At 51.3% G+C, this 57,671-nt stretch carries 55 protein-coding genes and 1 tRNA gene (2 of these 56 cut by a window edge); 15 read left to right on the top strand and 41 right to left on the bottom strand.

All coding sequences use genetic code 11. From position 1 onward, the window contains the following. Together FEK42_RS15855 and yjdP are read left to right on the top strand one after the other, a co-directional pair. Positions 1-42, top strand: the end of a protein-coding gene (locus tag FEK42_RS15855) for a GNAT family N-acetyltransferase (RefSeq protein ID WP_131161367.1). 591 nt of this gene lie to the left of the window's left edge; only the last 42 of its 633 coding nucleotides appear in the window; its start codon lies off the left edge, out of view; its stop codon occupies positions 40-42. A 68-nt stretch (positions 43-110) separates the two neighbouring features. Next, positions 111-440: a DDRRRQL repeat protein YjdP gene (yjdP, locus tag FEK42_RS15850; protein ID WP_130205873.1), complete on the top strand. Its 330-nt coding sequence runs from the start codon at positions 111-113 to the stop codon at positions 438-440. Between the two features lie 26 nt (positions 441-466). On the opposite strand, the gene phnP is transcribed toward yjdP, so the two are convergent. The 16 genes from phnP to FEK42_RS15770 all read right to left on the bottom strand — a co-directional run bounded on the left by phnP (position 467) and on the right by FEK42_RS15770 (position 12,431). Beyond that, entirely contained in the window at positions 467-1,225 is a 759-nt protein-coding gene (gene phnP / locus FEK42_RS15845) for a phosphonate metabolism protein PhnP (RefSeq protein WP_135493270.1), read from the bottom strand. Between the two features lies 1 nt (position 1,226). After that, the gene (gene phnO / locus FEK42_RS15840; protein WP_001110490.1) at positions 1,227-1,661 is read right to left on the bottom strand and encodes an aminoalkylphosphonate N-acetyltransferase; all 435 of its coding nucleotides are present in this window, start codon (positions 1,659-1,661) and stop codon (positions 1,227-1,229) included. Next, positions 1,648-2,205 carry a ribose 1,5-bisphosphokinase gene (gene phnN / locus FEK42_RS15835; protein ID WP_138211887.1) on the bottom strand — a complete coding sequence of 186 codons (558 nt, stop codon included), beginning with the start codon at positions 2,203-2,205 and terminating at the stop codon, positions 1,648-1,650. The genes phnO and phnN overlap by 14 nt, the downstream gene beginning before the upstream one ends. Further along, the gene (gene phnM / locus FEK42_RS15830; protein WP_135493271.1) at positions 2,205-3,341 is read right to left on the bottom strand and encodes an alpha-D-ribose 1-methylphosphonate 5-triphosphate diphosphatase; all 1,137 of its coding nucleotides are present in this window, start codon (positions 3,339-3,341) and stop codon (positions 2,205-2,207) included. Before phnM ends, phnN begins: the two co-directional genes overlap by 1 nt. After that, on the bottom strand, positions 3,338-4,018 hold the full coding sequence (gene phnL / locus FEK42_RS15825; protein WP_000611425.1) for a phosphonate C-P lyase system protein PhnL: 681 nt from the start codon (positions 4,016-4,018) through the stop codon (positions 3,338-3,340). The genes phnM and phnL overlap by 4 nt, the downstream gene beginning before the upstream one ends. A 110-nt stretch (positions 4,019-4,128) precedes the next feature. Then, positions 4,129-4,887 carry a phosphonate C-P lyase system protein PhnK gene (gene phnK, locus FEK42_RS15820; RefSeq protein ID WP_135493272.1) on the bottom strand — a complete coding sequence of 253 codons (759 nt, stop codon included), beginning with the start codon at positions 4,885-4,887 and terminating at the stop codon, positions 4,129-4,131. After that, on the bottom strand, positions 4,884-5,729 hold the full coding sequence (gene phnJ, locus FEK42_RS15815) for an alpha-D-ribose 1-methylphosphonate 5-phosphate C-P-lyase PhnJ (RefSeq protein WP_000002284.1): 846 nt from the start codon (positions 5,727-5,729) through the stop codon (positions 4,884-4,886). The genes phnK and phnJ overlap by 4 nt, the downstream gene beginning before the upstream one ends. Beyond that, the gene (gene phnI, locus FEK42_RS15810; RefSeq protein ID WP_135493273.1) at positions 5,722-6,786 is read right to left on the bottom strand and encodes an alpha-D-ribose 1-methylphosphonate 5-triphosphate synthase subunit PhnI; all 1,065 of its coding nucleotides are present in this window, start codon (positions 6,784-6,786) and stop codon (positions 5,722-5,724) included. Before phnI ends, phnJ begins: the two co-directional genes overlap by 8 nt. Further along, on the bottom strand, positions 6,786-7,370 hold the full coding sequence (phnH, locus tag FEK42_RS15805; RefSeq protein WP_130205887.1) for a phosphonate C-P lyase system protein PhnH: 585 nt from the start codon (positions 7,368-7,370) through the stop codon (positions 6,786-6,788). The genes phnI and phnH overlap by 1 nt, the downstream gene beginning before the upstream one ends. Continuing rightward, on the bottom strand, positions 7,367-7,819 hold the full coding sequence (gene phnG, locus FEK42_RS15800; protein ID WP_000542776.1) for a phosphonate C-P lyase system protein PhnG: 453 nt from the start codon (positions 7,817-7,819) through the stop codon (positions 7,367-7,369). The genes phnH and phnG overlap by 4 nt, the downstream gene beginning before the upstream one ends. Then, entirely contained in the window at positions 7,820-8,545 is a 726-nt protein-coding gene (gene phnF / locus FEK42_RS15795; RefSeq protein WP_001295387.1) for a phosphonate metabolism transcriptional regulator PhnF, read from the bottom strand. 20 nt (positions 8,546-8,565) lie between these two features. After that, positions 8,566-9,345 (bottom strand): phosphonate ABC transporter, permease protein PhnE, encoded by a 780-nt coding sequence (gene phnE / locus FEK42_RS15790; protein WP_130259490.1) that lies wholly within the window; start codon positions 9,343-9,345, stop codon positions 8,566-8,568. 60 nt (positions 9,346-9,405) lie between these two features. Then, positions 9,406-10,422: a phosphonate ABC transporter substrate-binding protein gene (phnD, locus tag FEK42_RS15785; protein ID WP_000991997.1), complete on the bottom strand. Its 1,017-nt coding sequence runs from the start codon at positions 10,420-10,422 to the stop codon at positions 9,406-9,408. Between the two features lie 24 nt (positions 10,423-10,446). Continuing rightward, on the bottom strand, positions 10,447-11,235 hold the full coding sequence (gene phnC, locus FEK42_RS15780; protein WP_135493274.1) for a phosphonate ABC transporter ATP-binding protein: 789 nt from the start codon (positions 11,233-11,235) through the stop codon (positions 10,447-10,449). Between the two features lie 132 nt (positions 11,236-11,367). Further along, entirely contained in the window at positions 11,368-11,811 is a 444-nt protein-coding gene (yjdN, locus tag FEK42_RS15775; protein WP_130205897.1) for a VOC family metalloprotein YjdN, read from the bottom strand. A 284-nt stretch (positions 11,812-12,095) separates the two neighbouring features. Further along, entirely contained in the window at positions 12,096-12,431 is a 336-nt protein-coding gene (locus tag FEK42_RS15770; RefSeq protein ID WP_001300891.1) for a zinc ribbon domain-containing protein YjdM, read from the bottom strand. A 397-nt stretch (positions 12,432-12,828) separates the two neighbouring features. Here FEK42_RS15770 and crfC point away from each other — a divergent pair, with 397 nt between their 5' ends. The 4 genes from crfC (at position 12,829) to pmrR (ending at position 17,904) form a co-directional block, all read left to right on the top strand. Continuing rightward, positions 12,829-15,060: a clamp-binding protein CrfC gene (gene crfC / locus FEK42_RS15765; RefSeq protein ID WP_138211886.1), complete on the top strand. Its 2,232-nt coding sequence runs from the start codon at positions 12,829-12,831 to the stop codon at positions 15,058-15,060. After that, positions 15,057-15,935, top strand: coding sequence for a diguanylate cyclase regulator RdcB family protein (locus FEK42_RS15760; protein ID WP_135493275.1), 879 nt, complete (start codon positions 15,057-15,059; stop codon positions 15,933-15,935). Before crfC ends, FEK42_RS15760 begins: the two co-directional genes overlap by 4 nt. 262 nt (positions 15,936-16,197) lie before the next feature. Next, positions 16,198-17,700, top strand: coding sequence for a glycine betaine/L-proline transporter ProP (proP, locus tag FEK42_RS15755; protein WP_130205905.1), 1,503 nt, complete (start codon positions 16,198-16,200; stop codon positions 17,698-17,700). 114 nt (positions 17,701-17,814) lie between these two features. Continuing rightward, the gene (gene pmrR / locus FEK42_RS15750) at positions 17,815-17,904 is read left to right on the top strand and encodes an LpxT activity modulator PmrR (protein ID WP_074399408.1); all 90 of its coding nucleotides are present in this window, start codon (positions 17,815-17,817) and stop codon (positions 17,902-17,904) included. On the opposite strand, the gene pmrB is transcribed toward pmrR, so the two are convergent. From pmrB to melR, 7 genes are all read right to left on the bottom strand, one after another. Continuing rightward, positions 17,880-18,980 carry a two-component system sensor histidine kinase PmrB gene (gene pmrB, locus FEK42_RS15745; RefSeq protein WP_165383162.1) on the bottom strand — a complete coding sequence of 367 codons (1,101 nt, stop codon included), beginning with the start codon at positions 18,978-18,980 and terminating at the stop codon, positions 17,880-17,882. The two genes, pmrR and pmrB, sit on opposite strands and share 25 nt — an antisense overlap. Next, the gene (basR, locus tag FEK42_RS15740) at positions 18,981-19,649 is read right to left on the bottom strand and encodes a two-component system response regulator BasR (protein ID WP_130259495.1); all 669 of its coding nucleotides are present in this window, start codon (positions 19,647-19,649) and stop codon (positions 18,981-18,983) included. Next, positions 19,646-21,289, bottom strand: coding sequence for a phosphoethanolamine transferase EptA (gene eptA / locus FEK42_RS15735; RefSeq protein WP_130205909.1), 1,644 nt, complete (start codon positions 21,287-21,289; stop codon positions 19,646-19,648). The genes basR and eptA overlap by 4 nt, the downstream gene beginning before the upstream one ends. A gap of 104 nt (positions 21,290-21,393) precedes the next feature. After that, positions 21,394-22,731, bottom strand: a complete 1,338-nt coding sequence (gene adiC, locus FEK42_RS15730; RefSeq protein ID WP_130259497.1) for an arginine/agmatine antiporter — start codon at positions 22,729-22,731, stop codon at positions 21,394-21,396. 136 nt (positions 22,732-22,867) lie between these two features. Then, positions 22,868-23,629 (bottom strand): DNA-binding transcriptional activator AdiY, encoded by a 762-nt coding sequence (adiY, locus tag FEK42_RS15725; protein ID WP_130221796.1) that lies wholly within the window; start codon positions 23,627-23,629, stop codon positions 22,868-22,870. Between the two features lie 333 nt (positions 23,630-23,962). Beyond that, positions 23,963-26,230: an arginine decarboxylase gene (gene adiA / locus FEK42_RS15720; protein ID WP_130206100.1), complete on the bottom strand. Its 2,268-nt coding sequence runs from the start codon at positions 26,228-26,230 to the stop codon at positions 23,963-23,965. A gap of 198 nt (positions 26,231-26,428) precedes the next feature. Beyond that, the gene (gene melR, locus FEK42_RS15715; RefSeq protein WP_131161355.1) at positions 26,429-27,337 is read right to left on the bottom strand and encodes a transcriptional regulator MelR; all 909 of its coding nucleotides are present in this window, start codon (positions 27,335-27,337) and stop codon (positions 26,429-26,431) included. A 282-nt stretch (positions 27,338-27,619) separates the two neighbouring features. On the opposite strand from melR, the gene melA reads away from it, so the two are divergent. Continuing rightward, the gene (gene melA, locus FEK42_RS15710; protein WP_135493276.1) at positions 27,620-28,975 is read left to right on the top strand and encodes an alpha-galactosidase; all 1,356 of its coding nucleotides are present in this window, start codon (positions 27,620-27,622) and stop codon (positions 28,973-28,975) included. Here the strand turns inward: melA and FEK42_RS15705 are convergent. From FEK42_RS15705 to FEK42_RS15685, 5 genes are all read right to left on the bottom strand, one after another. Next, positions 28,972-29,622, bottom strand: coding sequence for a DUF2238 domain-containing protein (locus tag FEK42_RS15705; protein ID WP_135493277.1), 651 nt, complete (start codon positions 29,620-29,622; stop codon positions 28,972-28,974). The genes melA and FEK42_RS15705 overlap by 4 nt on opposite strands. A 122-nt stretch (positions 29,623-29,744) precedes the next feature. Further along, complete coding sequence (gene fumB, locus FEK42_RS15700) at positions 29,745-31,391, bottom strand: class I fumarate hydratase (protein WP_135493278.1); 1,647 nt, start codon at positions 31,389-31,391, stop codon at positions 29,745-29,747. Positions 31,392-31,468: 77 nt separating this feature from the next. Then, on the bottom strand, positions 31,469-32,809 hold the full coding sequence (dcuB, locus tag FEK42_RS15695; protein ID WP_000899528.1) for an anaerobic C4-dicarboxylate transporter DcuB: 1,341 nt from the start codon (positions 32,807-32,809) through the stop codon (positions 31,469-31,471). A gap of 556 nt (positions 32,810-33,365) precedes the next feature. Next, positions 33,366-34,085, bottom strand: coding sequence for a two-component system response regulator DcuR (dcuR, locus tag FEK42_RS15690; RefSeq protein WP_130205923.1), 720 nt, complete (start codon positions 34,083-34,085; stop codon positions 33,366-33,368). Beyond that, a complete protein-coding gene (locus tag FEK42_RS15685; RefSeq protein ID WP_135493279.1) occupies positions 34,082-35,713 on the bottom strand; it encodes a sensor histidine kinase in 1,632 nt (543 codons plus the stop codon). The genes dcuR and FEK42_RS15685 overlap by 4 nt, the downstream gene beginning before the upstream one ends. Positions 35,714-35,892: 179 nt before the next feature. On the opposite strand from FEK42_RS15685, the gene yjdI reads away from it, so the two are divergent. The 4 genes from yjdI to ghoT all read left to right on the top strand — a co-directional run bounded on the left by yjdI (position 35,893) and on the right by ghoT (position 37,121). Then, entirely contained in the window at positions 35,893-36,123 is a 231-nt protein-coding gene (yjdI, locus tag FEK42_RS15680) for a 4Fe-4S mono-cluster protein YjdI (protein WP_130205927.1), read from the top strand. 11 nt (positions 36,124-36,134) lie between these two features. After that, positions 36,135-36,407, top strand: coding sequence for a GNAT family N-acetyltransferase (locus FEK42_RS15675; RefSeq protein ID WP_000405647.1), 273 nt, complete (start codon positions 36,135-36,137; stop codon positions 36,405-36,407). Positions 36,408-36,624: 217 nt separating this feature from the next. Continuing rightward, positions 36,625-36,921 (top strand): type V toxin-antitoxin system endoribonuclease antitoxin GhoS, encoded by a 297-nt coding sequence (ghoS, locus tag FEK42_RS15670; RefSeq protein ID WP_130205929.1) that lies wholly within the window; start codon positions 36,625-36,627, stop codon positions 36,919-36,921. A gap of 26 nt (positions 36,922-36,947) precedes the next feature. Then, positions 36,948-37,121 (top strand): type V toxin-antitoxin system toxin GhoT, encoded by a 174-nt coding sequence (ghoT, locus tag FEK42_RS15665; RefSeq protein ID WP_130205931.1) that lies wholly within the window; start codon positions 36,948-36,950, stop codon positions 37,119-37,121. A 118-nt stretch (positions 37,122-37,239) separates the two neighbouring features. Here ghoT and lysS read toward each other — a convergent pair whose 3' ends face one another. The 11 genes from lysS to aspA form a co-directional block, all read right to left on the bottom strand. After that, positions 37,240-38,757: a lysine--tRNA ligase gene (gene lysS / locus FEK42_RS15660; RefSeq protein WP_131161351.1), complete on the bottom strand. Its 1,518-nt coding sequence runs from the start codon at positions 38,755-38,757 to the stop codon at positions 37,240-37,242. Between the two features lie 237 nt (positions 38,758-38,994). Beyond that, the gene (dtpC, locus tag FEK42_RS15655; RefSeq protein ID WP_130205935.1) at positions 38,995-40,452 is read right to left on the bottom strand and encodes a dipeptide/tripeptide permease DtpC; all 1,458 of its coding nucleotides are present in this window, start codon (positions 40,450-40,452) and stop codon (positions 38,995-38,997) included. Positions 40,453-40,510: 58 nt separating this feature from the next. Beyond that, positions 40,511-42,658: a lysine decarboxylase CadA gene (gene cadA / locus FEK42_RS15650; protein ID WP_130205937.1), complete on the bottom strand. Its 2,148-nt coding sequence runs from the start codon at positions 42,656-42,658 to the stop codon at positions 40,511-40,513. A 79-nt stretch (positions 42,659-42,737) separates the two neighbouring features. Then, a complete protein-coding gene (gene cadB, locus FEK42_RS15645; RefSeq protein ID WP_130205939.1) occupies positions 42,738-44,072 on the bottom strand; it encodes a cadaverine/lysine antiporter in 1,335 nt (444 codons plus the stop codon). Positions 44,073-44,434: 362 nt separating this feature from the next. Then, positions 44,435-45,973 (bottom strand): lysine decarboxylation/transport transcriptional activator CadC, encoded by a 1,539-nt coding sequence (gene cadC / locus FEK42_RS15640; protein ID WP_130216757.1) that lies wholly within the window; start codon positions 45,971-45,973, stop codon positions 44,435-44,437. Between the two features lie 602 nt (positions 45,974-46,575). Then, positions 46,576-46,651, bottom strand: a tRNA-Phe gene (locus FEK42_RS15630). Between the two features lie 106 nt (positions 46,652-46,757). Continuing rightward, positions 46,758-47,333: a transcriptional regulator gene (locus tag FEK42_RS15625; RefSeq protein WP_001188520.1), complete on the bottom strand. Its 576-nt coding sequence runs from the start codon at positions 47,331-47,333 to the stop codon at positions 46,758-46,760. A gap of 35 nt (positions 47,334-47,368) precedes the next feature. Then, complete coding sequence (dsbD, locus tag FEK42_RS15620; protein WP_135493280.1) at positions 47,369-49,066, bottom strand: protein-disulfide reductase DsbD; 1,698 nt, start codon at positions 49,064-49,066, stop codon at positions 47,369-47,371. Continuing rightward, positions 49,042-49,380 (bottom strand): divalent cation tolerance protein CutA, encoded by a 339-nt coding sequence (gene cutA / locus FEK42_RS15615; RefSeq protein ID WP_064525746.1) that lies wholly within the window; start codon positions 49,378-49,380, stop codon positions 49,042-49,044. Before cutA ends, dsbD begins: the two co-directional genes overlap by 25 nt. Positions 49,381-49,495: 115 nt before the next feature. Next, complete coding sequence (dcuA, locus tag FEK42_RS15610; protein ID WP_131161348.1) at positions 49,496-50,797, bottom strand: anaerobic C4-dicarboxylate transporter DcuA; 1,302 nt, start codon at positions 50,795-50,797, stop codon at positions 49,496-49,498. Positions 50,798-50,914: 117 nt separating this feature from the next. Beyond that, positions 50,915-52,351, bottom strand: a complete 1,437-nt coding sequence (gene aspA / locus FEK42_RS15605; RefSeq protein ID WP_130205949.1) for an aspartate ammonia-lyase — start codon at positions 52,349-52,351, stop codon at positions 50,915-50,917. Positions 52,352-52,687: 336 nt separating this feature from the next. On the opposite strand from aspA, the gene FEK42_RS15600 reads away from it, so the two are divergent. Continuing rightward, positions 52,688-53,164, top strand: coding sequence for an FxsA family protein (locus FEK42_RS15600; protein WP_130258490.1), 477 nt, complete (start codon positions 52,688-52,690; stop codon positions 53,162-53,164). Positions 53,165-53,179: 15 nt separating this feature from the next. Here the strand turns inward: FEK42_RS15600 and yjeH are convergent, their stop codons facing one another. Continuing rightward, a complete protein-coding gene (gene yjeH, locus FEK42_RS15595; RefSeq protein WP_135493281.1) occupies positions 53,180-54,436 on the bottom strand; it encodes an L-methionine/branched-chain amino acid transporter in 1,257 nt (418 codons plus the stop codon). 275 nt (positions 54,437-54,711) lie between these two features. Between yjeH and FEK42_RS15590 the strand changes: the two genes are divergently transcribed. From FEK42_RS15590 to FEK42_RS15580, 3 genes are all read left to right on the top strand, one after another. Beyond that, complete coding sequence (locus tag FEK42_RS15590) at positions 54,712-55,005, top strand: co-chaperone GroES (RefSeq protein WP_001026276.1); 294 nt, start codon at positions 54,712-54,714, stop codon at positions 55,003-55,005. A gap of 43 nt (positions 55,006-55,048) precedes the next feature. Beyond that, positions 55,049-56,695: a chaperonin GroEL gene (gene groL / locus FEK42_RS15585; protein WP_000729132.1), complete on the top strand. Its 1,647-nt coding sequence runs from the start codon at positions 55,049-55,051 to the stop codon at positions 56,693-56,695. Between the two features lie 137 nt (positions 56,696-56,832). Next, positions 56,833-57,186, top strand: a complete 354-nt coding sequence (locus FEK42_RS15580) for a DUF4156 domain-containing protein (RefSeq protein ID WP_000558209.1) — start codon at positions 56,833-56,835, stop codon at positions 57,184-57,186. Between the two features lie 202 nt (positions 57,187-57,388). Here FEK42_RS15580 and FEK42_RS15575 read toward each other — a convergent pair whose 3' ends face one another. Beyond that, positions 57,389-57,671: the 3' end of a YjeJ family protein gene (locus tag FEK42_RS15575; protein WP_138211885.1), read on the bottom strand. Its footprint extends 587 nt past the window's final position; 283 of the gene's 870 nt are visible here — the last part of the coding sequence; the start codon falls outside the window, past its right edge; its stop codon occupies positions 57,389-57,391.

Below are 57,671 nucleotides of genomic sequence, written 5' to 3'. Positions count from 1 at the left end.
GCTAACCAGCTAATGGAAGAGTCTGCGCCTTACCGAATTTGAGATTACTCCGCTACTCCGCTCATTCACACTCAACTAACGTTAAGCCAGTCCATTGCAGAGACTGGCTTATGAAACCTTACTCCACGCTCTTTCTTTTCACCCTGCTCACGCTGTCCACCGTTCCGGCCCAGGCCGATATTATCGACGACACCATTGGCAATATTCAGCAGGCGATTAACGACGCTTATAACCCTGACCGTGGGCGAGACTATGAAGATTCGCGCGACGACGGCTGGCAGCGTCAAGTGAGCGACGATCGGCGCAGACAATATGACGACCGCCACCGCCAGTTTGAAGATCGCCGCAGGCAGCTGGACGATCGCCAGCGCCAGCTTGATCGGGAGCGTCGGCAACTGGAAGATGAAGAGCGGAGAATGGAAGATGAGTATGGGCGGTGAGGGGGCCAGTGCGCACATTCTCCCCATCACGCTACCCCAATCTCCATCCCATCAAACCCCGCCTCAAATCCCGACGGCAGCGCGTTCTCCATCAGCCACGCATCAAACTGGTGGCTGATGTGCGTCAGAATCACGCGCGGTGAGCGGATAACTTCATTCAGCGCCAGCACGGTGTTTAAATCGCAGTGATTACGCGGCGCATCCTCGCGCGGCGGGTGGCTGCAATCAATCACCATCACTTGCGGCTGGTTATTGTGTAAAAATTTCAGCGTTTTTTCCGGCAGGCCAGCGGTGTCAGACAGCCACGCCACCCGGCTATGTGCCGTTTCCAGTAAATAGCCGAAAGTGAGTTTTGAGTGGTTGAGCGGCAGGGGCGTGGCCTGCACCCCCTGCAAATCAAACACTACAAACGGTTCCACCGTGTGGCTGAAATCAAGCAGGCCCGGATGTTTAAACAGATCGTCGCAACCCTGTTCATCCGGCGGGCCGTAAACCGGGATCGGATCGCCAACGCCCCAGCGCAGCGGAAACAGCCCCTGCACGTGATCCATATGATAATGCGTCAGCAAAAACTGCTGGAACGATCCGGGTGACCAGCGATCGGCGAGATCGTGCCGCCCGGCGTCGATCAGGGTGATTGCGTCGTTAAACTTTACTACGCCGCTGCACGGCTGGCGGCGATACTGCGGCGAGCGCCGTGCTCTGACGCAGGCCGCGCACTCGCAGCCCCATGCCGGAACGCCCTGTGCGCCGCCGGTGCCGGTGAGCGTGAGGGTCAGGCTCATGTTACAGCGCCTTCGTGAAGCGGAAGTGGCTCTGCTCGTAGCCTTCGCGCAGATAGAAACGGTGCGCGTCGTGGCGCTTCACGTTGGTGGAAAGCTCGGTCATTTCGGCCCCGGCCTGGCGGGCTTCTTCTTCTGCCCATGCCAGCAACTTGCTACCCACGTTCAAACCGCGCGCCTGCGGCATCACCACCAGTTCCTGAATTTCGCCGATCCAGTTGACATGATGCAGATGAAACTGCAAATGCAGGCCGATCATGCCGACAACTTCGCCATCCAGCAGCGCCAGATGGTAGCGCATATTCGGGTCGCGCAGGTTGGCGTTAAAGCCCACGCGAAACGCGTGATGGTCAAACTCCGCCTGTTTTAGCTCACAAATCAGCGCGTAAACCGCGTCGGTATCGTACTGCGTGGCCGGGCGAAGCTCACAAGCAGGCATGGTGTTTCTCCTTCTGATGGATCAGCGTCAGCAGCGTGTCGACCGACTGGCGCAGGCTGCCGTCATTGTTGAGCGTATGGCAATCCTGCGGAGTATAGCGGGCGGCGCGCGCCAGGCGGGCGTTAATTTCACTGGCGTTTTCACGGCCACGGTTTTCCAGACGCTGGCGGAGGATCTCCGGCGAAACCTGTAAACAGATGGGCAGCAGCGCCGATTCATAGCGCGCCCGCGCCTGCGGCAAATGTGCACGTGAGCCGTTGACCAGCACGTCGAATCCGGCGTGCAGCCAGAGGTCGATCTCCAGCCCGACGCCGTAATAGTAACCATTGGCGTGCCAGCTCAACGCGAAGAGTTGTTGCCCCGCGCGGGAAAAAAACTCCTGCTCGCTTAGGGCGATATGGTTTTCATTTCCGGCAGTGGCATCGCGCGTGATGTAGCGATGCGCCACCAGTAACTGCGTTTGTTCCCGCAGGCGGAGTTCCGCCAGCAGGCTGTCTTTCCCGGAGCCGGACGGCCCCATCAACCAAATCAATTTTCCCATCATCAGAACACCCTTTTACCCTGACGCCAGACGTGGTCGATATGAATGTGATTGCCCTTGCGATGCGCCAGCACCAGGTCCGCGCGTTTACCCTCGCCAATCACCCCGCGATCCTGAAGATTCAGCGCCTGGGCCGGATTTTTGGTCACCAGCTTCACCGCCTGCGGTAGTGTAAAGCGGTTGCTCTGGTCATCGGCGACGCGGAACGCCGCATCCAGCAGGCTGGCGGGGTAGTAGTCGGAAGAGAGGATATCCAGCAGGCCAAGCTGCGCCAGTTCACTGGCCGCCACGTTGCCGGAGTGCGAACCGCCGCGCACGATATTGGGCGCGCCCATCAGTACGTTCATGCCATGCTTGCGCGAAGCTTCCGCCGCTTCGAACGTGGTGGGAAATTCGGCGATCACGCTGCCAAGCTGGTGGGATTCGGCAACGTGCGCGTGCGTGGCATCATCGTGGCTGGCGAGGGCAATTTGTCGGGCGCGGCACAGGGCGGCGATGGTTTCGCGATTCGGCTGCGACCAGCGTGCGGCGAGCGCCAGCTGCTCCTCTTCATACTGCTGCATCTGCGCATCGGTGAGCGAGTATTTGCCCTGATAATATTCGCGATACTTCTCGCGGTTGGCGAACTGGCGCTGGCCCGGTGAGTGGTCCATCAGCGACACCAGCGTGACCGGCTCGCGCTGCACCAGTTTTTCAAACAGCGGCAGCGTAGTGTGATGCGGCAGTTCACAGCGCAGGTGCAGACGGTGCTCGGCGCGGTTGACGCCGCGTTTCTGCGTCTCTTCGATGGCGTTGATCATCTTCTCCAGATTCTCCAGCCGATCGCCGCCGTCGCGCACGTCGCCAATTGCTACGGCATCCAGCACGGTGGTGATGCCGCTCGCCACCATCAGTGCGTCGTGGCTGCTCATCGCCGAGTGGGCAGGCCAGTCAACTTTCGGGCGCGGGGTGAAGAATTTATCGAGGTTGTCGGTATGCAGCTCAATCAGCCCCGGCAGCAGCCAGCCGCCTTCGCCGTCCATCGCTTCTGGCAGGCGGCTCTGGCTTTCGGCAAAGGCGCGGATTTCGCCATCCTGTACTTCCAGCGAACCGTGCACCACTTCGTTTTCCAGCACCAGTTTGACGTTATTGATAATCATGCAGAGGCTCCCATTGGGTGCAGGCGGTCGGCGACGTCATTGCGTACGGCTTCATCATGGAAGATGCCGACGATGGCCGCGCCACGGGCTTTGGCTTCGCGAATCAGCTCGACTACGGCGGCGCTGTTTTTGGCGTCCAGCGAGGCGGTGGGTTCGTCGAGCAGCAGAATGGGGTAGTCGACGATAAAGCCACGGGCAATGTTGACGCGCTGCTGTTCGCCGCCGGAGAAGGTTGATGGCGCAAGGTGCCACAGGCGTTCCGGTACGTTCAGGCGCGTGAGCAGACGCGCGGCTTTAGCGGCGCAGGCTTCACGCGGAACGCCAGTATCGAGCAGCGGCTGCATCACCACTTCCAGCGCCGAAATACGCGGGATGACGCGCAGAAACTGGCTCACCCAGCCGACGGTGGTTTTGCGGATTTCCACCACTTTGCGCGCTGGTGCAGTGACCAGGTCTACCCATTCGTCACCGTGTTTGATCTGGATTTGCCCTTCGTCGGGCAGATAGTTGGCGTACAGCGAGCGCAGCAGGGTTGATTTGCCGCTGCCGGAGTGGCCGTGGAGCACCACGCATTCGCCCGCGTTGACGGTGAGCGAGGCGCGTTGTAAGACGGGCAGGCGCACGCCGTTTTGCTGGTGCAGGATGAAGGTTTTACTGACGTTTTGTACGTTAATCATTTTTCGCCTCGTGGTTCGGGTGTCGGATGCGACGCTGATGCGTCTTATCCGACCTACTGGGAGCGCATTTGTAGGCCAGATAAGGCGTTTACGCCGCATCCGGCACCGGCTCAATTCTGCAAAACCGATGACACCAGCAGTTGGGTATACGGGTGATGCGGGTCGTCGAGCACACGGTCGGTTAACCCACTCTCCACCACTTGCCCCTGCTTCATCACCAGCAAACGGTCCGCCAGCAGGCGGGCGACGCCCAGATCGTGGGTGACAATTACCACTGCCAGATTCAGCTCCACCACCAGACCGCGCAGCAGATCGAGCAGGCGTGCCTGTACCGACACATCCAGCCCGCCGGTTGGCTCGTCCATAAACACCAGCTTCGGATGCGTCACCAGGTTGCGGGCGATCTGCAAACGTTGCTGCATGCCGCCGGAAAAGGTGGTCGGCAGGTCGTCGATCCGGTTAGCGGGAATCTCCACCTCTTCCAGCCATTTCTGCGCGGTGGCGCGAATGTCGCCGTAATGACGCGCCCCGGTCGCCATCAGCCGCTCGCCGATATTGCCGCCCGCCGAGACCTGGCGGCGCAGGCCGTCGAGCGGATGCTGATGCACCACGCCCCATTCGGTGCGCAGCAGGCGGCGGCGGTCGGCTTCGCTAATGCCATAGAGGGAACGGTTCTCGTAGTAAATCTCCCCCTGTTGCGGCGTCAGGCGGGCGGAGATTGATTTCAGCAGCGTGGTCTTCCCGGAGCCGGATTCCCCGACAATGCCCAGCACTTCCCCCGGCCATAAATCAAAAGAGACATCGCTAAAGCCTTTGCCCGGCGCGTAAAGGTGGGTCAGGTTATTGACCGAAAGTAACGGTTGATTCATTGGCTTTTGGCCTCGCTCTGTTGGCGGCAATAATCGGTATCGGAGCAGACAAACATGCGGTTTCCGGCGTCATCCAGCACCACTTCATCAAGATAGCTGTGGGTCGATCCGCAGATGGCGCACGGCTCATCCCACTGCTGGACGGTGAACGGGTGATCGTCGAAATCGAGGCTTTCCACGCGGGTAAACGGCGGCACCGCATAGATGCGTTTCTCGCGCCCCGCGCCGAACAGCTGCAGGGCGGGCATCATGTCCATTTTCGGGTTATCAAATTTCGGGATCGGCGACGGGTCCATCACGTAGCGCCCGTTTACTTTCACCGGATAGGCGTAGGTAGTGGCGATATGACCGAAGCGGGCGATATCTTCATACAGCTTCACCTGCATCACGCCGTACTCCTCCAGCGCGTGCATGGTGCGGGTTTCCGTTTCGCGCGGCTCGATAAAGCGCAGCGGTTCCGGGATCGGCACCTGGAAAATAATGATCTGATCTTCGGTCAGCGGCGTTTCGGGGATGCGATGGCGCGTCTGGATAAGCGTCGCATCGTCCGTGCGCTCGGTGGTGTTTACCCCGGTCACGCGCTTGAAGAAGTTGCGGATCGACACGGCGTTGGTGGTGTCGTCTGCGCCCTGGTCAATCACCTTCAACACGTCGCTTTCGCCAATCACGCTGGCGGTGAGCTGAATGCCGCCGGTTCCCCAGCCGTACGGCATCGGCATTTCGCGCCCGCCAAACGGCACCTGATAACCGGGGATCGCCACCGCTTTTAAGATGGCGCGGCGGATCATGCGTTTGGTCTGCTCGTCGAGGTATGCAAAGTTGTAGCCGCTCAGATTAGCCATGGTTCTGCTCCTGTTGCAGACGTTTGAGTAGCTCCAGTTCGGCCTGGAAATCGACGTAGTGCGGGAGTTTGAGGTGCGAGACAAAGCCTGCGGCTTCGACGTTATCGGCATGCGCCAGCACGAACTCTTCATCCTGCGCCGGGCCTGTCGCGTGCTCGCCGTACTCCGGAGCCTGCAACGCACGGTCAACCAGCGCCATCGCCATCGCTTTGCGCTCGCTCATACCGAACACCAGCCCGTAGCCGCGCGTAAAGTGCGGCGGCTCATCCGGCGGGTCGATAAAACCGTTGACCATTTCACACTCAGTCATCAGCAGTTCGCCGACGTTCACCGCAAATCCCAGCTCTTCCGGCACAATCGACACGTCGATATAGCCGCTGCGGATTTCGCCTGCGAACGGGTGATTGCGCCCGTAACCGCGCTGGGTGGAGTAGGCCAGCGCCAGCAAATAGCCTTCGTCGCCGCGCATTAACTGCTGCAAACGGGAAGAACGCGAGCAGGGGTAAACCGGCGGCGTGCGGGTGATGTCGTCCGGCTGTGCGCCGCTCTCTTCTTCCTGTTTCGCCAGCCCCTGACGCGCCAGCAGACTGAAAACGTGCGGCGACGGCTGTTGCTCGCTGTCGGCGGTGGTCAGCGTTGGCGCTTCGCCGTTTGCCAGCAGGGTGAAATCGAGCAGGCGATGGGTGTAGTCGTAGGTTGGGCCAAGCAGCTGGCCGCCGGGAATGTCTTTATAAACGGCGGAGATACGGCGTTCGAGACGCATCTCGGTGGTGTCGAGCGGCTCGCTCACCGCCAGTTTTGCCAGCGTGGTGCGGTAGGCGCGCAGCAGGAAAATTGCTTCAACGTTATCGCCGCTGGCCTGTTTCAGCGCCAGCGCTGCCAGTTCGCGGTCGGCAATGCCGCCTTCGGTCATCACGCGATCCACCGCAAGGTTAAGCTGCTGTTCAATCTGGGCGACGCTCAGTTCAGGCAAATCGGTATTGCCCCGGCGTCGGCTCTCTTGCAGAGCGTGGGCGGCGTCGATCGCCTTTTCGCCCCCTTTCACGGCAACGTACATCAGCACACCTCCACATGAGTGGTTCGCGGGATAGCCAGCAGGCGCTCGCCGCAGGTCAGGATCAGGTCGATGCCGAGCGGGAACGGGTGCGGGCGCTCGGTGAGTTCGTGCAGAATGCACTCCGGCAGCTGCGGGGCAATCATCCGTTCTTCGGCAATGCCCGCGCCGGTGAGGCGCAACATGCGCCCGCCGCTCAGGCTGGCGACCTGTAAAATCAGCGTCGCGCCCGCTTCTGGTGCAACGGCGGTGCCGGTGGAAAGGGCGTTGAGCTGTTCGCTGGAAATCGCCTCATCCGTCACCGCAAAGGTCGCCTGTTCCGGCTGATTGACCAGCGGCGCGTTGGTATGAAAACGCAGGCTCTGGCTGACGATATCGTTACTTAATGGCTGGGAAAGCCACACCGGCGTGTCGTTATCGGCCAGCGTCAGCAGCACGCTGGTGGTGGCGATATTCAGCGGCTGCCAGCCGCGTTTGAGCTGATGCAGGGCGACAATCACGCCCGGTTCGCTCATGGCCTTTAACAGGCGACGAAAACTGTGCTGGGCATCCTGCACGGGAAGAATAAAAGCGGTTTCCAGGGTCATGCGTTGTCTCCGCGAACCATCGTAAAGAAGTCGACCCGGCTGGCGTTCACTTCGGCCTGACGTGCGGCAATGCGTGCCATACGGTCAGCGTCCAGCGGGGCAATAAGGGTTTCTGATAAGTTTTGAAAGTGGCGAGATTGCTGCATCAGTGCGTCAATCAGCGCACAGCGTTCGGCGTGCTGTTTGTCGCGCCCCAGCACCCAGCTGTAGCCGAGCGTGCCGTCAGTCAGGCGTACGGCGGCGCGGGTGAGCGTGGCGTCGCCAGCAAAAAAGCGTTCGCCGGTGCCGCCCATCCGCGCCTGAATCTGCACCAGGCCGGTTTCAGCGGTGCGAATCACTTCATAGTCGGCGGTGATGTTCAGCGCTTTCAGGCGGGCTGCCAGTTCAGCCGGTTGGCTGTGCGCCAGCACGGACATCCAGTGCTGGCGGGTCGCGGTATCTGCGTGCATTCAGTGCTCCATAGTGAATTCAATCATGTCGGCGCGCGTCAGGCTGACGGAGTACTCCGCCGGGCTGCTTTCACCGTCACGGTGGTTAAGGGTGCGCACGCACAGCAGCGGCGACATATTCGGGATTTCAAGGCGCTGACACTCTTTGGCCTGGGCGCGGCGGGCGCTGATCCGCGTCTGGCTGCGGCGCAGCGCAATCCCCGTTTGCTCGCGCAGAAAATCGTGCAGCGAGCCGCTGTCGAAGCGTTGCAGCGTCGGCCAGAGCGTGAGGTCCGCAAAGTAGTGGTCGATTAAACAGAGCGCGACGCCGTTGACCCGACGCAGGGTGCGCAGGTGGATGACGTTCTCCCCCTCGGTTATCCCCAGCGCATCAGCGACGTGACCGGAGGCGGGGCGCAGCACCGACAGCAGTTTTTCGCTGGTGGGATGGCTACCTTGATCCAGCAGGTTCTGGCTAAAACGCGCCTGGGCGTTGAGCGGGTAATCGAACGGGCGCATCAGCACCAGCACGCCGACGCCCTGACGGCGCTGTACCCAGCCTTTTTCCACCAGTTGGTCGATGGCGCGGCGCAGGGTGTGGCGGTTCACCTCAAAGCGCGCCGCCAGTTGCTGCTCCGCGGGGAGATAGTCACCGCAGCGATAGTGTTGACGAAGCTCCTGCTCAAGTTTTGCGGCTATCTCCTGATAGCGTGTTGGGTAGCTGGTCGGATGTGTAGACAAGTGCATAGATATCAATGCCTCGCTAATCAGATAAAGTGCTTACGCAACCGTTGAGAGAGGAAATCCAGCAGGCTGACCGTGACGATAATCAGCACCATCAGGGCGCAGGTTTGCTGGAACTGGAAACCGCGAATCGCTTCCCACAGCGTGACGCCGATCCCGCCCGCGCCGACCATGCCGACGACGGTCGCCGAGCGGACGTTGGATTCGAAGCGATAGAGGGAGTAGGAAATCAGCAGTGGCATCACCTGTGGCAGTACGCCGTAGAGGATCTCTTCGAGCTTGTTGGCGCCAGTGGCGCGAATGCCTTCCACCGGGCCGGGTTCAATCGCTTCCACTGCTTCGGAAAGCAGTTTGGAGAGCACGCCGGTGGTGTGGATAAACAGCGCCAGCACGCCAGCGAACGGACCGAGGCCGACGGCGACCACGAACAGCATGGCGAAGACCATTTCGTTAATGGCGCGGCAGGCGTCCATCAGGCGGCGCGTGGGCTGGTAAACCCACCAGGGCACCAGATTTTCGGCGCTCATCAGACCGAAGGGAATGGAGAGAATGATGGCCAGCGCAGTTCCCCAGACGGCGATTTGCAGCGTGACGGCCATTTCGGTGAGGTAATCCTGCCACTGGCTGAAATCGGGCGGGAAGAAGTCGGCGGCGAACGTCGCCATGTTGCCGCCATCTTTAATCAGCGTGAGCGGGGCCATTTCCGCGCCCTGCCACGAGACGACCAGCACGGCGAGAACAACGGCCCAGCTGAAGATCGAGAACCAGCTGCGCTTGGGTGGGGCGATGGTGATGGTTTGCATGTTTGGCTCCGTTTAATGTTTTCTCCCTCTCCCTGTGGGAGAGGGGACCGATCGAGCACATTACTGCACCGCTTTACTCACCGAACTCATCGCGCTTAACGCGTTGTTCAGGCGGTCCAGGTCATCCAGCTGTGCCTGAATCTCGGTGGTTTTCGCCAGCTTGTCCTGCTCATTCAGTCCTTTATTGCCTTTTACGCCCTGCATCTCTTTAAACAGCGCGAGCTGGCGAATGGGTACCAGTTGCAGGTCGCTGGAGGCGCGGAACGGCGCCCAGCCCAGACGCTCCAGCACCGCTTTCTCTTCCGGCGTTTTGCCGTAGTTCATAAAGAAGTCGTAGATCTTGTCTTTGGTGGTTTCGGACAGATTTTTGCGCCAGACGATCGGATCGCCTGGGATCAGTGGCGACTTCCAGATCACTTTCAGTTCTTTCAGCTTCTCCGGTGCGGAGGTTTTCAGCTTGTCGAGGTTTTCGGTGTTGTTGGTCGCCACATCCACCTGCTTGTTGGCGACGGCCAGCGCATTGGTTTCATGTCCGGCGTTGACGGTGCGCTTGAAGTCGCTGGCGGAGATATTGTTTTTGGCAAAGACGTAGTAACCGGGGACGAGGAAGCCAGAGGTGGAGTTAGGATCGCCATTGCCGAAGGTGAGATCTTTTCGCTTCGCCAGCAGATCGTTCAGGTTGTTGATCGGGCTGTCTTTGTTGACGATCAACACGCTCCAGTAACCCGGCGATCCATCCGCCGCGACCGTTTGGGCGAAGACCTGGCCGTTGGCGCGATCCACCGCTTCCATTGCCGACAGGTTGCCGTACCAGGCGATATCCACTTTGTTGAAGCGCATTCCCTGGATAATGCCCGCGTAGTCCGGGGCAAAGAAGGCGTTCACTTTCACGCCCAGCTTCTTCTCCATATCCTGTAAGAATGGCGTCCATTGCGGTTTCAGGTTTTGCTGTGATTCCGTTGAAATAATGCCGAAATTCAGTGCCTTTTCCTGCTCTTCGGCGTGCGCCGGGCTTAACAGGGTGCTGAGGCTGAACATGCTGGTGAAGGCCAGCGAGGCAATTATCTTAGCGTTCATTCGTTTTCCTCAATGATGGGGATGTCAGGCAGCTTTCGCGTTCTCTTCGATGCGATTAATGCTGCGGTAGAGATGGTCAAAACGTTCGTTATCAAACTGTTGGCTGCTGCCGTCGTAGAAGACGTGCCCCTGACGAAGGGCGACGATGCGTTCGCAGTAGCGCAGGGCGTAATCCACCTGATGCAGCGTGACGACCACGGTGATGCCGTCGTTCTGGTTGATGTCGCGCAGGGTGTCCATCACGATGCGCGCTGATTCCGGGTCCAGCGAGGCGATCGGTTCGTCCGCCAGAATTACCTTCGCCTGCTGCATCAGCGCACGGGCAATCGCCACACGTTGCTGCTGGCCGCCGGAGAGGGTGGAAACGCGCTGATGAGCAAAGTGCACCATGCCAACGCGGGTCAGCGCCTGTAACGCGCGCTGTTTCTGCTCGCCGGTGAACCAGCTAAAACAGGTGCGCCAGAACGGCGTGCTGCCGAGCGCGCCAATCAGCACGTTCTCCAGTACGCTCAGGCGATTCACCAGGTTGAATTGTTGGAAGATGTAGCCGGTATGGGCGCGGCTTTTGCGGATATCGCGCGCCAGACGGCCTTCGCGCTGGACAGTGCGGCCCAGCAGCTCGATATGGCTACCGACAGATTTATCGCCGGTAATCAAACCGCTTAAGTGACGTAAAAGGGTGGATTTGCCGGAACCCGACGGCCCAAGCAGAGCCACCATTTCACCATGATGAATGTCCAGATCAACCGCGTGCAGCGCCTGATGCTGATTGAAGGTTTTGGCGAGCTTCTCGACACGGATAATCGTTTGCATGATGCAGCCTCCCTAAAAAAGTGGCTCCATCGTGGCGGATTATTGTGACGATTTGGTTAATTAAAAGTGACTAACAGATGAAGAGTTAACGGGAATTCGATGACAGTGCGGGAGGGCGGGCCTCCCGGCGGGTTATTGCGTTGGTTGTTGTTTGACGACATTAATCATCCACGGTACGCCAAATTTATCGGTGACTTTGCCGAAGCCATGCGCCCAGAAGGTTTCCTGCCAGTCCATTTCGATTTTTCCGTTAGCTGCAAGGTTATCAAACCAGCGTTTTCCTTCTTCGACCTGTTGCGAATCGAGCACCAGCGTAAAGCCGGAGTAGCTGGCTTTTCCTGACGGCATGGCATCGCTCATCATGATATCGCTTCCGGCAATACGCACGTTAGCATGGGCGATGGCGGTATCGGGAAATTGCAACCCGGAAGGGCAGCCTTCGGCGCTGTCCTGCGCTGATTTCGGCATTTCGCCGAAGCTGATTTTATAGAGCAGTTCCGCGCCCAATGTGCGTTGATAATAAGCAATTGCGTCGGCACAGTTACCGGCAAAAGAGAGGTAGGGACTTAACGGCATGATGGTGACCTCAGTTAAGAGAAGCCAGTTAAGTGTAGTTCGAAATTTGTACAGGTGAGAGGCGGCCTGATAAGACGCGCGAGCGTCGCATCAGGCAGTCGCACTGTTGCCGGATGCGGCGTGAACGCCTTATCCGGCCTACGGATGGTGCGGGTGTGCGGGAATTTGTAGGCCTGATAAGACGCGCGAGCGTCGCATCAGGCATCTGGCACCGTTGCCGGATGCGGCGCGAGCGCCTTATCCGGCCTACCGATCATGTGCCAACATTACATTGAGCAATACAATCAGTTCTTTTTCACGAACTCAGATTTCAGTTTCATCGGACCAAAACCGTCGATTTTGCAATCGATGTTATGGTCGCCTTCAACCAGGCGGATGTTTTTCACTTTGGTGCCAATTTTCAGCATCGAAGAGCTACCTTTCACCTTCAGATCTTTAATGATGGTAACGCTGTCGCCGTCAGCCAGCAGGTTGCCGTTAGCATCTTTAACGATCAGCTCGTCACTTTCCTGTGCAGGTTCTGCGTCGTTCCATTCGTAGGCGCATTCCGGGCAGATATACATGCCGTTATCTTCGTAAGTGTATTCGGAGTTGCATTTTGGGCAGTGTGGTAATGACATGTGGATTTCCTCAAAAGTCAGCGGGGCAAAAGCGCCAAAAAACGGCAGATTGCCGAAAAAGGCCGCAATTATACACAAAATCCCTGAGTTTGTCGGGGGTACTGCTGATTTTAGACGACGATCGTTTTCATTTGAAAGAGAAGGCAAAAAGAAAATAATCTTTTTGCCTCAGTTTATTATTTGAGATAAGGTTAACTTTATTCTTGTTCTTTTTTTTATTTAATTGTTTTTTATCTTTCTGACTTTTAAACGTGTCGGAAGAGACGTCGTCATTCTAATAAAAACAACAAATTAAATATAAATTATTTCCCGCAGTAATTATAAAAGCCGAAAACAGAACTAAAAAACGAACTGGCTAAATAAAAGTAATAAAATTTGCTTTAAGGAAGAACTTTCCATGTGCACACAGACAATATATGAGTTAAGTCAGGAGGCGGAACGTCTGTTACTGCTTTCCCGACAACAGTTGCAGTTACTGGAAAAAATGCCTCTCACTGTACCTGCTGGAGAAGTGGCGCCGCCTCTGACTTTACCCTGGAGTCAGCATAATATCGTCGAGCGCCACGCGATGCTGAATAATGAGCTGCGTAAAATTTCCCGTCTGGAAATGGTGCTGGCGATTGTCGGCACAATGAAAGCAGGGAAATCAACCACCATTAATGCCATTGTTGGCACTGAAGTTCTTCCTAATCGCAATCGCCCTATGACTGCGCTGCCAACGCTTATTCGCCATACTCCGGGGCAAAAAGAACCCGTGCTGCATTTTTCACATGTCGCGCCAATCGATTGTTTAATTCAACAATTACAACAACGCCTGCGTGATTGCGATATTAAGCATCTGACCGATCTGCTGGAAATAGATAAAGATATGCGTGCACTTATGCAGCGGATCGAAAATGGCGTCGCTTTCGAAAAATATTACCTGGGCGCCCAGCCTATTTTTCATTGTCTGAAAAGTTTGAATGATTTGGTGCGCATGGCGAAAGCGCTGGACGTTGATTTTCCTTTTTCTGCTTACGCCGCCATTGAACATATTCCGGTGATTGAAGTGGAGTTCGTCCATCTGGCGGGACTGGAAAGTTATCCGGGGCAGTTAACATTACTGGATACTCCCGGGCCAAACGAAGCCGGACAACCACATCTGCAAAAAATGCTTAATGAGCAGCTGGCGCACGCTTCTGCGGTGCTGGCAGTGATGGATTATACGCAACTGAAATCGATCTCCGATGAAGAGGTGCGCGCGGCGGTTATGGCCGTCGGCAAGTCAGTACCGCTGTATGTATTGGTCAATAAATTCGATCAGCAGGATCGTAACAGCGACGATGCCGAACAGGTGCGGGCGCTGATTTCCGGGACGTTGATGAAAGGCTGTGTTACGCCAGGGCAGATATTTCCGGTATCGTCGATGTGGGGCTATCTGGCGAATCGGGCGCGCCATGAGTTAGCCAGCAGCGGCAGGTTGCCCGATCCTCAACAGCAACGCTGGGTGGAGGATTTTGCTCATGCGGCGCTCGGCAGGCGCTGGTGTAACGCGGATCTGGAGGATATCGACCATATTCGCCATGCAGTTGAGCAATTGTGGGAAGACTCGTTATTTGAACAGCCGGTGCAGGCGTTGCTTCATGCCGCGTATGCCAACGCGTCGTTGTACGCTCTGCGTTCTGCCTCGCATAAATTGTTGAATTACGCCCAGCAGGCGCGGGAGTACCTTGATTTTCGCGCCCACGGCCTGACTGTCGCCTGCGAGCTATTGCGGCAAAATATCCACCAACTCGAAGAAAATTTGCAGCTATTGCAACTCAATCAGACGCAGGTGAGCGGTGAGATTCAACATGAAATAGAGCTGGCCCTGACATCAGCCAACGACTTTTTGCGTCAGCAGCAAGAGCAGGTGAATGCCCAGTTAGCCGTGCTGTTTCAACATGATTCGTGGCCATTAAGCGAGATTCGTACTCGCTGCGAGACACTGTTACAGACGGCACAGACCCAAATCAGCCGGGATTTCACGCTGCGTTTTGCTGAACTGGAATCAACCCTTTGCCGGGTACTAACCGATGTTATTCGTCCCATTGAACAACGGGTTAAAGTGGCATTGAGTGAGTCTGGGTTTCGCCCTGGATTTGAGTTTCCTGTTTTTCGCAGCGTGGTTCCCCACTTCAATACTCGCCAGCTATTCAGCGATGCAATATCACTCCAGGAAATACCGGATGAGCAAGTCACCCGTTTAGGTGTTGTACGTGAGACTTTCTCGCGCTGGTTGAATCAACCAGACTGGGGACGGAGTAGTGATAAATCCCCGACGAAGACCGTTGATTACAGTGTGCTACAACGTACGTTAACCGAAGAAATTGACCTCTATTGCCAACAAATGGCTAAAGTTTTAGCGGTTCAGGTCGATGATTCTGTCACGGCAGGAATGAGCACATTTTTCGCTGATTTCGCTGTATGTTTGACGGAATTACACACGCGTTTACGCGAAAGTCTGGCTTTGCGACAGCAAAATGAATCCGTGGTGAAAATTATGCAGCAGCAATTGCAGCAGACTGCAACAACGCACGGCTGGATTTATACGGACTCTCAGTTGTTACGCGATGATATTCAAACTCTTTTCACGGCAGAACAGTATTGACAAAGACGTTACTGGACGGCCCCGGTCGTGTGCTGGAGTCGATTCATCCCCGCTTTTTAGTGGATCTGGCGCTGGGCGATGATACCCGCCATCCGCAAGCCCATCAGCAGCAGTTTCGTGAACGACTGATGCAGGAGATCCTTGCTCGCACACAGCTTCAGACGTGGGCGAATGCCGGAATGTTAAATGCGCCGCTTAGTCTACGCCTGGCATTGGTGGAAAAACTGGCGGCAATGCTTGACCCCGGTCATCTGGCGTTGACACAGATCGCACAATATCTGGCGTTACTGCAAAAAAGGGATCTCCGCCCACAATCCGCTTTCCCGGAACTCCAGCAGCAAATTACCGCTTTATATGAGTGGTTTTCAGCCCGTTGTCACTGGAAGGAAAAAGCCTTAACGCAACGAGGGTTGCTGGTGCAGGCGGGCGAACAGAGCGAGCAAATTTTTACTCGCTGGCGTGCCGGTGCGTATGACAGTTGGTCGCTGCCTGGACGTGGTTTCATCGTTCTGGAAGAACTGCGTTGGGGGGCGTTTGGCGATGCCTGCCGTCTGGGAAGTCCGCAAGCGGCAGCGTTGTTGCTTGATGATTTGCGCGTGAAAGCGACGCAATATCTGGCTGAAAGTATCAACGCGGCACCGACTACTCGTCATTATTACCACCAATGGTTCACATCACCCACAGCTCTAAGCGGTGGTGATCATGCTGACTTTTTAGGTTGGTTGGGTAAGTGGTCCGATGCAGATAAACAGCCCGTTTGCTGGTCGGTGACCCAACGTTGGCAAACTGTCGCGGTAGGGATGCCACGGCTCTGTTCAGCACAACGCCTGGTGGAGGCCATGGTCGAGGAAATCTTCTCTGTAAATTGCGTGTAAATAATCAGTTACATTGGTGAGTGTTTAACGAAATCCATATGTGAAGTTGATCACAAATTTAAACGCTGGTAGGGTAAAAAGGTCATTAACTGCCCAATTCAGGCGTCAACTGGTTTGGTTGTACAATTCTTAATCGGAACGTGTAAGTAAACCCGCTACGCTTGTTACAGAGATTGCACCCTGCAATTCCCGCTTCCCTTTTGCGGGCGCCACGTTATTTGCCTGACGTGTGCGGAAATGGGCTTACTCTGCGAGGAAAGCTATGCTGAAAAGGAAAAAAGTAAAACCGATTACCCTTCGTGACGTCACTATTATTGATGACGGTAAACTGCGCAAAGCCATTACCGCAGCATCGCTGGGTAATGCAATGGAATGGTTCGATTTTGGTGTTTATGGTTTTGTTGCCTACGCATTAGGTAAGGTCTTTTTCCCGGGGGCTGACCCCAGCGTGCAGATGGTTGCTGCACTTGCCACCTTCTCCGTTCCCTTTCTGATTCGACCGCTTGGCGGGCTCTTCTTCGGTATGTTGGGCGATAAATATGGTCGCCAGAAGATCCTTGCGATCACCATTGTGATTATGTCGATCAGTACGTTCTGTATTGGCTTAATACCGTCCTACGCCTCTATTGGTATTTGGGCACCGATTCTGTTGTTGATCTGTAAGATGGCGCAAGGATTCTCGGTAGGGGGCGAATATACCGGGGCGTCGATATTTGTTGCGGAATACTCCCCTGACCGTAAACGCGGCTTTATGGGCAGTTGGCTGGATTTCGGTTCTATTGCCGGGTTTGTGCTGGGTGCGGGCGTGGTGGTGTTAATTTCGACCATCGTCGGTGAAGAAAACTTCCTCGACTGGGGCTGGCGTATTCCGTTCTTTATCGCTCTGCCTTTAGGGATTATCGGGCTTTACTTGCGCCATGCGCTGGAAGAGACGCCAGCTTTCCAGCAACATGTTGAGAAACTGGAGCAGGGCGACCGGGAAGGTTTGCAGGATGGTCCGAAAGTCTCGTTTAAAGAGATTGCCACCAAACACTGGCGCAGTTTGTTGACGTGTATTGGCCTGGTGATTGCCACCAACGTCACTTACTACATGCTGCTGACCTATATGCCGAGTTATTTGTCGCATAACCTGCACTACTCCGAAGACCACGGAGTGCTGATTATTATCGCCATTATGATTGGTATGCTGTTTGTGCAACCGGTGATGGGGCTGCTTAGTGACCGTTTTGGCCGTCGTCCGTTTGTGATCCTCGGCAGTGTTGCGCTGTTTGCGCTGGCGATCCCGGCGTTCATCCTGATTAACAGTAATATCATCGGCCTGATTTTCGCCGGGTTGTTGATGCTGGCAGTGATCCTTAACTGCTTTACGGGTGTTATGGCCTCAACGCTGCCAGCGATGTTCCCGACGCATATCCGTTACAGTGCACTGGCGGCGGCATTTAATATTTCGGTGCTGATTGCTGGTCTGACGCCAACACTGGCGGCCTGGCTGGTCGAAAGCTCGCAGAATCTGATGATGCCTGCCTATTACCTGATGGTCGTGGCGGTGGTTGGTTTAATCACCGGCGTAACCATGAAAGAGACGGCGAATCAGCCATTGAAAGGTGCGACGCCAGCGGCGTCAGATTTACAGGAAGCGAAGGAAATTCTTGTTGAGCATTACGATAATATTGAGCAAAAAATCGAGGATATTGACCACGAGATTGCCGATTTGCAGGCGAAACGTTCTCGCCTGGTGCAGCAACATCCGCGTATTGATGAGTAATCTGAAATGGATGGCCTGATGCGACGCTGTCTTATCAGGCTTACAACCGAACTCTTAAGGTTCACTTAATCTCTGGCGCGCATACTCTCCTCCAGGTTAACGGAGGAGAGTGCAATGAAAAACCGTATTTATGAACGTTTAACTACCGTGTTCAGCGTGCTGGTAGTCAGCAGCTTTCTCTATATCTGGTTTGCCACGTACTGATCTTTCTTCAGCCGTACCCAGGCACGCGTGCCGGAGGTTTCTTCCCGGTTTTGCAGGAAAAACTGCCCGTGATGCAACTGCGTGATGCGGCTGACAATACTTAATCCCAGACCAATTCCGCCATAACGGCTGTCCATTCGTACAAACGCTTTGCTTAACTCCCCGCATTTACTCTCATCAATACCTGGCCCTTCATCTTCAACCGCCATTACCGCACCGCCATCTTCTTGCAGCTTAATCATAATGTTGCTGCCTTGTGGGCTGTAACGATGGGCGTTTTCTACCAGGTTTCGCAATAACATCCGCAGCAGGGTTGCATCACCCTGAACGGTGATGTCGGCGGCGCTCTCTGGCAACAGCAAGGTTTGCTGACGCTGGTCGAGCATGGTACTTAACTCGTCATACGAGGGCAGAATCACATCTTCCAGCAGTTTTACATGCTGATAATTACCGGATGAAAATGACTGACCCGCACGCGCCAGTTGTAACAACTGGGAGACGCTCTCCATCATCTGATCAAGCCGCGCCACTAACGGCGCTACATCAATGTGATGCGTTTTCGCCAGCAACTCCAGATGCAAACGTACCCCCGCCAGCGGCGTTCGCAGTTCGTGAGCGACGTCAGCGGTAAACAAGCGTTCGTTATCCAGCGTGCTGGTCAGGCGAGATACCAGATCGTTCAAAGCCGAAACCACCGATTCGATTTCGAGGGTGGCACTGTGAATGGCAATGGGCGTTAAGTTGTCGGCGGTGCGCGCTTCCAGCTCTTTTTGCAACTCCGCCAGCGGACGGGTGATGCGCCGTACCGCTTGATAGCAGATAAATAGCGTCAGGCTGACCATAAACACGCCGGGGACAATCAGGCTGGCGACCGCCTCGCGGATCTCACGCATGATGTGGCGATCGTTGTTGCGATTGTCGCGTAACGCCTGCTCAAATAGCTGAATCTGCTCGGTACTTTCATGCCATAGCCAGAAGACGCTGATCAGCTCAAACACCAGCAAAATGGCCCCGATGGTCAATATTAGCCGCTGGCGTAGCGATATTGGACGACGCAGAAAACGCATCAGATTCAATTAGTTCTCCTCATTTACGACCAGCATATAGCCAAAACCGCGTACGGTACGGATGCGCGACTTACCCACTTTATCGCGCAGGTTGTGGATATGCACTTCCAGGGTGTTAGTCGCGGGTTCGTTGTCCCAGTTATAGATGTCGTTGTAGAGAATTTCCCGATGCACGGGGCTGCCTGCCTTGAGCATCAACCGTGACAGCAGAGCATATTCTTTCGGCGTCAGAATCAGTTCTTCACCGCCCATCCATACCTGACGGCGACCCATATTCAGCGTCAGGTTGCCAACAATCAACTCGCTTTCGCCCTGATTATTATGGCGTCGCAGCAGGGCGCGAATGCGGGCGTGTAACTCTTCCAGCGCAAAAGGCTTCACCAGATAGTCGTCAGCCCCGACATCCAGCCCGGCGATTTTGTCGGTCAGAGTGTCGCGGGCGGTGAGGATCAGCACCGGCAGGGTGTATTTTTTCTGCCGGATGCGGGCGAGAAAATGCAGCCCGTCTTCGTCAGGTAAACCTAAATCCAGCACCACCAGACTGTAATGACCAGCTTCCAGGCTTTGTTCCGCCATCCGTGCGGTTGTGACGCCATCACAGGCGTAGCCTTCCGTTTGCGCCGCCAGAATCAATCCCTGCAATAACAGTGTATCGTCTTCAACAATTAGAATTTTCATTCAGTCGTTCTCCTGCAAGTTTGCAGAATATCATCCGCAGCCTGGTAATACTTCGTCTCAACACCGGTTAATCCCAACAGCGTTGAGAATAAATTGTCTTGTGAATAGTGCTGCGTTTGCGCCTGTTTTTGCAGGCAATTCTGGTCAACCTGATACCGCTTTTGATAATCCTCCGACAGCCACAGCAGCATTGGCACCTGTTTTTGGCTATCCGGGGCGATGGCATAAGGCAGGCCGTGCAGATAGATGCCATTTTCACCTAACGATTCACCGTGATCAGAAAGATAAACCAGGCTGGTGGTAAATTTATCCTGATGTTCTTTCAGCAGATTAATCGCTTTATCAACAATATAGTCGACGTAGACCAGCGTGTTGTCGTAAGTGTTCACCAGTTGTTCTTTCGTGCAGGTTTGGATCTCGTTGGTGTCGCAAGTAGGGGTAAATTTCCTGAACTGCGGCGGATAACGGTTGTAATAGGTCGGGCCGTGGCTGCCGATGGTGTGTAATACAATCACGCCATCTCCCTGCAGGTTATTGATGTACTCTTCCAGCCCGTGGAACAGCACTTCGTCATAGCATTCGCCGTTGATGCACTGACCAGGCAAGTTCAGCGCAGTGACGTTCTGGTGAGGCACGCGGTCGCAGACGCCTTTACAGCCGCCATCGTTGTCATTCCAAAGCACGTTGATACCCGCCCGCTGAATGATATCCAGCACGCCTTCCTGGTGTTGTGCCAGCTCTTCTTTGTAATGCTCGCGCGGCATATCCGAGAACATGCACGGTACAGAAACAGCCGTTGCTGTGCCGCAAGACGCAGTATTTGGGAAATAGACCACGTTATCTTTCGCCAGCCGCGGGTTAGTTTCACGCGGGTAGCCGTTGAGCGAGAAGTTTTCCGCCCGTGAAGTTTCACCGACGATCAAAATGGTCAGGTTTTTCCGATCTCCATTTTGCATTAACGGGTTGCGGCGAGCATCCTCACCAATACGTACCAGCGGCAGATTCGCCAGTCGTTGATGAGAATACCATGACCAGCTGGCAACAATGCTGTTAGAGGGGCTTAAGGATTTCACCAGCTCTTTGTTGTTGCGAAACAGCGAGGCGTAGTCTTTATAAAACAGTGCGGCGACCAGCACAATCAGCAGTATAGAAATCAGGATGCTGGCTCCGCGGAAAAGAACACTGCGCAGGCGCGAGGTGGCAGGTTTGATTTTTATCCAGCAGGCAATCAGCGCGGCAAGTACGCCGCTTAACCCTAGCGTTAATAACATCCGCGGCGTCATCAACGCATAACTTTCCGCCGCTGTGGTATCCATAATATTGGCAATCATTGAACGGTCGATGACGATGCCATAAGTCATGATGAAATATTGCGCTGATGCGCCGACAAGAATAAACAGACATGCCAGCGGGCGATTAAGCCATAAGAAAGAGCTTAGTGTCAGGACAATATTAATCACGCTGAAGGCGACGACCGGCATCGACAAGAAAACCAGCACGTTATGCAGTGAATCCAGCGGTAACGCCTGTAATACCTGTTTAAAAAAGGCAATATTCAGGCAGATAGAGATATAAAAAGAGGCCAGCAATAGCCAGGCGAGTAAATTCAAAGAGGGTCTTTTTAGAAGGCGCTTCAACATCACGGTGTTTCCATCGAACAAAGTGCGCATATGTTCGCAAAGCAAAGTTAAGCCAACCTTAAGTTCTTAAGGTTGGCTTATGCGTTTGCTGGATTAAGAGAGGCTTAATCTTTACTGGTCGGTGCATCTAAAGGATAGGGGTTTTTATGCATCCGGTTGTAGTTCAGCGTGTACATGGCAGTGATCACCATCAGAGTGACGAATGACCACATGACCTCTTTTGCGCCAGAACCGACCACCGCCCAGATACAGTAAAGGAAGGCGATAGTCGTGATGGTCACATACGCCGGACGCGTTTTGCCAAAGTGACCGTGACCTAAAAGCAGTAAAGCGGCACAGGTGTAAAGATAAGGCACGAGGGTAAAGATTACCGATACGGAGGACACCAGACCAAACTCTTTGGTGGCGTTTGGCGAGATGCTACTGAACTGGAAGATAGTCATCAGAATACCAACGATAATCAACCCGGCAACCGGAGTACCCGCTTTGTTAACGCGGGCAAAAATGGGGGGGAACAGGCCGTCATCGGCAGCCGCTTTCGCCGTTTGCCCGGCCAGTAGTGTCCAGCCGCCCAGCGAGCCTAAGCAACCTGCCGCTGCGCAGAAGGAGACAATGGCCCCAGCGGTATCACCCAGCGCCATCCGCGCCGCATCGCCAAAAGGTGAGGCGGAAACGCGCAGCGCGGCATTAGGGATCATCCCCATAATTGCCGTGGTCGAGAGTACATAGCAGACGGCGGCAATCAACACCCCGCCAATGGTGGCGATAGGCACGTTGCGTTTCGGGTTTTTCACTACGCCCGCCGCAACGGAAGCACTTTCTACCCCGATAAACGACCACAACGTGACGTTTAAGGTACTTTGAATCGCACCGAAAGTACCCTGACCACTCACGTTCCAGGCTGCCATATACGTTTCACTGTGGAACCAGAACCAGCCGAATACTGCAATTCCGACAATGGGGATCAGCGCCAGCACAGTGGCGACAGCCTGCACGCGGGTGATCATTTTTGGACCGACGATATTAAGCAGAACGAAGATCCACAGCACCACCACACAGGTGATGGTTAATACCAACGGATCTTTGAGGATAGGGAAGAAGTAGCTTAAATACCCCACGCCAATGACCACCATGGCAATATTGCCGATCCAGCAGGCCAGCCAGTAGAGAACGTTTGTTTGATACCCGAGGAAAGGGCCAAAGCAGCGGCGCGCGTAGGCATATGAACCGCCAGGGCTGGGATCAAGGAAAGACATTTTGGCGTAGACCATCGACAAAGCCAGCGCACCGATAATCGTCACCAACCAACCATATATGGCTATCCCGCCTGTCGAGGCCAGGTTTGCAGGTAACAGAAAAACACCTGACCCCATAATATTCCCCGACACCATCAGGGTGACGGGGATTAAGCCCACTTTGTGAGCGTCAGCATCCGAAGACATAATTAAACTCCTGCGAAGGCGAGCTTCGTGACAATAAATTACGTCATATCATACGCCTACACTCGCGCGTTGAATTATCCTCAACCGGGTTATCGCTGATGCTGTTATTAATATAGCTCTTCGTTCAGGTTATAAATCAGGCGACAGAACGTTCTCTGTGCTGACTAACATAATGGAGAGGCGTCATACCATAGAAGTCTTTAAATACAGATATAAAATAGGAAGTGCTGTTGTAGCCGCAGGATTGTGATACCTGTGAGATATTTTTGCCGTCCATCATTAATTCATTTACGGCATAACGCATACGGCAGGTGGTGATTATTTGGCTATAACTGGTGTTTTCACTTTTCAGTTTTTTCTTTAACAGGCTGGGGCTTAGACATAAACAGCTGGCTACCATACTAAGATTCCAGTCTTTATGAATATCGCTTTCAATTATTTGATAAACGCTATCACTTACACAATTACGTAACATATACATCATAAGAGAAAGGAATTTTTTACTGTCGAGAAAGCGTGATAGCACAGTGAATAATAATGCACGAGTGCGTTCTTTTTCTGACTCTGTTTCAGCGGGCATCATGCTATGTTGAGCAGCGACGCGAAAGAGGTCCAGTGTCAGGCATGGTAAGGCCAGGACTGGGGTGGCGCTTCGTTGCCAGACGGGTATTTTTGAGAGATCTTTATTCAGAAAACGGAGGTAATCTTTGATGATGTTATGACTAATATGCGCAACCAAAGTGTTATTAAGTGAGGAGACATCAATAATATTATTTTCACAACTTAATAACGCCATGTGGTTAGCCTTCAGGCTTATAGGTTCTTTCCCATTCACCCTTAACCAGACATCTTTTTCAGTCAATAAAACAATACAAGGTTGGTCGCTGCAAATCCTCATACATGTACTCCTGAATGCAAATAAAAGACCCGTTTTCGCCAGGAAGAGCGATACGGGGAAATGGTTATATAATTGTATGACGAATCAAAACATGCATAAAAATAACGTGTTTTACTAATATTACAAATTTTTATAGTAATTTCTCATGTACAAAAAATTTTACATGCTGAAAAAGTGTAAATAACAGGCAAAAAAAAGCGCGGGGTGGGGCCGCGCAAAAAGTATGACATTTTTGTTTGCAGCAATTTTTATGAAAACGTTGCCATACTCAAAAGGCCTCAGGCCAGGCGGCGTAATGTTATTTAAACAATTACGCCTTCAGCGGAATAGTGGTTACGCTTTCACACACATCACGTGGTAAATACCGTCAATAATTTCGGTACCTTCAGTTTCGTGTTCGAAACCAGGGAAATGATGATCCCAGGATTGTAGTGAGCGTAAATAGCTTACCTGCGGACTGTTTTTATCGCCGAAGTTTTCGCCAGAGAGCAGCATTGGGATTCCTGGCGGATACGGGATAACAGAGTTCGCCGCAATACGTCCCGGTAGGTTTTCAATGGATACCAGTTCGACGTTGTTATCGACAATTGCGTTGTAGGCTTCACGCGGGGTGATTTCAGCCACCGGCAGGCCAGAATAGGCTTCGTTCAACCGTGCGCCTGGGTTGTTTTCTTTCAGCCAGGCAAACATTTTGTCACCCAGATCGTGAATACCCATATTCGCGTAAGTGTCAGGATATTGTTCAGCAAGTTCCGGCATCACCTGTGCCAGCGGTGTATTAGCATCGTAGTGGCGTTTGAAAGAGCAAAGTGTGTTAACCAGAGTTCCCCATTTCCCTCGGGTTACGCCCATAGAGAACAGGAACATAATCTGGAAGTCAGTGGTGCGGGTTGGCACAATGCCGTGACGACCAAGCCAGGCGGTGACCAGTGCGGCAGGTACGCCAGTCTCTTCCAGTTCGCCGTCTTCTCCCATCCCCGGTGCGAGGATGCTGACTTTAATCGGGTCGAGCATGCTCCAGTTGTCCGGGATATCTTTAAAGCCGTGCCAGCTTTCGCCAGGGTGCATTACCCAGCAGTCCTGAACGGTGGTCAGCAGTTTGCTCGGCGCGTCGGCAAAGTCATAGGTTTTGCCAGTTTCCGGGTCGGTAACCACTTCTTTATTCCACGGTTTAAAGAACCAGTTTCCTTCGTCGGTAAATTCTTTATACAACCGCGCCATTGCCTGACGGAAATCGACCGCTTCGTCGATCACTTCCTGCGTCAGAGACTGGCCGCTGTTGCCGTCCATCATCGATACTGCCACATCGTTTGATGCGCAGATGGCATACAACGGGGAAGTGGTGGCATGCATCATATATGCCTGATTAAAGCGGGAGAAGTTGATCGCGCCACGGCCTTCACGCACATGAATGTAAGATGCCTGCGACAGCGCATTCAGCAGTTTGTGAGTGGAGTGGGTAGCAAAAACGGTTGGGCCGTTATGATCGCCCGGTTCACCGCGCATGGCATAGTGATCGGCATAGATCGGATTAAAGCGCGCATAGCCGTACCAGGCTTCGTCGAAGTGCAGACGATCGGAGGTTTTTTCCAGCAGATCCTGTGCTTCTTTGGCGTTGTAGCATACGCCGTCGTAGGTGCAGTTGGTTACCACGCAGTAAGAGGGTTTTTGCCCAACTTTATCTTTGGTCAGCGGGCTTTCGCTGATTTTCTTCTGTAAAGTTTCAGGCTGCATTTCCTGCGGGTAGATTGGCCCGATAATGCCGTAGCGGTTGCGGCTTGGCACCATGTAGACCGGTTTCGCGCCAGTCAGCATTAAGCCTTGTTCGATGGATTTGTGGCAGTTACGGTCAACGACCACCACATCGTTATCGGTCATGCAAGCCTGCATGATGGTGCGGTTAGAGCCGGAAGTCCCGACGACGACCGACCAGGAGCGATCGGCACCAAATACGCGCGCGGCATATTTTTCGCTTTCGCCAAATGCGCCAGTATGGTCGAGTAAAGAACCGAGGGAAGTTCTTTCGATGCCCATGTCGGTACGGAACAGATTTTCACCATAATAGTCATGGTAGAAACGCCCGGCTGGCGTTTTGGTGAAGCCAACGCCGCCCTGGTGGCCCGGTGCGGCCCAGGAATACTCGTGGATGTCGCTATATTTCATCAGCGCGCTGAACAGTGGCGGCAACAGTTGCTGACGATAGCGGGTCATCGCGGCAACGGCGCGTCCGGCGATAAAGTCGGCGGTATCTTCCAGAATCCAGGCGAATTCATCGACAAGCTCCAGCAGGTCGCGATCTATTGCGGCGAGGGCTTTTTCCCGATCGCCCAACAGGAAGACCGGCACATTTTGCTGGCGTTCGTGAAGCTTACCGATCAATTCTCTGACGTTTTGATGTTCGTCCGGATGTTCCATTTGATAGCTGAACATCAGACAATCAATGGCCTCATTTGAAGAGAGAATGGCAAAGCCGTCATCAAATGAGGTTGATTTAATGACAGTGACATTTTGCTGGCTTAAGGCATTCGCCAGACGCTCAACGGCGTTACCGACCCAGGTGTCCTGATGGAGAAACTCGCTTTCAACAATTAATACTTTCATCATTGCTTACCCGGTTATGAAGGAATCTTCGTTGCGGGCAAGTATCTTCTGGGTATTTCAGGCTGTAAAGCGAGTAAAAAACAGTCGCTTTTGTTTTTTTTATTTTTATAAACAAACAATTACATTGATTTCTAAAGTTGTTTTCACTGCTTATTATCGACAGCTAAACTATTTTTTTGGCTGATACTGATATCATCTTTATCCGGGAAGTGTCTGGCGGTGTTGTTGGCTAAGTTTGCGGTATTTTTGCGGCGACATGCCGACATATTTGCCGAACGTACTGTAAAAGCGACTGCTCGAACGAAAGCCTGCTGTCAGGGCAATATCGAGAATACTTTTATCGGTATCGCTCAGTAACGCGCGAACGTGGTTGATGCGCATCGCCGTAATGTACTGTTTCATCGTCAATTGCATGACCCGCTGGAAGATCCCCATCGCATAGTTGGCGTTAAGTTTGACGTGCTCGGCCACGTCGTTGATGGTTAGCGCTTGATCATAGTTTTCTGCAATAAAGCCCAACATCTGGCTGACATAAAACTGTGCATGACGCGAGACGCTGTTTTTGTGCGTACGCGAGGTTTTATTGACCAGAATCGGCTCCCAGCCAGAGAGGCTAAATCGCTTGAGCATCAGGCCAATTTCATCAATAGCGAGTTGGCGAATTTGCTCGTTTGGGCTGTTGAGCTCCTGCTGCCAGCGACGCACTTCAAACGGACTAAGCTGCTGTGACGCCAGTGATTTGATCACCATACCGTGAGTGACGTGGTTTATAAGGTCTTTATCCAGCGGCCAGGAGAGAAACAGATGCATCGGCAGATTAAAAATTGCCATGCTCTGACAGGTTCCGGTATCTGTTAGCTGATGTGGCGTACAGGCCCAGAACAGCGTGATATGCCCCTGGTTGATCTTCACTTTTTCATTGTTGATCAGGTATTCCACATCGCCATCGAAAGGCACATTCACTTCGACCTGACCATGCCAGTGGCTGGTGGGCATGATATGCGGTGCGCGAAACTCAATCTCCATTCGCTGATATTCTGAATACAGTGATAGCGGGCTGCGGGTCTGCTTTTCATCGCTGCTACACATAAAGTTATCAGTATTCATGGATGGCTCTCTTTCCTGGATTATCAGAATTATGACATGAGTGGGGGAGGATGACTGCGAATGGGAGCACGGTTTTCACCCTCTTCCCAGAGGGACGCGGGGAGCGTCCAAGGATAAGGAGGCCGAAATCTCTGCTTTTCAGCTAATTTATTCCCATAAACTCAGATTTACTGATACTTCACTCAGGATCTGAGTTTATGGGAATACTCGACGGGGAAGCCGGAAGTTTTCTGCGGTATCGCCTGCCATGATGAAGTTATTCAAGCAAGCCAGGAGATCTGCATGATGTCTGCACCCAAAATTACATTTATCGGCGCTGGTTCGACAATTTTCGTTAAAAATATTCTTGGTGATGTGTTTCACCGTGAGGCACTGAAAACGGCGCATATCGCTCTGATGGACATCGATCCCACACGGCTGGAAGAGTCACACATCGTGGTGCGCAAGCTGATGGATTCAGCAGGAGCCAGCGGCAAAATCACCTGCCACAGCGAACAGAAAGAAGCCTTACAGGGCGCCGATTTTGTGGTGGTGGCGTTTCAGATTGGCGGTTATGAACCCTGCACGGTGACTGATTTTGAGGTCTGTAAGCGCCACGGTCTGGAACAAACCATTGCCGATACGCTGGGGCCTGGCGGCATTATGCGTGCGCTACGTACCATTCCGCACTTGTGGCAGATTTGCGAGGACATGACGGAAGTTTGCCCCGATGCCACCATGCTCAATTACGTTAACCCGATGGCGATGAATACCTGGGCGATGTATGCCCGCTATCCGCATATCAAACAGGTGGGGCTGTGCCACTCGGTGCAGGGAACGGCGGAAGAGCTGGCCCGCGACCTGAATATCGATCCGTCCACGCTGCGTTATCGTTGCGCTGGTATCAACCATATGGCGTTCTACCTGGAGCTGGAGCGCAAAACCGCAGACGGCAGTTACGTGAATCTCTACCCGGAACTGCTGGCAGCGTATGACGCAGGCCAGGCACCGAAACCGAATATTCATGGCAATACTCGTTGCCAGAATATTGTGCGCTATGAAATGTTCAAAAAGCTGGGCTACTTCGTCACGGAGTCGTCAGAACATTTTGCCGAATATACGCCGTGGTTTATTAAGCCAGGTCGCGAGGATTTGATTGAGCGTTATAAAGTGCCGCTGGATGAGTACCCGAAACGCTGTGTTGAACAGTTGGCGAACTGGCATAAAGAGCTGGAGGAGTATAAGAACGCCTCCCGGATTGATATTAAACCGTCACGGGAATATGCCAGCACGATTATGAACGCTATCTGGACCGGTGAGCCGAGTGTGATTTACGGCAACGTCCGTAACGATGGTTTGATTGATAACCTGCCACAAGGATGCTGTGTGGAAGTGGCCTGTCTGGTTGACGCCAATGGTATTCAGCCAACCAAAGTTGGTGCACTGCCTTCGCATCTGGCCGCCCTGATGCAAACCAACATCAACGTACAGACGCTGCTGACCGAAGCCATTCTTACCGAAAATCGTGACCGTGTTTACCACGCCGCAATGATGGACCCGCACACCGCCGCCGTGCTGGGCATTGACGAAATTTATGCCCTGGTTGACGACCTGATTACCACTCACGGCGACTGGCTACCTGGCTGGTTGCACCGCTAAGGTGTAATCGCTTCCGGCGCTCTGGTGATTAAGCCATAGCGCCGTAACTGGCGACAGTGAAGGCGAGTGAGCAATATCACTGTCGTTAATGCGCCAAGCAACGCACAGAACATATCGGATTGCGTGTCCCACTGGTCGCCTTGCGTACCGAGAAAATCCTCCGCTCCCTGGCCCATCGCCAGCGCCGCCCACCACTCGATCAACTCATACATGGCGCTTATTGCCAGCGCTACGCAGCAGACCAGGAACGCCACCATTTTCCGTCCACGAACGTACATTCCGCGCACGAGAATTTCTCGTGCCACCAGTGCAGGCACCAGCCCCTGGAAAAAATGCCCCAGCTTGTCATACGGATTACGGCTCAACCCTAACCATTCCTGCACCTCAAAACCGATGGGAACTTTCGCGTAGGTGTACTGCCCGCCGACCATCAGGATGATGGCGTGAAAGAAAATGAGCGTATAGAGCAGCGGCGTTAACGGGTAACGTCTGGCGGTGGCAAGCAGTAGCGGCACGACAATAATCACCGGTGTTACTTCCATCAGCCAGGTGAGTTTGTCATGGGCCGAAATGCCGGTATAAATCAGGATTAACGTTAGCGCCAGTGCGCCGATGTTAAGAATTAACGGCTTGAGTGTGCGGGTCATGGTGAGTTCGCAAGTCAGGGAAAATACTGACTATTCACCAGCAAGCGTGAAATTACAATCGCAAAAGAGGTGGCCCAGGGGGATCACCTGGCAGCATGCTGCCAGGCGCTGGGCCGAAGAGGTTACTTAGTGCAGTTCGCGCACTGTTTGTTGACGATCTGCTGGAAGAAGTCGTTGCCTTTGTCATCGACCAGGATAAACGCCGGGAAATCTTCTACTTCGATTTTCCAGATAGCTTCCATACCCAGCTCCGGATAAGCAACGCATTCCAGATGCTTGATGCTCTGCTGTGCCAGTACCGCTGCCGGACCGCCGATGCTACCGAGGTAGAAGCCGCCGTGTTTATGACACGCGTCGGTAACCTGCTGACTGCGGTTACCTTTCGCCAGCATGATCATGCTGCCGCCGTGGGATTGCAGCAGATCCACGTAGGAGTCCATACGACCTGCGGTGGTTGGGCCAAGTGAACCTGATGGATAACCGGCAGGCGTTTTCGCCGGGCCCGCGTAGTAGATCGGGTGATCTTTGATGTACTGCGGCAGTTCTTTACCGGCGTCGATCAGCTCTTTCAGCTTGGCGTGTGCAATATCGCGACCCACGATAATGGTGCCGGTGAGCGACAAACGAGTGGAAACCGGATATTGCGAAAGCTGGGCGAGGATCTCTTTCATTGGGCGGTTGAGATCGACTTTCACCGCTTCGCCTTCACCCGCCTGGCGCAGTTCTTCCGGAATGTACTGGCCTGGGTTGTGTTCCAGTTTTTCGATCCAGATACCTTCGCGGTTAATTTTCGCTTTGATGTTACGGTCAGCGGAACAGGACACGCCCATACCGACCGGGCAGGAAGCGCCGTGACGCGGCAGGCGGATTACGCGGATATCGTGAGCAAAATATTTACCGCCAAATTGCGCGCCGAGGCCGAGTTTCTGGGCTTCTTCCAGCAGTTCCTGTTCCAGCTGGACATCGCGGAACGCCTGACCGTGTTCGTTCCCTTCGGTCGGCAGTTCATCGTAATAGTGAGCGCTTGCTAACTTGACGGTTTTCAGGTTGGTTTCCGCAGACGTGCCGCCAATCACAAACGCGATATGGTACGGCGGGCAGGCTGCGGTCCCGAGGGTGCGCATTTTCTCGACGAGGAAGTTTTTCAGTTTACCCGGAGTCAGCAGGGCTTTAGTTTCCTGATAGAGATACGTTTTGTTGGCAGAACCGCCGCCTTTGGCGATGCAGAGGAATTTATATTCATCGCCATCTACCGCGTACAGGTCGATTTGCGCAGGCAGGTTAGTGCCAGTGTTGACCTCTTTGTACATGTCCAGCGGCGCGTTCTGTGAATAGCGCAGGTTATCTTCGATATAGGTGTTATAGACGCCTTTCGACAGCGCTTCTTCATCACCACCGCCGGTCCATACGCGCTGACCTTTTTTACCAACAATGATCGCGGTGCCAGTATCCTGGCAGGTCGGCAGCACGCCTTTGGCGGCGATTTCGGAGTTTCTCAAGAATTGCAGCGCCACGTACTTATCGTTCTCGCTGGCTTCTGGGTCGTGAAGAATAGAAGCAACCTGTTTCTGGTGTGCTGGGCGGAGCATGAAAGAGGCGTCGTGGAAGGCTTGCTGCGCCAGCAGGGTCAGGGCTTCTGGTTCCACTTTCAGGGTGGTTTCGCCGTTGAATTCGGCAACGCTAACGTAATCGGAAGTGAGCAGATAGTATTCGGTGTTGTCTTTCCCCATCGGGAAAGGCGCCTGGTAGATAAATGGTTTGTTTGACATAGCTTCCAGCCTGTAACTCTGTATTTGTTATACGAAAATGGCGTGCCGCACAGCGACGGGCGGCACGCAAAGTGCATTTATAAGAACCCGTACATCGCGGCGAAGATCCAGCCAAAGACGCAAGATACGCTCACGCCAATCAACCCTGGCAGAATAAAGCTGTGGTTGATGACGAAGCGACCGATGTGGGTGGTGCCGGAACGGTCAAACTGAATCGCTGCCAGATCGCTCGGATAGGTCGGCAGGATATAATAACCGTAGCAAGCCGGTGCTGAAGCCACGATGTAAGCCGGGTCAACGCCAATCGCCAGTGCGACAGGAACAATCGCCGCCAGCGCCGCGGCCTGGGAGTTTACAAACTTGGAAACCAGCAGCAGAACAATGGCATAGGCCCACGGATACTCTTTCACCATTTCGCCCAGTACGCCCTGAATTTCAGACATATGCGCACCGAACATGGTTTCTGCCATCCATGCGATACCGTACACCGCCACGATGGCGATCATACCGGAACGGAATACTTCGTTTTTTGAGATAGACGCGGGATTGGTTTTGGTCAGGATAATAATCAGCGCCCCGGTCAGCAGCATAAACATCTGAATAACCAAGACCATCGACAGCGGTTTGCCGCCGAAGGACGGACGCAGGTCCGAATCAGCACCGAGAAGTGCGACCACGGCAATTGCCCCGAGGAAGATCCACATTGCCAGCCAGTTGCTTTTCGGCAGTTTTTTATCCAGCAGCGTCGCGGTGTCACCGTAAACGTACTCACGGTTTTCCGGTACGGAGATGAATTTCTGGAACTCTTCGTCTTTATCCAGATCTTTACCGCGGAACCAACTGAAAATACCGATCGCCAGGATACCGAGTAACGTCGATGGAATGGTGATTGCCAGCAGGTCGAGGAACTCAAGGTGACGACCATCAAAGGTAACGTTACCCAGCATCGCGACCAGTGACACTACCGCAACCGACACCGGACTGGCGATAATCCCCATCTGTGCACCGATAGAACTTGCCGCCATCGGACGTTCCGGACGGATATTGTTCTTAATTGCCACGTCGTAGATGATTGGCAGGATGGTGTAAACCACGTGACCTGTACCGCAAAGAATGGTCAGCGTACAGGTAACAAACGGCGCGACAATGGAGACATATTTCGGATTGCGGCGCAGCAGTTTCTCGGCAATTTGCAGCATGACGTCAAGGCCGCCCGAGGCTTGCAACGTGGCCGATGCCGCCACCACCGCGATGATAACCAGCATAACATCAACCGGTGGTTTACCTGGCTGAAGATGGAAGACGAATACCAGAATGACGAGGCCGATACCGCCTAATAGACCTAGCGCGATACCGCCCTTTCTGGCGCCATAGAACAGACATATCAATATTATGATAAGTTGGATAGTAAATAACATTTGTGAACCCTCGCGATAATCCCATTTAAATTTCTACTGAATAGAACGCAGTCTCGTTCTGTTTGTATGAACTTTTTTCAGAGCCTGACTAATATCCTTTTGGTCGTTACTGGCCTGAGTAATTACTTCACAGTGAATATTGGCTGATTCAGGCAGCAATAAATTAATACACTGTGATAAGCGACTTTTTCAGAGAAAAATACTCTCTGGCGATGGGGTTATAGTTTGTGCTGCGCAGATGTTAATAGTTTGTTTTCTACTATCTTATTGATATTTATTGGTATATTTTTTGTTCTAATGACGGTTATAGATTATTCTGATCTACCCATTTATGGGTAAAAATACACATAATGCGGGTGACATAATAGTTAATTAACTTTTGTTAGCGTTTTGAAATTAAAAACACTATTTATCCTAAAGAATATTAAATCGATGAAATGAGAAGGGGATAATTATATTTGATCTGGCACAAGTTTTACTGATGGACGATGTAACTTGTGCCAGTGCTCTTTTGCATTACTGCAATAATTGTTACTTGCGGATAACCAATGGTGCGTTATTGGCAATATTGTTTCAGCAATGAGTAATGTTCCGCTTGAATACGGTAACGGTAAACCGGACGACCCGTGACGCCATAATGGATGCTGGTAAATAAGATGTGGCAGTTGACCAGCCAGATCAGGTACTTGCGGCAGGAAACGCGCGAGATGTTCACCTCGTTGGCCAACTCGTCGGTTGAAAACTCATAGTCCTGATGCGCGTCAATCCACTGGCACAGCGTGCGTAACGTCTGCGGCGTTAAGCCTTTTGGCAAGCGACGAGGATCCTGCTCGTTGGCGCTGCTGCCGTGGATTAGCTGATCCAGCTCGGCCTGGTCATAATACTGATGTTTTTCCAGCGCCATTTTCTTTTGTCGCCAGCCGGTGAGTGCCTCTTCAAAGCGTGATGCCTGGAAGGGTTTTATCAGGTAATCAACAACGCCGTAATGCAGCGAATCTTTAATCGTCGCGGCATCGGCGGCGGAAGAGATGACTATCACATCGCTTTTGCAGCGAGCGTTATGCAGTACCGGAAGTAAATCGAGCCCGTTCTCCTTCTGCATATAGATATCGAGCAATATCAGGTCAATAGACGTGTCGCTGTTGAAAATTATCTCTTTGGCTTTTTCCAGTGTCGAGGCCGTTCCGCAGCATTGAAAGCCCGGGATCTGCGCCACGTATCGGCGATTCAGCTCCGCCACCATTGCGTCGTCATCGATAATTAATACATTGATCATTTGCTCGACTTCTCCCCGTCCCAGGGTATCTGGACAAAAAATTGTGTGAAAATCCCGGGTTCCGATTCTACGGCTATACTGCCGTCGAGATTTTCTACCTGTTGTTTGACAAGAGCTAAACCGACGCCTCGTTCGCTTCCTTTTGTCGAGACACCTTTGTCAAAAATGTGATCGATTTTGTCGGGTGCGATCCCCGGTCCATCATCGTTAACTTCACAGTGCAGCCAGCCGTGACGGTAGTGCAATGTTACGCTAATTTCGCCTCCAGCTTCCGGCCCTAATGCCTCCAGCGCGTTTTCTATCAGATTTCCCAACGTGGTAATCAGCGTCGCGACCTGGTCTTCACTGCCGCTGTCGGGCAACTGGCTTTCGCTGTTTAAAATCAGCGTATGGCCTAAATCGGTCGCGCGGTTAATCTTGCTGATTAAAAAACCAGCGATAACCGGCGATTTGATCTTGCCCAACAGAGAGCCAATCTCTTCCTGATAGTTATTGGCTGTTTTGAGAATGTAATCTTCCAACTGCTTATAACTCTTCAGATGCAATAATCCGAGAATCACGTGCAATTTATTCATAAATTCGTGGGATCGTTCACGAAGTGCGTCAGCATAGTTGACCAGACCATCCAGTCGCTGCATCAGTTTACGTACTTCAGTTTTATCCCTGAAGGTTGAAATGGCACCGATGATAACGCCATTACTGCGCACCGGAACGGTGTTGATCAGTAATAGCCGATCTTTGACGGTAATCTCTTCGTCGCGGCGCGGCGTACCGTCGCGTAACACTTCCGAGACATCTACTACCTGTGACCACGAGTGGCTTAGCGTCGACAGTTTCTCATCGTCCTGCGACTTACGGTAATTCAGCAATTCTTGTGCGGCATCGTTGATCAGCGTGACTTCGCCGCGATCGTCCACGGCAACGACGCCTTCTTTGATAGACTGCAACATGGCCTGGCGTTGCTCAAACAGTGTGGATATTTCGTAGGGTTCCAGGCCGAAAAGGATTTTTTTCAGCACCTTAACCAGAATGCAGGTGCCGATGAGGCCGACCAGCATGCCAAATAACACCGACCAGATAATGCTCCAGCGACTGTCATTGATTTGTTGGGTCACGCGGCTTAATTCAAGGCCGATCGCCACCACGCCAATCTGTTTATTATTCTCATCATAGATGGGGGTAAATACGCGTAAAGCCTGCGCCAGAAAACCGCGATTGATAGCGACATTTTCTTCGCCATTCAGCGCTTTAAGGATGTCATCACCTTTAAATGGCTGACCAATACGCTGGGCTTCAGGATGCGAGTAGCGAAGACTTTGCATATCGGTAACGACAATAAATAGCAGATCGTTACGTTTGCGCACGGCTTCCGCGATGGCCTGGATCCCGCTCTCCTGCGGTTTTTTCTGCAAGCCCTGACGGATTTCCGGCGAATCGGCAAGGGTACGCGCTACCGCCAGCGCCTTGTTGGCCAGTCCGTCACGCGTCATATTACTGATTTGCGAGAAGTAAATCAGATGCACCACCAACAGCACCGAGAACAGCACCGCGCTGACCATTAAGATTACTGTGGTACTCAAGTTCATCGGACGTTTGCGTAACTTGCGGTAGGGCAATGGATGTCTCATCAGCTTCCTTGTGTGACAAATTTCTTAAGCATTATCTCTGATGAGGCAGGTAATTCAAAGGGAGTAAGAATAATTGGCTATATAGGGGGAGAGACTCTGGAAACTGAAACTGCCGGTGCTGTATGAAGATTCCGGGCTATGCTTATTGCGAAAACCATACTGATGAGAGAGGGAAGGTCATGGATCAGGATCTACTGGACGGTGGTTATCGCTGCTATACCGGCGAAAAGATCGATGTCTATTTCAACACTGCAATATGTCAGCATTCTGGCAATTGCGTACGTGGCAACGGCAAGTTATTTAATCTCAAACGTAAGCCGTGGATCATGCCGGATGAAGTGGACGTCGCCACTGTAGTGAAAGTGATTGATACGTGCCCGAGCGGCGCACTGAAATACCGTCATAAATAAGCGAGGGAAAAATGGAAATACGTGAAGGTCACAATAAATTTTACATCAATGACGAACAGGGTAAGCAAATCGCTGAAATTGTCTTTGTGCCGACTGGAGAGAATTTAGCGATTATCGAACATACCGATGTTGATGAAAGCCTGAAAGGGCAAGGGATTGGTAAACAGTTGGTTGCGAAAGTCGTGGAAAAAATGCGCCGGGAAAAACGAAAAATTATCCCACTGTGCCCATTTGCGAAACACGAATTTGATAAAACGCGTGAGTATGATGATATTCGCAGTTGATGAGTAACGATATTTTTCATGCTCTGCGTAATGCGATGCAGGGGAGTATCTGAAGGGTCGGGGGATGCACAAAGAATGGTCAGAGAGAGCTTTTTCTTGTCCCAAGTCATCCCCTTTAGTGAGCAAAAAAAAAAGAATATCTCCTATATGAGAATCATCAATCGGGGTTAATAAACTTTGCATCCCCAGGGCATTTAATATTGATAGGAGTCTTATTATGGAAGGTAAAAAAAAGTTCAATACTTATGTCGTTTCTTTTGATTATCCATCATCTTATTCCTCAGTTTTCTTAAGGTTAAGATCATTGATGCATGATATGAACTTCTCCTCTATAGTGGCTGATGAATATGGAATACCACGACAATTGAATGAGAATTCTTTCGCAATAACGACATCATTAGCCGCAAGTGAAATTGAAGATTTAATCAGAATCAAATGCTTAGACTTGCCAGATATTGATTTTGACCTCAACATTATGATAGTTGATGACTATTTCCGTCAGTTTTACAAATAGATGGAAGGGATAAGAAGATATTCAAAATGACACTATTCTATAAAATATTAATTTTTTATGTGATTGGTGTGAACATATCCTTTGTCATTATCTGGTTTATCTCACATGAGAAAACACATATTCGTTTACTTAGTGCATTCCTGGTAGGAATAACCTGGCCAATGAGTCTGCCTGTGGCATTACTTTTTTCTCTCTTTTAGGAGCTGTGGTTGAGTGGATCCGCTGGTTATCTTGAAACGAAGCGTCTCTCCTCAAAACTTGATTTGCGGAACGACGAACGAAGCAGTCGCCTGGCTGCTTCGTTCATTAAAGTGAAACTTATTTCTGTGGACGCATCGCCGGGAAGAGAATAACGTCGCGAATAGTATGACTGTTAGTAAACAGCATAATCATTCGGTCGATACCAATTCCCAGACCTGCGGTTGGCGGCAGACCATATTCCAACGCAGTCACGTAATCTTCGTCGTAGAACATCGCTTCGTCGTCACCTGCAGCTTTGGCGTTAACCTGTTCCTGGAAACGTTCAGCCTGATCTTCTGCGTCGTTTAATTCGCTAAAACCATTACCGATTTCACGACCACCGATGAAGAATTCAAAACGGTCGGTGATTTCCGGGTTAACATCATTACGGCGCGCCAGCGGTGACACTTCAGCCGGATACTCAGTAATAAAGGTTGGCTGAATCAGATGTGCTTCTGCAACTTCATCAAAGATTTCGGTGACAATACGTCCCAGTCCCCAGCTTTTCTCTACTGTAATACCGATAGATTCAGCTAATGCTTTAGCGGCATCAAAATTATCCAGGTCGGCCATATCGGTTTCTGGACGATATTTTTTGATTGCTTCGCGCATGGTGAGTTTTTCAAACGGTTTGCCGAAATCAAACACATGCTCGCCATAAGTGACTTTAGTGGTACCCAGTACCTCTTGTGCCAGGGTGCGGAACAGTGACTCTGTCAGTTCAATCAAATCGTGGTAATCCGCATACGCCATGTAGAGTTCCATCATCGTGAACTCAGGGTTATGACGAACAGAAATACCTTCATTACGGAAGTTACGGTTGATTTCGAATACCCGTTCAAAACCACCTACAACCAGACGTTTCAGATACAGCTCCGGCGCGATACGCAGATACATATCTAAATCCAGAGCATTATGATGGGTAATAAACGGGCGAGCAGATGCCCCACCTGGAATTACCTGCATCATCGGGGTTTCTACTTCCATAAAGCCGCGTGCGACCATGAACTGGCGGATAGCGGCCAGAATTTTTGAACGGACAACAAACGTTTGACGGGATTTATCGTTAGCGATGAGGTCCAGATAACGTTGACGATAACGGACTTCCTGATCCTGCAGACCATGGAATTTATCTGGTAAAGGACGTAGTGCTTTAGTCAGCAGGCGTAACTCAGTACAGTGAATGGAAAGCTCACCAGTTTGCGTCTTAAACAGCGTACCGCGGGCGCCGATAATGTCACCCAGGTCCCATTTTTTAAACTGATCGTTATAAACACCTTCTGGCAGGCTATCTCGTGCAACGTACAGTTGAATACGGCCACCGACATCCTGCAATGTTACAAAGGAGGCTTTCCCCATGATTCGACGGGTCATCATTCGGCCAGCAATCGAGACTTCAATGTTTAAGGATTCCAGTTCCTGGTTATCCTTCGCATCAAACTCTTCGTGCAACTGGTCAGAAGTATGGTCGCGGCGAAAATCATTGGGAAACGCCACACCTTGCTGACGCAGCGCTGCCAGTTTTTCGCGACGATTTCTCATTTCATCGTTAAAATCAATAGCCTCATTGGCTCCCTGTGTTTCTCGTTCAGACATTTTGGTTCCTCTTAATCCAGCTTTCAATTTAGCGTAGATAAAGAGACAGATCGGTACACTGTATTATCTGCCTCGACTATTAGTAACTCAGTTCATCTTATCTAAACCAACGCTTACCTCAAGTTGATATCACTAATAAATAACCATAAAAATGGTTTAAATATCTTATTAATCTGGGATTTGCTAGTGTGATTAACTGAAAGTAAATTGATTCATAACTAATTGTTTTTACGGAAGTTAATCGTTGCTTTCCTGTATCATATTCGTCGGAGTGCTAAACAGAAATCGGGTAGCAAAGGCCAATGCCACGATGATCGCGACACAAGCCAACGTCCACTCTCCCATCTGGGAAAAGAATCGCTGGTAAGCTGCAATTGCCATACCGCTAATTTGCGACTCTGTCGTCTGTTGTGCCACTACGCCTGCCAGCCAGTTGGCGACCGCGCCTGTTGCCAGCATATAAATACCGGTTAATACGCCAGACATTTTCAGACGCGTGATTTGCGCAATCGCCACCGGGTCAATAAAGAGTTCGGCAAAGCCCATTAGCGCCAGCCCGGATATCATCACACCCATTGACGCTTGACCGCCAGCCGCTGCATGTCGGGCATCAAATGCTAGCAACATAAAGCCACAAGCCATCAGCAGTAAGCCAAAGGCAAACTTCAGCCAGACGCGCAATGTTGAGTTGCCGTGGCTTTCTGGCGACGCCAGCCAGGCAAGTACAACTCCAGCGAGCATCACCGCAATTGCATTCACTGACTGGAATAGCGCAGTAGGTACTTCAATATTGAATGCCTGACGATTCACAAAGCGATCGATAAACAAGCTGATGGTACTGCCGCCCTGTTGTGCCAGTACCCAGAACAACGTCCCGACAAACATCAACAATACAATTTGCCAAAGAGCACGGCGGTGTTCGGGGAATTTGATCATCATGCGGGCAATGATTTGTGCAGCAATAAGGCAAACAATCGCCAGCAAATATCCGGACCAGTCGTTCTCCAGCAGCAGGGTAAAAAATACTGGGGCTAAACAGAGCATCACCACTAACCAGCTCCATACCGGTAAGGCAAACTTCACGCGAGTGAGCGCTTTTTTATCCATACTACGCGTGGACTGGAAATGACGATGACCGCTTAAGAAAATCAACAAACCGATAAACATGCCGCCACCCGCAAGGGCAAAGCCAACATGCCATCCATACCACTGAGCAGCCAGGCCGCAGGCGATGGGGGCTGCGATAGAACCGATATTGCCCGCAGCATACAGCAGCGAAAAACCGCCATCACGTCGATGATCGTTCTCGTCGTAGAGCTCGCCAAGCAAACAGCTGATGTTTGATTTGAATAAACCGTAGCCACAAATAATGATTGCCAGCGCCAGATACAGGCTAAAGGTTGAATTTGTATCAATGCCCAGCACCACATGGCCAAGGGTCATTAACAGCGCGCCGGCAATCACCGCAGTGCGGTTGCCGAGCAGGCGGTCGGCAAGCCAGCCGCCGAGAATAGGGGTAACGTAAACCAAAGAAGCGTATGCGCTGAACAGGCTGATGGCATGGTTATCATCAAAACCAAGCTGATGGGTGAGATAGAGAATGAGTAAGGCACGCATGCCGTAAAAACTGAAGTACTCCCAGATCTGGATCGCCACGATATAGTATATCGCGCGCGGCTGTGAGGGTGTTTTCATGTGTTCTCCTTATGAGCAAAAAAGGGAAGTGGCAAGCCACTTCCCTTGTACTAGCTAATTATTTTTTGCTTTCTTCTTTCAATACCTTAACGGTATAGCGGCCATCAGCCTGACGGTATGCACCGTGAATATCGGTTTCAAAGCCCGGATAGTGAGCGCCGATTTCACACAGCATCTGCAGGAACTCCAGAACCGGACGGCTTTCTTCGGTGATCATTTCACCTGGCATTACCAGAGGAACTCCCGGCGGATACGGAAGGATCATATTGGCGTTAATACGACCTACCATTTCGTCGAGGTAAACTTCTTCGGTCATACCGTGCAGCTCTTTCTGGAACGCAGCATACGGAGTCATTACCATTGTCGGCAGCACTTCAAATGCGCGATACATCAGATCCGGCAGATTGTGGTGAACAATCAGTTTGTGGATATTCTGAGCCAGTTCCTGAATACGCATGTTTTCATAGAATTCAGGATCTTCACGATACAGAGACGGCAGCATGTTTTTCACACGCAGGTTCAGGTCGAACGCACGTTTGAAGTCAGTCAGAGCACGCAGCAGGCTCAGTGCTTTGGTCTTATCAATACCGATGCTGAACAGGAACAGCAGGTTATACGGACCGGTCTTCTCAACAACGATGCCATGTTCGTCGAGGTATTTCGCCACGATGCTGGCCGGAATACCAAAGTCGCTCATGGTGCCGTCTTTTTCCATCCCCGGAGTCAGCAGAGTGACTTTGATCGGGTCAAGATACATGTGCTCGTTATCGATGTTTTTGAAGCCGTGCCAGGTGCTGTCAGAACGCAGCGGCCAGCATTCAGTAGTATCGATATGATCCGGCTGCCATACATCAAAGAACCAGCCATCAGATTCCGTTCTCAGACGTTTGATCTCTTTACGGAACTTGATCGCACGTTCAATGGAACCGTCGATCAGGCGTTTACCGGCATTACCTTTCATCATCGCCGCAGCGGTTTCAGTGGACGCCACGATACCGTAGTGCGGAGAAGTGGTGGTGTGCATCATGTAGGCTTCGTTAAAGGTTTCTTCGTTTACGTCACCTTTAACGTGGATCATGGAAGCCTGAGAGAACGCCGCCAGCAGTTTGTGAGTGGACTGGGTTTCGTAAATCACTTTCCCTTCGACACGGCCACCGCTCATACCGCATTTACCTTCGTAAATCGGTGAGAAGTTGGTGTAAGGCACCCACGCGGAGTCAAAGTGGATGGATTTCACATCCAGCGTTTTCTTAATGAAGTCGGTGTTGTACAGCAGACCATCATAGGTAGAGTTAGTAATTACGGCATGTACCGGCCAGGTCGCGTTTGGTGTTTCTTTCACGCGCTTAGCAATGGTAGCGTGCTGGAATTCACTCTGTGGGATACCGCCAAGAATACCGTAAGCGTTACGGGTCGGGCGGAAATAGATTGGCGTAACATCGCTCATCATCATCAGGTGGGTCAGCGATTTGTGGCAGTTACGGTCAATCAGAATGGTGCTGCCTGCCGGAGCAGAGTACATACCAACAATTTTGTTCGCAGTGGAAGTACCGTTGGTCACCATGTAGCTGCGCTCTGCGTTAAAGACGCGAGCGATATACTGTTCTGCTTCTTTGTGTGGACCGCTGTGATCCAGCAGGGAACCCAGTTCAGATACTGAAATGGAAATATCAGATTTCATGGTGTTCGGACCAAAGAAATCATAGAACAGGCTACCTACCGGGCTTTTCTGGAATGCAGTACCGCCCATGTGACCAGGAGTACAGAAAGTATATTTACCTTCACGAACATATTTAAACAGCGCTTTGGTCAGCGGAGGCAGAATAGTGTTGATATATTCGTCAGTGGTCTGCTTGATCTTGTTAGCAATATCATCAGCAGCACCCAGCGCATATTCAAAGAAGCTAATCTGTAAACGCAGATCGTTCAGGCTTACATCGAGTGTGGAATATGTATTAGCGAACGCGTACAACGGCAGGTTCTCGTTCATTTTGCTAATTTCTTCGCACAACTCGAGATTATATTTATCCCAGTCAAAAATAACACCGCACAGACGCGCATTGTTTTCGATCAGTTTTAATAAGTCGTCACGGTCGTTCGGGTAAACAATCTGGAAGTTCAGACGTTCAAGCGCGCGATGAAGTTCACGGATGGGTTCTTCTTTAAAATAAACCCCCATGTGATTCAATATTGCAATAACGTTCATAGTCATATCTCCAGGTAAAAAAGGCCCCTCCCAACACATGGGACAAAATGAAAGGAGGAGCCTCGGAAAATACTTTTAATTAATGTGCGTTAGATGCTGTGTGGTTATCCATTGAGTGGCTCTGGCGCTCATGCATTTTGCGAGCGTAGAACATCAGGATAATCAGGCTGACGATGAAGGTACCTGCCAGCTCGAAGGAGCTTGCGCCCATCAGAGCGATGAAGCAGAACACGCAACCCAGTACAGAGCAGATCAGGCTGACAAAGTTGCGGATGTTAACGCCTTCAAAACGAATCAGGTCAACGCAAGAGTAGAAGTACGGCAGCATAGTCAGCAGTACTGCGATACCGGTCAGTTCACCGAACAGGTCAGATGCTTTACCACCGGCAGAGTTCATCAGAGTGATGAGGATCATCAGGGCGGTCATTTTCACTGCAGCCAGCAGCAGACCTTTTTTCGGAATACCGTTGCTGTCGACTTCACCATAAACTTTCGGGAAGTTACCGTCGTTAGCGGCACGTACACCTGCCTGGCCTACCAGCATCATCCAGGAGCCCAGAGAAGTCAGGCACGCAAAGGCGGTGAATGCAGAAACCAGCGGCGCAGCCCAGTTACCGAGGATAGTTGAAGCACTGATTGCAAACGGAGCACCGGAAGCTGCCATTACAGAAGACGGATACATACCGGAAAGCACCTGAGTCGCAGCAATGTAAACAATACCTGCTAAACCAGTACCCAGCATGGTTGCCAGTGGAACGGTACGTTTCGGGTTTTTAACCATACCAGTACTTACAGCTGCGGATTCAACACCCACGAAGGCCCACAGGCAGAGCAGAATACTTTTAATGATCGCATGACCATCAGTGGTACCCGCAGTATTCCAGTTAGCTGCATAAGTTGCAGCATCAAACCAATGCCAGCCAACAATAGCAGTCATAACCACAGGAATAAGAACCAGCACCAGGCCAATAGTGGTTAAACGGCTTACCCAGGTACCGCCGAGCATATTTACAAAGGTAAATACCCAGACGATAGCAATACAGGCGATACCCGCCGGAACAGGATCATTTAATACTGGGAAGAAGGTGGAAAGATAAGATACAGCGGTAATACCAATCGCCAGGTTACCAATCCAGTTAGCATGGTAATAAAGAACACCTGTCTGAAAACCAAATGCAGGGGAAATTTCTCCAGCATAAGCAATTGGGCCACCTTGTTGCGGGTTCTTTGTTGCCAGTCGGGCATATACATAAGCCAGCGACATTGCACCAATAATAGAGATGATCCAACCCCAGATAGCAATACCACCGATACTTGCAAGGTTCGCAGGTAATAATGCAATACCGCTCCCCATCATATTACCGGCAACAACACCGGTACAGGCAAATAGCCCAATCTTCTTGGCAGAACTCATGCTCTTCTCCTAATTTCATTTTAGAATTTGGAGTCCGGGTCATGATGTATAACTATTTACTGACCAGACCAAACTGGCGACAAGACTACTCAAAAAAAAAGATTAATCCTAAAGATTAGGTGAAATAATACAAAAGTTTATGTCAGTGAGGATTTTAGCTCTTCATTAACAGATCAGAATCGCAAGTTGATATCATGAAAAGATAAACATTCAACATTTACAATGAATTACGAGAAAGTTGCTGGTTAAATTTATGTAATAAAAAATTATGCAGCAAATAAATTGCTGCAACATGTTATGTCAATAAATATACAAGCGTTTAACGCTAAAAATCCCCGCGAATGAATCAACCCAGGATTCGTTTATTCTGAAGCGAGAAATTTGTCGAGATAAGGAACAACATAAGAAACAGAAGTCTGGAATATGCCATTTTCAATCCAGTAAAGGGTGTTTGCTCCTGGGCGTAAATTAAAGGCGGTGAGATATGCATCAGCAGCTTCTCGGTTCATCCCCTTCATCTCATAAACTTTGCCAAGCAACACATAATTTAGCCAGGACATTTCAAGGTCAATGCCAGTATTTATCGCCTGATAAGATTCGTCTGTTTTTCCTTTTGTCAGAGCACTGACCGCTTTTATTTGATAGAGAATGGCCAGATTATTCATTCCTGGCAGTGTAGCAATGTTATCAATTTCTGTGTTCAGTGCTGCTAATTGTTTTTCATCTAAAGGATGCTGAGAATGACGTACTATATCAACTAATGCTTTCTCTGCTCTCGCGTAGGTAAATTCGGGAGATGATTGAACAATCTCACCTAATAACTCACTGGCACGGTTCAATGATTTATCATCACCATGCATTAAATAATCATGTGCCTGATAAAAATTAGTTAATAATGCACCACGATGAGGCAAAATTTGTTGGAGCATCTCCTGCATTCGTTGTGGCCACGGTTGATTTAACGCTTTTGACAAACTCTCCAGTAAATCATTTTGAATCGCCAGCTGATTACCGTTAGTGATGACATAACGTTTATCCAGCATGGTTGAACCATCTGCATTGTCTACCAATTTCACCGACATAAAGCACTGTTGAGCGCGGTATTGGCGCTGATTAACAAACGCAATAGATAATGTTTTACCGGAACTGCTCGGTTCATCAATGTTGTAGTTGATTTTGTCATGAACCATAAAAGTGGAGAAGGTATTAAGTGACGTAGCCACCAAATCACCCACGCCTATCGCGTAAGAGAGCTGATACGGGGAAGTCCAGCTGTTACAACTCTTATTCACCATATTAATGTCAATATCGCGTGGATTGAGCAAAATACGCGATTTACTCATAGGAAGGCGCGTTTCAAGACTGGAAAACGCCACCAGTGCTACACAGATACCTAACGACAACAGGAAAAAAAACCATACCCAAAAGGTAGTGAATCGTTTGCTTTTAACTGGGGATTGTTCAGGTGGCGTTGCGGTGTTTTGAATGTTAAGACTGTGGGAAGGAGAATCTGTGTCAGGAATCGCCTCTGGTATAGGGGGAGGCGAAGATTGCATTATTTCTTCTCCCTCCTCTTCGCTGTACCAGATAACCGGCACCATTAATTTATAACCGCGCTTTGGTACAGTAGCGATATAGACAAGACTATCTTCATCATTATCTTTTAATGACTTACGCAGTTCTGAGATACTCTGCGTTACAACGTGATTGGTAACAATACTTCTCTTCCAGACATTATCGATAAGTTCATCTCTGCTAAGTACTTCGCCACTGTGTTGAGCAAAGAAAACCAGAAGATCGATTAGTCTCGGCTCAAGGGTAAGTTGACGCCCATTGCGACTAATTTGGTTTATGGACGGAGTAACAAGCCACTCGCCAACGCGAACTACAGGTTGTTGCATAATAAAAACTCATTCGAAAAGGGAATGGTGCAATGATAATTGCCATAACCTATTTTTACCATCTATAGATGGATGCGTTTACATATTACAGGTGAATGTGAGACGTTATTTTTACCACCCGTAAACCTCTTGATTACATCGCCTTACGAAATGACTTTAATGAGAATCAGAAGTAATTTGCCTTACCACCAAGATTGATTATCTTTGCCAAAGAAAACGTTCAGAAAATAATCCCCGGAAAATTGCCTGGAACGCTTACTATTTTAATGGATTGTTAGTCTTTGCATGATCAAACGGACTGATACATTTCTCTTTGTTCGCATCCAGGAAATCTCATCAGTCGGCGTTCTGTTTATGGATGCGTTACGCTCCTGATGACGTCATTTGACGTTCAACAGCATCACGGGGCCGCACGATATTTCGCGTCAGTCAGTGTCATAGCTCAGGGACAAATTTTCTCAAACAGGGGTATACCCGCAAAATGCTGGTGATGTGGGGAGAATTTGGTTGAGTTTGGTGGGCGTGATTTGGAGGAAGAACGGTTAAATCGTCGCGTCCTGAAACGAAAAACGGACCTCCGTGGAGGTCCGTTTATATGAATTTGGTGCCCGGACTCGGAATCGAACCAAGGACACGGGGATTTTCAATCCCCTGCTCTACCGACTGAGCTATCCGGGCAACGGGGCGCATTAAACCGTAATCTGCACATCTCGTCAACCTAATTTCAGTAAAAGCGATTCAACTGCTTAAGATTGCGGCAAATCGCTTCTTTTCTGTGTTTCTGTCAGGTCAGTGCGCCACCCTGGCGGCAGCGGGCGAAGCGCAGGATATCTTCCGCCAGCCGATGTGCGGTGTCGACATCCGCCTGGCTACGATTCACCAGCATTCGGCTTAAACAACCTTCCAGCACCAGTTCCATCTGCTTTGCTACCATCGCCGGATCGTCCACTTCCAGCGTGGTTAACAGTTCGTGGGTAAAGTCGTAGGCCGCGCTTTTTTGCTGATCGGCCAATTGATGAATAGGGTGGCCAGGATCGGGATAAAACGTACAGGCAGCGATAAACAGACAGCCCGGATAGCGGTTGTTTTTAACGCACTCCGATAGCGCCTGATAACGTGCCAGCAGCTTTTGTTCGGCGGTTTGCGTTTCGTCCAGCATCAGCTGACGACGCCAGACATCTATCTGTTGGCTAAGATAGCGCAGGGCATCGTAGAGGATCGCCTCTTTGTCTGGCCAGAAGCGGCGCAGCTCGTCCAGTGGATAATCCACACGTTCAGCAACCATCTCCAGCGTGGTGTTGGCAATCCCTTGTAACTCTAATAATTTCAGGGCTTCTCCCAGTACATCTTCACGTTGCACGCTATTTTCCTCCGTCTTTCCCACTGAAGTGTCGTTCACGGTTGGCGATCGCGCAAATGTGCGCTGAAGGTTTCTGCATCCATAAAGCCCGTGATTCGCGCTTGTGGATGCTCCTGGCCTTGTCCGTCAAAAAAGAGAATTGTCGGTAGGCCAAGGACATTTAGATGCTTTAACAGCGCCACATCTTGTGCGTCGTTGGCAGTGACGTTGGCCTGAAGTAAGACCGTGTCTGCTAACGCTTTTTGCACCTGCGGGTCGCTGAAGGTGTATTTCTCAAACTCTTTACAGGCGACGCACCAGTCGGCATAGAGATCTAACATCACCGGTTTGCCTTTGGCTTCAGCGAGTGCCTGATTTAACTCATCTACCGTTTTGATTTGTGTAAAGTTGAGATACGCCTGAGTTTGCGCGGTATGCGTCGCGCCAAATGCCCAATCCTGGAGTGGGCGCACGCTAACCAATGCTGCCGCCAGCAGGATAATTTGCACAATACGCATCCAGCCGCGTTTGGCCTGTAAGCTGGTGATAAAGGCCCAGCCAAAGAACGCGACACCAAGCGCCGACCACAAGCGTAATCCCCAGACATCACCAACTACTCGCTCCAGCAGGAAGACCGGCAGTGCGAGGATCACAAAACCAAATGCGGTTTTGACCTGTTCCATCCACGGACCGCTTTTCGGTAGCAGACGGTTGCCAAAGACGGTAATTAGCATCAGCGGCAGGCCCATGCCCAGCGCATAGAGATAAAGCGTGCCGCCGCCCAGCCACATGTTCCCGCTTTGGGCGATATACAGCAGAATCGCGCTAAGCGGTGCGGTGGTGCATGGTGAACAGATCAGCCCGGCAATCGCCCCCATAACAAACACACCGCCGGGCGAGCCACCTTGTTGGCGATTGCTCATTAGCGTGAGGCGCGTTTGCAGCGAAGAGGGGAGTTGCAGGGTAAACAAGCCAAACATCGACATCGCCAGCAAGGTAAAGACAATAGCGAGGCCGATAAGTACGTAAGGATGCTGTAGCGCTGCCTGGAACTGTAATCCTGCGGCGGCAACCACCAGACCCAGCGCCGTGTAGGTGAGCGCCATCCCCTGCACATAAATAAAAGTCAGCAACAATGCTCTGGCGGTGGATAGCCGCTGTTTACCACCCAGCACGATACCGGAAATTAGAGGGTACATCGGCAGTACACATGGCGTGAAGGCGATACCGATACCAATCAACAACGCCCAGAGCGCGGAAAAGGGCAATTGCGCGACGGGGTGCTCTTGCTGCGGAACTGATGCAGACGGTGGCGTCGCGTTGTTGGTAACCACTTCGCTTAACGGAACGGTTTTGGTTTCTGGCGGATAACAAAAACCGGCGTCAGCACAGCCCTGGTAAGTGACTGTCAATGTCGCACCCGCACTTGCCTGGTTGATGGTCACAGGAAGCGTCAGCCGCTCGCGGTAAATCTCGCTTTTGCCGTAAAACTCATCTTCATGCCAGACGCCCTGGGGCAGCTGCACGTCGGCAATTTTCGCTTGTTCCGGCGTAATGCGGATCTGTTTACGGTAAAGATAGTAACCGTCTTTGATCTGCCAGCTCAGATTAAGGTCATGTTGGTTTTGCTGAAAATCAAAAGCAAAGGCTTGATCCGCGGGGACAAATTGTGAGCGTCCCGGCGCGTCGAATAATCCGGCAAAAACGGAAGTGCTGCAAAGTAGCAGGATCAGCGTAAAGATGCGTTGAGCCATGAGAGGTAATCTGTGTCTCCGTGTGTAACAGGTAAAACCAGAAGCTCCGGGGTTTGATACGGATGATGAGACTTCAGGCATTCCAGCAGTGCCTGCTGGTGAGATACGGTGGTTTTTAAAATCATCTGCACTTCGTATTCCTGTTCCAGTTTACCTTCCCAGTAATAGAGAGAGGTAGCGCCAGGAATCAAGGTCGCGCAGGCCGCCAGTTTTTCCGCCAACACTTTGGCGGCTAATTCCTGGGCCGTCGCTTCATCCGGCGCGGTGCACAACACCACGACGGACGCGGTATTCGAACTTTTTTCATCAAGCATAAACACCTCGCAAGAACAGATGGAACCGCAAGAGAGAGGTCACTATACAACGGACGGGGAAAGGATGTTAGTCGGCGGGAAAGAAAGCGGGGCGTGAACGCCCCGCGATTTGTCATTACAGCATGAAGCTACCCAGCACGAAGCCGAAGCAAACGGCCAGGGCAACACCCAGAGTACCTGGGATAAAGAACGGATGGTTGAAGACGAATTTACCGATACGAGTGGTACCCGTGTCATCCATCTGTACCGCAGCAACCAGCGTCGGGTAGGTCGGCAGAATGAACAGACCAGACACGGCTGCGAAAGAAGCTACAGCGGTCAGTGGAGAAACGTTCAGCGCCAGAGCCATCGGCATCAGTGCTTTTGCAGTTGCAGCCTGAGAGTACAGCAGAGCAGAAGCAAAGAAGAAGATAACAGCCAGCAGCCACGGATGGCCCTGAATGACTTCACCTGCGGTATCTTTGATCCAGTCGATGTTGTTGGAAACGAAAGTATCGCCCAGCCATGCAACACCCAGGATACAAATACAGGCGCTCATACCTGCTTTGAAGGTGCTGGAGTTGAGGATGTTGTCGGTGTCCACTTTACAAAGAACAGTGGTCAGGGTTGCAACGCTCAACATGATAATCAGGATCGCGTTAGTGGTGTTCATCAGCGGTTTTTCAACCAGGCCCATGCTCGGGCTGTTGATAATCGCATAGATAACCACGCCAACTACGCCCAGCAGGAACAGCCAGACGGATGCTTTCGCGCCTTGTTTGATTTCAATCTGTTTCTCACCGCGCAGTTCAACCAGACCTTCTTCCAGACGCTTGCGATAAATCGGATCGTCAGACAGTTTGGAGTTGAAAAGCATGGTTACCAGGAAGGACATCACCAGAACTGCCAGCAGGGTAGACGGGATGACCACAGAGAGCAGATGCAGGTAGCTGATGCCATGACCTTCCATCACGGAAGACATGTAAACCACCGCCGCAGAGATTGGCGATGCGGTGATCGCAATCTGCGCGGATACCACTGCAGTAGACAGCGGACGGCAAGGTTTAACGCCTTGTTCCTTCGCAACTTCAGCGATAACTGGCAGTGTCGCCAGAGAGATGTTGCCGGTACCAGCAAAGATGGTCAGGAAATAGGTTACGATCGGTGCAAGGATCGTGATGTATTTCGGGTTACGGCGCAGCAGCTTTTCTGTCTGGTGAACCAGATAGTCCAGACCGCCAGCAACCTGCATAGCAGAAATAGCAGCGATAACCGCCATGATAATGGAAATGACATCGAATGGGATGTTACCAGGCTTGACGCCGATAGCGGCAAGAACCAGCACCCCCAATCCACCTGCAAAACCAATACCAATTCCCCCTAATCTGGCGCCCAAGAAGATCGCCAGCAAAACGATGATGAGTTCTACAACTAGCATATTAGCCTTCCTTGTTTTTTAACAAGTTGATATCAGGTTGTTGTTTTTAAGTTACTACTCACAAGAAAAAAGGCACGTCGTCTGACGTGCCTCTTTTATGTGTACTACCCTGTACGATTACTGTTCGCTTTCATCAGTATAGCGTTTTGCTTTGTAAGCCGGATGCATCAGGTTCTGTACGGAGAAAATATCGTCTAGTTCTGCTTCAGTCAACAGACCGCGCTCCAGAACGACTTCACGTACGCTCTTGCCAGTTTCGGCACAGATTTTACCCACGATGTCACCGTTGTGGTGGCCGATGAATGGGTTCAGGTAAGTGACGATACCGATAGAGTTGTAAACGTAACCTTCGCACACTTCTTTGTTAGCAGTGATGCCGTTAACGCATTTTTCCAGCAGGTTGTAGCAAGCGTTGGTCAGAATGTGAACGGATTCAAACATGGCCTGGCCAATGACCGGCTCCATAACGTTCAGCTGCAGCTGACCCGCTTCTGCTGCCATGGTAACAGTGATGTCGTTACCGATGACTTTGAAGCAAACCTGGTTAACCACTTCCGGAACAACTGGGTTTACTTTAGCTGGCATGATGGAAGAGCCAGCCTGCAGTTCCGGCAGGTTGATCTCGTTCAGGCCGGCACGTGGGCCAGAAGAGAGCAAGCGCAGGTCGTTACAGATTTTGGACATCTTCACAGCCATGCGTTTCAGCGCGCCATGAACCATAACGTAAGCGCCGCAGTCAGAGGTCGCTTCGATCAGGTCTTCAGCAGGTACGCATGGGAAGCCAGTGACTTCAGCCAGTTTTTTCACTGCCAGCGGAGAGTACTCTTTCGGCGTGTTCAGGCCAGTACCGATTGCAGTTGCGCCGAGGTTAACTTCCAGCAGCAGTTCAGCGGTACGTTCGATGTTTTTCACTTCTTCTTTCAGCAGGATGCTGAAAGCGCGGAATTCCTGACCGAGGGTCATCGGTACTGCGTCCTGCAGCTGGGTACGACCCATTTTCAGGATGTCCTGGAATTCGACAGCTTTACGTTCAAAGCCTTCACGCAGTTGGTTAATAGCATCTACCAGTTTAATCAGAGAAGAGTAAACCGCGATGCGGAAACCGGTCGGGTAGGCGTCGTTAGTGGACTGACATTTGTTAACGTGGTCGTTCGGGTTCAGATACTGATATTCACCTTTCTGGTGACCCATCAGTTCCAGACCGATATTGGCCAGCACTTCGTTGGTGTTCATGTTTACGGAAGTACCTGCGCCGCCCTGGTAGACGTCTACCGGGAACTGATCCATGCATTTTCCGTTGTTCAGGACTTCATCACATGCGGCAATGATTGCATTCGCTACACTTTTAGGAATGGTTTGCAGCTCTTTGTTTGCCATAGCTGCAGCTTTTTTAACCATTACCATACCGCGAACAAATTCAGGAATATCGCTGATTTTGTTGTTGCTGATATAGAAGTTTTCAATCGCTCTCAGAGTGTGAACACCATAGTAGGCATCAGCTGGAACTTCCCTGGTACCCAACAGATCTTCTTCGATACGAATGTTGTTTGACATGTGAACCTTCTTTTTCAAGCTGCCAATGATTTGCTTTAAACACACAGAATATATGTGGTTTCGAATGTTTTTCGACCGACGATTATCCCCTGCATCAGTCGAATACCCGGGATCATATGCTGCTTGAGGATTTCTACCGTAATCTGGATCACTTTAAGTGTTGGTTTTTACCCCTTAATTATTAATTTGTGAAATAGATCACCGCTTTGGGATTACTACCAAAAATAGTTGCGCAAACATCTTGAAATTTTGCTAATGACCACAATATAAGCTGAACGCGATTCGCAACCCATTCAGGCGACCTGATTTAACTGGTTGCTATTACAGGAGAAACCTTTGCGCTGGTTACCTTTTATTGCCGTTTTCCTTTATGTCTATATTGAGATTTCAATCTTTATTCAGGTTGCTCATGTCCTTGGGGTATTGCTGACCCTCGTGCTGGTTATATTCACCTCAATTATTGGTATGTCACTGGTACGTAATCAGGGCTTTAAGAATTTTGTGCTGATGCAACAAAAAATGGCGGCGGGAGAAAACCCAGCGGCGGAAATGATTAAAAGTGTTTCGTTGATCATTGCCGGTTTGCTGCTTTTATTACCGGGCTTTTTCACCGATTTCCTCGGTCTTCTACTTTTATTACCGCCAGTGCAAAAGCACCTGACGGTGAAGCTGATGCCGCATTTGCGCTTTTCCCGTATGCCGGGCGGTGGTTTTAGTGCCGGAACCGGTGGCGGTAATACTTTTGATGGTGAGTATCAGCGTAAGGATGATGACCGCGACCGCCTTGATCATAAAGACGATCGCCAGGATTAATGACGAAACGCCGGATTATGTGGTTATGCCATTTTCCGGCGTTTTTCGTTTTGGCAGAAATAGCCATAACCCCGCCAGCATGATCAGGGCATATAAACTTTTCCAGCCGACCATCGCCAGTAACAGAACACATAACAGCCCGCCAATTACCGCCAGTAGTCGATAACGTCCTTGCAATAATTTACAGCCTGCCAGCATGCATAACAGGTAAATCATAATAAAGATGCCATTGGCATAGATGATAAGTGCGTCCAGATTGATCTCTAACATATGGATCGCCAACGTGCTCACCACGCAACAGCCGAGCACGGCATTAAGGGCATTAGTCGGGATATGGCGAGAAGAGAGGCGTGCCAGGTAGTGGTCAGGATTGTGTTGCGCCTGCGACCAGACTAATCGGGCGAAGCTCTGTATATAAATGTTGAGACTGGCAAAGCAGGCCAGATAGCCAATCACGCAGGCAATCCACAATGCTCCTACACCGAACAGCTGCACCACAATTTTTGGAAGCGATGCTGCCGCCGCCATTTTTTCACCATAGGCGTCGAAGCGTAATACCACCACCGTACAGCTCCAATAGACTAATCCTGCCAGCAACAGACCAATCATCAGAGCGCGGGGAAAATCACGCTCTGGATTTTTAAATTCCGAGGCGAGATGGGCAAATGCCTCCAGACCGACAAAGCACCAGAACATCACCGATAACGCAGCAAACAGCCCGGAAAGTTCGATATCACCAGGCGCAGGGAAGTGGATATTCGCAGGTTTGATATCGCCCGCCCACCAGATAGCGACAATCAGCGCGACGATAAGCCCGGCAATAACCGTTTGTAGATTAGCACTGGAACTGGCACCGCGAGTACCGATGTACCACACCAGTGCCAGCGTACCAAGTTCTGCCAACAACAGTTGCCAACTATGCCAGCCAAACATTGCCTGGCCAAAGCCGGCGGCAATTTGTAGTGCAGCGGGCAGGCCTACGGGAATGACCGATAAAAATAGCCAGCCAGTGACTCGCTCAAGCCGCGAGCCAAACGCTATGCCAACGAAGTGCGCGACGCCGCCCGCACTGGGATAGTGGCGTCCCAGCAGCGCAAAGACGATTGCAATCGGGAACACTAAGATAATCAAAACGGGCCAGGCCCACAGGCTGGTATTGCCCGCTAGCAGGGCTGCTAATGCGGGAACGGCAAACACGCCCGTGCCTAATAATGAGGTTGATAACAGGCCGATCCCCTGGGCCAGTCCCAGTTCTTGTTTGAGTCCACTCATGGGTTAATGTCCAATTGTGCCCAAAATTTGGGCAACTGCGCAGGATTTCGATGGTAGCACAATCAGATTCGCGTATGGCGGCGATGGAGAAATTGCGATGAAATGTGATGTGAATCAGGATTTTTACCCGATTTTGTACTGATCAGAATTTTTTTTCATTTGCCCCCTTGAAGGGGGAGGAGCCCATCCCCATTTCACTGGTCACCAGCCGGGAAACCACGTAAGGTCCGGCGTCACCCATAACAGATACGGACTTTCTCAAAGGAGAGTTATCAATGAATATTCGTCCATTGCATGATCGCGTGATCGTCAAGCGTAAAGAAGTTGAAACTAAATCTGCTGGCGGCATCGTTCTGACCGGCTCTGCAGCGGCTAAATCTACCCGTGGCGAAGTGCTGGCTGTTGGCAATGGCCGTATCCTTGAAAATGGCGAAGTGAAGCCGCTGGATGTGAAAGTTGGCGACATCGTAATTTTCAATGATGGCTACGGTGTGAAGTCTGAGAAGATCGACAATGAAGAAGTGTTGATCATGTCCGAAAGCGACATTCTGGCAATTGTTGAAGCGTAATCCGCGCACGACACTGAACATACGAATTTAAGGAATAAAGATAATGGCAGCTAAAGACGTAAAATTCGGTAACGACGCTCGTGTGAAAATGCTGCGCGGCGTAAACGTACTGGCAGATGCAGTGAAAGTTACCCTCGGTCCGAAAGGCCGTAACGTAGTTCTGGATAAATCTTTCGGTGCACCGACCATCACCAAAGATGGTGTTTCCGTTGCTCGTGAAATCGAACTGGAAGACAAGTTCGAAAACATGGGTGCGCAGATGGTGAAAGAAGTTGCCTCTAAAGCGAACGACACTGCAGGCGACGGTACCACCACCGCAACCGTACTGGCTCAGGCAATCATTACTGAAGGTCTGAAAGCTGTTGCTGCGGGCATGAACCCGATGGACCTGAAACGTGGTATCGACAAAGCCGTTACTGCTGCAGTTGAAGAACTGAAAGCGCTGTCCGTACCGTGCTCCGACTCTAAAGCGATTGCTCAGGTTGGTACTATCTCCGCTAACTCCGACGAAACCGTAGGTAAACTGATCGCTGAAGCGATGGACAAAGTCGGTAAAGAAGGTGTTATCACCGTTGAAGACGGTACTGGTCTTCAGGACGAACTGGACGTGGTTGAAGGTATGCAGTTCGACCGTGGCTACCTGTCTCCTTACTTCATCAACAAGCCGGAAACTGGCGCAGTAGAACTGGAAAGCCCGTTCATCCTGCTGGCTGACAAGAAAATCTCCAACATCCGCGAAATGCTGCCGGTTCTGGAAGCCGTTGCAAAAGCAGGCAAACCGCTGCTGATCATCGCTGAAGATGTTGAAGGTGAAGCGCTGGCAACTCTGGTTGTTAACACCATGCGTGGCATTGTGAAAGTCGCTGCGGTTAAAGCTCCGGGCTTTGGCGATCGCCGTAAAGCTATGCTGCAGGATATCGCAACCCTGACTGGCGGTACCGTAATCTCTGAAGAGATTGGTATGGAGCTGGAAAAAGCAACCCTGGAAGACTTGGGCCAGGCTAAACGTGTTGTGATCAACAAAGACACCACCACCATCATCGATGGCGTGGGTGAAGAAGCTGCGATTCAGGGCCGTGTTGCTCAGATCCGTCAGCAGATTGAAGAAGCAACTTCTGACTACGACCGTGAAAAACTGCAGGAGCGCGTAGCGAAACTGGCAGGCGGCGTTGCAGTTATCAAAGTTGGTGCTGCTACCGAAGTTGAAATGAAAGAGAAAAAAGCACGCGTTGAAGACGCCCTGCACGCGACCCGTGCTGCGGTAGAAGAAGGCGTGGTTGCTGGTGGTGGTGTTGCGCTGATCCGCGTAGCGTCTAAACTGGCTGACCTGCGTGGTCAGAACGAAGAGCAGAACGTGGGTATCAAAGTTGCACTGCGTGCAATGGAAGCTCCGCTGCGTCAGATCGTACTGAACTGCGGTGAAGAACCGTCTGTTGTTGCTAACACCGTTAAAGCTGGCGACGGCAACTACGGCTACAATGCAGCAACCGAAGAATACGGCAACATGATCGACATGGGTATCCTGGATCCAACCAAAGTAACTCGTTCTGCTCTGCAGTACGCAGCTTCTGTGGCTGGCCTGATGATCACCACTGAGTGCATGGTTACCGACCTGCCGAAAAACGATGCAGCTGACTTAGGTGCTGCTGGCGGTATGGGCGGCATGGGTGGCATGGGCGGCATGATGTAATTGCCCTGCACCTCGCAGAAATAAAGAAACCCCCGGGCAGAAATGTCTGGGGGTTTTTCTTTTGGTCATCTTTCTAGTATAAGATTCAGACACGGACGACGCGAGTTGCGTCCAGCTCATTGATTATGGGGAATAACATGCACGTAAAATACTTAGCAGGGATTGTCGGTGCCGCGCTACTGATGGCGGGTTGTAGCTCCAGCAACGAATTGAGCGCTGCCGGACAGAGCGTTCGCATCGTGGACGAGCAACCAGGTGCAGAGTGCCAGCTGATTGGTACTGCTACTGGTAAGCAAAGTAACTGGCTTTCCGGACAACACGGTGAAGAGGGCGGTTCTATGCGTGGTGCGGCAAACGATCTGCGCAACCAGGCGGCAGCAATGGGCGGTAACGTGATTTATGGTATCAGCAGCCCGTCGCAGGGCATGTTGTCCAGCTTTGTCCCGACTGACAGCCAGATTATCGGTCAGGTATATAAGTGCCCGAACTGATGGGATCCTGAGGCTGGGTGACAAACGTATAATTGCCAGATGCGCTTCGCTTATCAGGCCCACATCAGGCATTGCAACTGATTGAATGCTTGAGAATTTGTAGGCCGGATAAGGCGTTTACGCCGCATCCGGCATGATCAACGATCACATTATCAGTCATTTCAGGCTGGATGGCTCCAGCCTCGCATTAGCAAAGATGGGATTATTTCGCCTGTGGTGCAGTTTTGCTGATGGATTGAACGCGTAGGTGATGCAGTGCGCGTAGGCATTGATCCTGGGTCAGTGGTTGGGCGTTATTGGCTGCCATAGTACGAACGTAGACCTGACACGGCACACCCGCGAGTTTTTTCAGTCGAGGACTGAAATCAAGCATCCGGCGTGTAATAGCCTCAACTTCTTTACCCGCAGTCGCTTCACGCGTTTTCACTACTGCACCGCTAAATTGCTCTTTGCCACCTTCATCTTTAAAGCGATAAAGTACGGCC

This window comes from Escherichia sp. E2748, from assembly GCF_005781125.1.
Taxonomy (GTDB): Bacteria; Pseudomonadota; Gammaproteobacteria; order Enterobacterales; family Enterobacteriaceae; genus Escherichia.
This window is presented reverse-complemented; position numbering and strand designations above follow the sequence as displayed.

Bases quoted from the DNA above. Each gene is read 5' to 3' on its own strand.
- yjdP (WP_130205873.1), top strand. From the start codon at position 111: ATGAAACCTTACTCCACGCTCTTTCTTTTCACCCTGCTCACGCTGTCC.
- phnP (WP_135493270.1), bottom strand. From the start codon at position 1,225: ATGAGCCTGACCCTCACGCTCACCGGCACCGGCGGCGCACAGGGCGTT.
- phnO (WP_001110490.1), bottom strand. From the start codon at position 1,661: ATGCCTGCTTGTGAGCTTCGCCCGGCCACGCAGTACGATACCGACGCG.
- phnN (WP_138211887.1), bottom strand. From the start codon at position 2,205: ATGATGGGAAAATTGATTTGGTTGATGGGGCCGTCCGGCTCCGGGAAA.
- phnM (WP_135493271.1), bottom strand. From the start codon at position 3,341: ATGATTATCAATAACGTCAAACTGGTGCTGGAAAACGAAGTGGTGCAC.
- phnL (WP_000611425.1), bottom strand. From the start codon at position 4,018: ATGATTAACGTACAAAACGTCAGTAAAACCTTCATCCTGCACCAGCAA.
- phnK (WP_135493272.1), bottom strand. From the start codon at position 4,887: ATGAATCAACCGTTACTTTCGGTCAATAACCTGACCCACCTTTACGCG.
- phnJ (WP_000002284.1), bottom strand. From the start codon at position 5,729: ATGGCTAATCTGAGCGGCTACAACTTTGCATACCTCGACGAGCAGACC.
- phnI (WP_135493273.1), bottom strand. From the start codon at position 6,786: ATGTACGTTGCCGTGAAAGGGGGCGAAAAGGCGATCGACGCCGCCCAC.
- phnH (WP_130205887.1), bottom strand. From the start codon at position 7,370: ATGACCCTGGAAACCGCTTTTATTCTTCCCGTGCAGGATGCCCAGCAC.
- phnG (WP_000542776.1), bottom strand. From the start codon at position 7,819: ATGCACGCAGATACCGCGACCCGCCAGCACTGGATGTCCGTGCTGGCG.
- phnF (WP_001295387.1), bottom strand. From the start codon at position 8,545: ATGCACTTGTCTACACATCCGACCAGCTACCCAACACGCTATCAGGAG.
- phnE (WP_130259490.1), bottom strand. From the start codon at position 9,345: ATGCAAACCATCACCATCGCCCCACCCAAGCGCAGCTGGTTCTCGATC.
- phnD (WP_000991997.1), bottom strand. From the start codon at position 10,422: ATGAACGCTAAGATAATTGCCTCGCTGGCCTTCACCAGCATGTTCAGC.
- phnC (WP_135493274.1), bottom strand. From the start codon at position 11,235: ATGCAAACGATTATCCGTGTCGAGAAGCTCGCCAAAACCTTCAATCAG.
- yjdN (WP_130205897.1), bottom strand. From the start codon at position 11,811: ATGCCGTTAAGTCCCTACCTCTCTTTTGCCGGTAACTGTGCCGACGCA.
- FEK42_RS15770 (WP_001300891.1), bottom strand. From the start codon at position 12,431: ATGTCATTACCACACTGCCCAAAATGCAACTCCGAATACACTTACGAA.
- crfC (WP_138211886.1), top strand. From the start codon at position 12,829: ATGTGCACACAGACAATATATGAGTTAAGTCAGGAGGCGGAACGTCTG.
- proP (WP_130205905.1), top strand. From the start codon at position 16,198: ATGCTGAAAAGGAAAAAAGTAAAACCGATTACCCTTCGTGACGTCACT.
- pmrR (WP_074399408.1), top strand. From the start codon at position 17,815: ATGAAAAACCGTATTTATGAACGTTTAACTACCGTGTTCAGCGTGCTG.
- basR (WP_130259495.1), bottom strand. From the start codon at position 19,649: ATGAAAATTCTAATTGTTGAAGACGATACACTGTTATTGCAGGGATTG.
- eptA (WP_130205909.1), bottom strand. From the start codon at position 21,289: ATGTTGAAGCGCCTTCTAAAAAGACCCTCTTTGAATTTACTCGCCTGG.
- adiC (WP_130259497.1), bottom strand. From the start codon at position 22,731: ATGTCTTCGGATGCTGACGCTCACAAAGTGGGCTTAATCCCCGTCACC.
- adiY (WP_130221796.1), bottom strand. From the start codon at position 23,629: ATGAGGATTTGCAGCGACCAACCTTGTATTGTTTTATTGACTGAAAAA.
- adiA (WP_130206100.1), bottom strand. From the start codon at position 26,230: ATGAAAGTATTAATTGTTGAAAGCGAGTTTCTCCATCAGGACACCTGG.
- melR (WP_131161355.1), bottom strand. From the start codon at position 27,337: ATGAATACTGATAACTTTATGTGTAGCAGCGATGAAAAGCAGACCCGC.
- melA (WP_135493276.1), top strand. From the start codon at position 27,620: ATGATGTCTGCACCCAAAATTACATTTATCGGCGCTGGTTCGACAATT.
- FEK42_RS15705 (WP_135493277.1), bottom strand. From the start codon at position 29,622: ATGACCCGCACACTCAAGCCGTTAATTCTTAACATCGGCGCACTGGCG.
- fumB (WP_135493278.1), bottom strand. From the start codon at position 31,391: ATGTCAAACAAACCATTTATCTACCAGGCGCCTTTCCCGATGGGGAAA.
- dcuB (WP_000899528.1), bottom strand. From the start codon at position 32,809: ATGTTATTTACTATCCAACTTATCATAATATTGATATGTCTGTTCTAT.
- dcuR (WP_130205923.1), bottom strand. From the start codon at position 34,085: ATGATCAATGTATTAATTATCGATGACGACGCAATGGTGGCGGAGCTG.
- FEK42_RS15685 (WP_135493279.1), bottom strand. From the start codon at position 35,713: ATGAGACATCCATTGCCCTACCGCAAGTTACGCAAACGTCCGATGAAC.
- yjdI (WP_130205927.1), top strand. From the start codon at position 35,893: ATGGATCAGGATCTACTGGACGGTGGTTATCGCTGCTATACCGGCGAA.
- FEK42_RS15675 (WP_000405647.1), top strand. From the start codon at position 36,135: ATGGAAATACGTGAAGGTCACAATAAATTTTACATCAATGACGAACAG.
- ghoS (WP_130205929.1), top strand. From the start codon at position 36,625: ATGGAAGGTAAAAAAAAGTTCAATACTTATGTCGTTTCTTTTGATTAT.
- ghoT (WP_130205931.1), top strand. From the start codon at position 36,948: ATGACACTATTCTATAAAATATTAATTTTTTATGTGATTGGTGTGAAC.
- lysS (WP_131161351.1), bottom strand. From the start codon at position 38,757: ATGTCTGAACGAGAAACACAGGGAGCCAATGAGGCTATTGATTTTAAC.
- dtpC (WP_130205935.1), bottom strand. From the start codon at position 40,452: ATGAAAACACCCTCACAGCCGCGCGCGATATACTATATCGTGGCGATC.
- cadA (WP_130205937.1), bottom strand. From the start codon at position 42,658: ATGAACGTTATTGCAATATTGAATCACATGGGGGTTTATTTTAAAGAA.
- cadB (WP_130205939.1), bottom strand. From the start codon at position 44,072: ATGAGTTCTGCCAAGAAGATTGGGCTATTTGCCTGTACCGGTGTTGTT.
- cadC (WP_130216757.1), bottom strand. From the start codon at position 45,973: ATGCAACAACCTGTAGTTCGCGTTGGCGAGTGGCTTGTTACTCCGTCC.
- dsbD (WP_135493280.1), bottom strand. From the start codon at position 49,066: ATGGCTCAACGCATCTTTACGCTGATCCTGCTACTTTGCAGCACTTCC.
- cutA (WP_064525746.1), bottom strand. From the start codon at position 49,380: ATGCTTGATGAAAAAAGTTCGAATACCGCGTCCGTCGTGGTGTTGTGC.
- dcuA (WP_131161348.1), bottom strand. From the start codon at position 50,797: ATGCTAGTTGTAGAACTCATCATCGTTTTGCTGGCGATCTTCTTGGGC.
- aspA (WP_130205949.1), bottom strand. From the start codon at position 52,351: ATGTCAAACAACATTCGTATCGAAGAAGATCTGTTGGGTACCAGGGAA.
- yjeH (WP_135493281.1), bottom strand. From the start codon at position 54,436: ATGAGTGGACTCAAACAAGAACTGGGACTGGCCCAGGGGATCGGCCTG.
- FEK42_RS15590 (WP_001026276.1), top strand. From the start codon at position 54,712: ATGAATATTCGTCCATTGCATGATCGCGTGATCGTCAAGCGTAAAGAA.
- groL (WP_000729132.1), top strand. From the start codon at position 55,049: ATGGCAGCTAAAGACGTAAAATTCGGTAACGACGCTCGTGTGAAAATG.
- FEK42_RS15580 (WP_000558209.1), top strand. From the start codon at position 56,833: ATGCACGTAAAATACTTAGCAGGGATTGTCGGTGCCGCGCTACTGATG.